General features: G+C 62.2%; 56 protein-coding genes (2 of these 56 running past the window's edge). 31 read left to right on the top strand and 25 right to left on the bottom strand.

Going from position 1 to position 56,525, the window contains the following annotated elements:
- Window positions 1-1,414, top strand: the 3' portion of a protein-coding gene (locus K3177_RS01405) for an alkaline phosphatase (RefSeq protein WP_221596538.1). 17 nt of this gene lie to the left of the window's left edge; 1,414 of the gene's 1,431 nt are visible here — the last part of the coding sequence; the start codon falls outside the window, past its left edge; it ends in the stop codon at window positions 1,412-1,414.
- 237 nt (window positions 1,415-1,651) lie between these two features.
- Here K3177_RS01405 and K3177_RS01400 read toward each other — a convergent pair whose 3' ends face one another.
- The 5 genes from K3177_RS01400 to pabB all read right to left on the bottom strand — a co-directional run bounded on the left by K3177_RS01400 (window position 1,652) and on the right by pabB (window position 5,574).
- The gene (locus K3177_RS01400) at window positions 1,652-2,314 is read right to left on the bottom strand and encodes a LolA family protein (RefSeq protein WP_103023991.1); all 663 of its coding nucleotides are present in this window, start codon (window positions 2,312-2,314) and stop codon (window positions 1,652-1,654) included.
- A gap of 74 nt (window positions 2,315-2,388) precedes the next feature.
- Window positions 2,389-2,556, bottom strand: a complete 168-nt coding sequence (rpmG, locus tag K3177_RS01395; protein ID WP_103023992.1) for a 50S ribosomal protein L33 — start codon at window positions 2,554-2,556, stop codon at window positions 2,389-2,391.
- Window positions 2,557-2,698: 142 nt separating this feature from the next.
- Window positions 2,699-3,103: an alternative ribosome rescue aminoacyl-tRNA hydrolase ArfB gene (arfB, locus tag K3177_RS01390; RefSeq protein WP_103023993.1), complete on the bottom strand. Its 405-nt coding sequence runs from the start codon at window positions 3,101-3,103 to the stop codon at window positions 2,699-2,701.
- Complete coding sequence (locus tag K3177_RS01385; RefSeq protein WP_103023994.1) at window positions 3,104-3,766, bottom strand: RluA family pseudouridine synthase; 663 nt, start codon at window positions 3,764-3,766, stop codon at window positions 3,104-3,106.
- The gene (pabB, locus tag K3177_RS01380; RefSeq protein WP_221596536.1) at window positions 3,763-5,574 is read right to left on the bottom strand and encodes an aminodeoxychorismate synthase component I; all 1,812 of its coding nucleotides are present in this window, start codon (window positions 5,572-5,574) and stop codon (window positions 3,763-3,765) included. The genes K3177_RS01385 and pabB overlap by 4 nt, the downstream gene beginning before the upstream one ends.
- A gap of 109 nt (window positions 5,575-5,683) precedes the next feature.
- Between pabB and K3177_RS01375 the strand changes: the two genes are divergently transcribed.
- Complete coding sequence (locus K3177_RS01375; RefSeq protein WP_221596534.1) at window positions 5,684-7,210, top strand: helicase HerA-like domain-containing protein; 1,527 nt, start codon at window positions 5,684-5,686, stop codon at window positions 7,208-7,210.
- Here K3177_RS01375 and K3177_RS01370 read toward each other — a convergent pair.
- From K3177_RS01370 to K3177_RS01345, 6 genes are all read right to left on the bottom strand, one after another.
- Window positions 7,207-8,634 carry a sensor histidine kinase gene (locus K3177_RS01370; protein ID WP_221596532.1) on the bottom strand — a complete coding sequence of 476 codons (1,428 nt, stop codon included), beginning with the start codon at window positions 8,632-8,634 and terminating at the stop codon, window positions 7,207-7,209. The two genes, K3177_RS01375 and K3177_RS01370, sit on opposite strands and share 4 nt — an antisense overlap.
- Window positions 8,634-9,374, bottom strand: coding sequence for a response regulator (locus K3177_RS01365; RefSeq protein ID WP_196847116.1), 741 nt, complete (start codon window positions 9,372-9,374; stop codon window positions 8,634-8,636). The genes K3177_RS01370 and K3177_RS01365 overlap by 1 nt, the downstream gene beginning before the upstream one ends.
- 51 nt (window positions 9,375-9,425) lie before the next feature.
- Complete coding sequence (locus tag K3177_RS01360; RefSeq protein ID WP_221596530.1) at window positions 9,426-10,097, bottom strand: EF-hand domain-containing protein; 672 nt, start codon at window positions 10,095-10,097, stop codon at window positions 9,426-9,428.
- Between the two features lie 201 nt (window positions 10,098-10,298).
- The gene (locus K3177_RS01355; RefSeq protein ID WP_221596527.1) at window positions 10,299-10,697 is read right to left on the bottom strand and encodes a cupin domain-containing protein; all 399 of its coding nucleotides are present in this window, start codon (window positions 10,695-10,697) and stop codon (window positions 10,299-10,301) included.
- Between the two features lies 1 nt (window position 10,698).
- Window positions 10,699-11,094 carry a VOC family protein gene (locus K3177_RS01350; protein ID WP_221596525.1) on the bottom strand — a complete coding sequence of 132 codons (396 nt, stop codon included), beginning with the start codon at window positions 11,092-11,094 and terminating at the stop codon, window positions 10,699-10,701.
- 59 nt (window positions 11,095-11,153) lie between these two features.
- On the bottom strand, window positions 11,154-12,956 hold the full coding sequence (locus K3177_RS01345; RefSeq protein WP_221596523.1) for an aminopeptidase P family protein: 1,803 nt from the start codon (window positions 12,954-12,956) through the stop codon (window positions 11,154-11,156).
- A gap of 148 nt (window positions 12,957-13,104) precedes the next feature.
- On the opposite strand from K3177_RS01345, the gene K3177_RS01340 reads away from it, so the two are divergent.
- Window positions 13,105-15,279 (top strand): S9 family peptidase, encoded by a 2,175-nt coding sequence (locus K3177_RS01340; RefSeq protein ID WP_221596521.1) that lies wholly within the window; start codon window positions 13,105-13,107, stop codon window positions 15,277-15,279.
- Window positions 15,280-15,284: 5 nt separating this feature from the next.
- Window positions 15,285-15,668 (top strand): acyl-CoA thioesterase, encoded by a 384-nt coding sequence (locus tag K3177_RS01335; RefSeq protein WP_221596519.1) that lies wholly within the window; start codon window positions 15,285-15,287, stop codon window positions 15,666-15,668.
- Here the strand turns inward: K3177_RS01335 and K3177_RS01330 are convergent.
- From K3177_RS01330 to K3177_RS01310, 5 genes are all read right to left on the bottom strand, one after another.
- Window positions 15,665-17,398 (bottom strand): sensor domain-containing diguanylate cyclase, encoded by a 1,734-nt coding sequence (locus tag K3177_RS01330; protein WP_221596518.1) that lies wholly within the window; start codon window positions 17,396-17,398, stop codon window positions 15,665-15,667. The genes K3177_RS01335 and K3177_RS01330 overlap by 4 nt on opposite strands.
- 84 nt (window positions 17,399-17,482) lie before the next feature.
- Entirely contained in the window at window positions 17,483-18,598 is a 1,116-nt protein-coding gene (gene ald / locus K3177_RS01325; RefSeq protein WP_103024006.1) for an alanine dehydrogenase, read from the bottom strand.
- Window positions 18,599-18,669: 71 nt separating this feature from the next.
- On the bottom strand, window positions 18,670-20,247 hold the full coding sequence (locus K3177_RS01320) for a DUF389 domain-containing protein (protein WP_221596516.1): 1,578 nt from the start codon (window positions 20,245-20,247) through the stop codon (window positions 18,670-18,672).
- Between the two features lie 63 nt (window positions 20,248-20,310).
- Window positions 20,311-22,644, bottom strand: coding sequence for an FtsK/SpoIIIE family DNA translocase (locus K3177_RS01315; RefSeq protein ID WP_221596513.1), 2,334 nt, complete (start codon window positions 22,642-22,644; stop codon window positions 20,311-20,313).
- Window positions 22,645-22,700: 56 nt separating this feature from the next.
- Entirely contained in the window at window positions 22,701-23,252 is a 552-nt protein-coding gene (locus K3177_RS01310) for a thiamine phosphate synthase (RefSeq protein WP_221596511.1), read from the bottom strand.
- A 22-nt stretch (window positions 23,253-23,274) separates the two neighbouring features.
- On the opposite strand from K3177_RS01310, the gene K3177_RS01305 reads away from it, so the two are divergent.
- A complete protein-coding gene (locus K3177_RS01305) occupies window positions 23,275-23,946 on the top strand; it encodes a YggS family pyridoxal phosphate-dependent enzyme (RefSeq protein WP_221596509.1) in 672 nt (223 codons plus the stop codon).
- A gap of 19 nt (window positions 23,947-23,965) precedes the next feature.
- On the opposite strand, the gene K3177_RS01300 is transcribed toward K3177_RS01305, so the two are convergent.
- Both K3177_RS01300 and K3177_RS01295 read right to left on the bottom strand, forming a co-directional pair.
- Entirely contained in the window at window positions 23,966-26,725 is a 2,760-nt protein-coding gene (locus K3177_RS01300; protein WP_221596507.1) for a [protein-PII] uridylyltransferase, read from the bottom strand.
- Window positions 26,722-28,416 (bottom strand): class I adenylate-forming enzyme family protein, encoded by a 1,695-nt coding sequence (locus K3177_RS01295; RefSeq protein ID WP_221596505.1) that lies wholly within the window; start codon window positions 28,414-28,416, stop codon window positions 26,722-26,724. Before K3177_RS01295 ends, K3177_RS01300 begins: the two co-directional genes overlap by 4 nt.
- A 163-nt stretch (window positions 28,417-28,579) precedes the next feature.
- Between K3177_RS01295 and lgt the strand changes: the two genes are divergently transcribed.
- Both lgt and K3177_RS01285 read left to right on the top strand, forming a co-directional pair.
- Window positions 28,580-29,446: a prolipoprotein diacylglyceryl transferase gene (gene lgt, locus K3177_RS01290; protein ID WP_221596503.1), complete on the top strand. Its 867-nt coding sequence runs from the start codon at window positions 28,580-28,582 to the stop codon at window positions 29,444-29,446.
- Window positions 29,447-29,451: 5 nt separating this feature from the next.
- Entirely contained in the window at window positions 29,452-30,537 is a 1,086-nt protein-coding gene (locus K3177_RS01285) for a class I SAM-dependent methyltransferase (protein WP_247714184.1), read from the top strand.
- Here the strand turns inward: K3177_RS01285 and K3177_RS01280 are convergent.
- From K3177_RS01280 to K3177_RS01265, 4 genes are all read right to left on the bottom strand, one after another.
- Complete coding sequence (locus tag K3177_RS01280; RefSeq protein ID WP_221596501.1) at window positions 30,534-32,078, bottom strand: ABC transporter permease/substrate-binding protein; 1,545 nt, start codon at window positions 32,076-32,078, stop codon at window positions 30,534-30,536. The two genes, K3177_RS01285 and K3177_RS01280, sit on opposite strands and share 4 nt — an antisense overlap.
- Entirely contained in the window at window positions 32,075-32,842 is a 768-nt protein-coding gene (locus K3177_RS01275; protein WP_221596499.1) for an ATP-binding cassette domain-containing protein, read from the bottom strand. The genes K3177_RS01280 and K3177_RS01275 overlap by 4 nt, the downstream gene beginning before the upstream one ends.
- The gene (locus K3177_RS01270) at window positions 32,839-33,297 is read right to left on the bottom strand and encodes a hypothetical protein (RefSeq protein WP_221596497.1); all 459 of its coding nucleotides are present in this window, start codon (window positions 33,295-33,297) and stop codon (window positions 32,839-32,841) included. Before K3177_RS01270 ends, K3177_RS01275 begins: the two co-directional genes overlap by 4 nt.
- 69 nt (window positions 33,298-33,366) lie before the next feature.
- Complete coding sequence (locus tag K3177_RS01265; protein WP_221596495.1) at window positions 33,367-34,893, bottom strand: sensor histidine kinase; 1,527 nt, start codon at window positions 34,891-34,893, stop codon at window positions 33,367-33,369.
- 165 nt (window positions 34,894-35,058) lie between these two features.
- Between K3177_RS01265 and K3177_RS01260 the strand changes: the two genes are divergently transcribed.
- The 8 genes from K3177_RS01260 (at window position 35,059) to K3177_RS01225 (ending at window position 41,287) form a co-directional block, all read left to right on the top strand.
- Window positions 35,059-36,222, top strand: a complete 1,164-nt coding sequence (locus K3177_RS01260; RefSeq protein ID WP_221596493.1) for an isovaleryl-CoA dehydrogenase — start codon at window positions 35,059-35,061, stop codon at window positions 36,220-36,222.
- A 3-nt stretch (window positions 36,223-36,225) separates the two neighbouring features.
- Window positions 36,226-36,510 carry a hypothetical protein gene (locus tag K3177_RS01255; RefSeq protein ID WP_103024018.1) on the top strand — a complete coding sequence of 95 codons (285 nt, stop codon included), beginning with the start codon at window positions 36,226-36,228 and terminating at the stop codon, window positions 36,508-36,510.
- The gene (locus tag K3177_RS01250; RefSeq protein ID WP_221596491.1) at window positions 36,482-36,754 is read left to right on the top strand and encodes a hypothetical protein; all 273 of its coding nucleotides are present in this window, start codon (window positions 36,482-36,484) and stop codon (window positions 36,752-36,754) included. Before K3177_RS01255 ends, K3177_RS01250 begins: the two co-directional genes overlap by 29 nt.
- Window positions 36,751-38,361: a carboxyl transferase domain-containing protein gene (locus K3177_RS01245; RefSeq protein ID WP_221596489.1), complete on the top strand. Its 1,611-nt coding sequence runs from the start codon at window positions 36,751-36,753 to the stop codon at window positions 38,359-38,361. The genes K3177_RS01250 and K3177_RS01245 overlap by 4 nt, the downstream gene beginning before the upstream one ends.
- Before the next feature lie 79 nt (window positions 38,362-38,440).
- Window positions 38,441-39,079 carry a hypothetical protein gene (locus K3177_RS01240; RefSeq protein WP_221596487.1) on the top strand — a complete coding sequence of 213 codons (639 nt, stop codon included), beginning with the start codon at window positions 38,441-38,443 and terminating at the stop codon, window positions 39,077-39,079.
- A gap of 88 nt (window positions 39,080-39,167) precedes the next feature.
- Window positions 39,168-39,794, top strand: a complete 627-nt coding sequence (locus K3177_RS01235; protein WP_221596485.1) for a 1-acyl-sn-glycerol-3-phosphate acyltransferase — start codon at window positions 39,168-39,170, stop codon at window positions 39,792-39,794.
- Window positions 39,784-40,605, top strand: coding sequence for a DUF1295 domain-containing protein (locus tag K3177_RS01230; RefSeq protein WP_345725333.1), 822 nt, complete (start codon window positions 39,784-39,786; stop codon window positions 40,603-40,605). Before K3177_RS01235 ends, K3177_RS01230 begins: the two co-directional genes overlap by 11 nt.
- Before the next feature lie 55 nt (window positions 40,606-40,660).
- Window positions 40,661-41,287: a hypothetical protein gene (locus tag K3177_RS01225; protein ID WP_234036446.1), complete on the top strand. Its 627-nt coding sequence runs from the start codon at window positions 40,661-40,663 to the stop codon at window positions 41,285-41,287.
- On the opposite strand, the gene K3177_RS01220 is transcribed toward K3177_RS01225, so the two are convergent.
- The 3 genes from K3177_RS01220 to K3177_RS01210 all read right to left on the bottom strand — a co-directional run bounded on the left by K3177_RS01220 (window position 41,266) and on the right by K3177_RS01210 (window position 44,129).
- Window positions 41,266-42,378, bottom strand: a complete 1,113-nt coding sequence (locus tag K3177_RS01220; RefSeq protein ID WP_221596484.1) for an AI-2E family transporter — start codon at window positions 42,376-42,378, stop codon at window positions 41,266-41,268. The two genes, K3177_RS01225 and K3177_RS01220, sit on opposite strands and share 22 nt — an antisense overlap.
- A gap of 175 nt (window positions 42,379-42,553) precedes the next feature.
- Window positions 42,554-43,132 (bottom strand): PilZ domain-containing protein, encoded by a 579-nt coding sequence (locus K3177_RS01215; protein ID WP_221596482.1) that lies wholly within the window; start codon window positions 43,130-43,132, stop codon window positions 42,554-42,556.
- 160 nt (window positions 43,133-43,292) lie between these two features.
- Window positions 43,293-44,129 carry a flagellin N-terminal helical domain-containing protein gene (locus K3177_RS01210; protein ID WP_221596480.1) on the bottom strand — a complete coding sequence of 279 codons (837 nt, stop codon included), beginning with the start codon at window positions 44,127-44,129 and terminating at the stop codon, window positions 43,293-43,295.
- Window positions 44,130-44,364: 235 nt separating this feature from the next.
- Here K3177_RS01210 and K3177_RS01205 point away from each other — a divergent pair, with 235 nt between their 5' ends.
- The 16 genes in view from K3177_RS01205 to K3177_RS01130 are tightly spaced (at most 60 nt apart) and all read left to right on the top strand, a layout consistent with a single transcriptional unit that may run on beyond the window.
- Window positions 44,365-45,618 carry a sigma-54 interaction domain-containing protein gene (locus tag K3177_RS01205; protein ID WP_221596478.1) on the top strand — a complete coding sequence of 418 codons (1,254 nt, stop codon included), beginning with the start codon at window positions 44,365-44,367 and terminating at the stop codon, window positions 45,616-45,618.
- Window positions 45,615-45,977 (top strand): flagellar hook-basal body complex protein FliE, encoded by a 363-nt coding sequence (fliE, locus tag K3177_RS01200; protein WP_103024025.1) that lies wholly within the window; start codon window positions 45,615-45,617, stop codon window positions 45,975-45,977. The genes K3177_RS01205 and fliE overlap by 4 nt, the downstream gene beginning before the upstream one ends.
- A gap of 3 nt (window positions 45,978-45,980) precedes the next feature.
- Entirely contained in the window at window positions 45,981-47,606 is a 1,626-nt protein-coding gene (gene fliF / locus K3177_RS01195) for a flagellar basal-body MS-ring/collar protein FliF (RefSeq protein ID WP_234003181.1), read from the top strand.
- Window positions 47,603-48,622, top strand: coding sequence for a flagellar motor switch protein FliG (gene fliG, locus K3177_RS01190; RefSeq protein WP_221596476.1), 1,020 nt, complete (start codon window positions 47,603-47,605; stop codon window positions 48,620-48,622). Before fliF ends, fliG begins: the two co-directional genes overlap by 4 nt.
- A complete protein-coding gene (locus tag K3177_RS01185; protein ID WP_221596474.1) occupies window positions 48,615-49,190 on the top strand; it encodes a FliH/SctL family protein in 576 nt (191 codons plus the stop codon). The genes fliG and K3177_RS01185 overlap by 8 nt, the downstream gene beginning before the upstream one ends.
- Window positions 49,178-50,509: a FliI/YscN family ATPase gene (locus tag K3177_RS01180; RefSeq protein WP_221596472.1), complete on the top strand. Its 1,332-nt coding sequence runs from the start codon at window positions 49,178-49,180 to the stop codon at window positions 50,507-50,509. The genes K3177_RS01185 and K3177_RS01180 overlap by 13 nt, the downstream gene beginning before the upstream one ends.
- Window positions 50,499-50,885: a hypothetical protein gene (locus tag K3177_RS01175; protein ID WP_103024029.1), complete on the top strand. Its 387-nt coding sequence runs from the start codon at window positions 50,499-50,501 to the stop codon at window positions 50,883-50,885. The genes K3177_RS01180 and K3177_RS01175 overlap by 11 nt, the downstream gene beginning before the upstream one ends.
- A gap of 60 nt (window positions 50,886-50,945) precedes the next feature.
- Window positions 50,946-52,277, top strand: a complete 1,332-nt coding sequence (locus K3177_RS01170) for a hypothetical protein (RefSeq protein ID WP_221596470.1) — start codon at window positions 50,946-50,948, stop codon at window positions 52,275-52,277.
- Between the two features lie 32 nt (window positions 52,278-52,309).
- Complete coding sequence (locus tag K3177_RS01165) at window positions 52,310-52,897, top strand: flagellar basal body-associated FliL family protein (protein ID WP_221596468.1); 588 nt, start codon at window positions 52,310-52,312, stop codon at window positions 52,895-52,897.
- Window positions 52,894-53,790 (top strand): FliM/FliN family flagellar motor C-terminal domain-containing protein, encoded by an 897-nt coding sequence (locus tag K3177_RS01160; protein WP_103024032.1) that lies wholly within the window; start codon window positions 52,894-52,896, stop codon window positions 53,788-53,790. Before K3177_RS01165 ends, K3177_RS01160 begins: the two co-directional genes overlap by 4 nt.
- A 5-nt stretch (window positions 53,791-53,795) precedes the next feature.
- Window positions 53,796-54,119, top strand: a complete 324-nt coding sequence (gene fliN, locus K3177_RS01155; RefSeq protein ID WP_234003182.1) for a flagellar motor switch protein FliN — start codon at window positions 53,796-53,798, stop codon at window positions 54,117-54,119.
- Window positions 54,119-54,400, top strand: coding sequence for a flagellar biosynthetic protein FliO (locus K3177_RS01150; protein ID WP_103024033.1), 282 nt, complete (start codon window positions 54,119-54,121; stop codon window positions 54,398-54,400). Before fliN ends, K3177_RS01150 begins: the two co-directional genes overlap by 1 nt.
- Entirely contained in the window at window positions 54,397-55,164 is a 768-nt protein-coding gene (fliP, locus tag K3177_RS01145) for a flagellar type III secretion system pore protein FliP (protein WP_103024034.1), read from the top strand. Before K3177_RS01150 ends, fliP begins: the two co-directional genes overlap by 4 nt.
- 4 nt (window positions 55,165-55,168) lie before the next feature.
- Window positions 55,169-55,441: a flagellar biosynthetic protein FliQ gene (locus K3177_RS01140; RefSeq protein WP_103024035.1), complete on the top strand. Its 273-nt coding sequence runs from the start codon at window positions 55,169-55,171 to the stop codon at window positions 55,439-55,441.
- A 10-nt stretch (window positions 55,442-55,451) separates the two neighbouring features.
- On the top strand, window positions 55,452-56,237 hold the full coding sequence (gene fliR / locus K3177_RS01135) for a flagellar biosynthetic protein FliR (protein WP_103024036.1): 786 nt from the start codon (window positions 55,452-55,454) through the stop codon (window positions 56,235-56,237).
- On the top strand, window positions 56,234-56,525 hold the 5' end (the start) of the coding sequence (locus tag K3177_RS01130) for an EscU/YscU/HrcU family type III secretion system export apparatus switch protein (RefSeq protein WP_221596466.1). It continues 866 nt past the right edge of the window; the window shows 292 of its 1,158 coding nt (coding positions 1-292); the start codon lies at window positions 56,234-56,236; the stop codon falls past the right edge of the window. Before fliR ends, K3177_RS01130 begins: the two co-directional genes overlap by 4 nt.

Below are 56,525 nucleotides of genomic sequence, written 5' to 3'. Positions count from 1 at the left end.
CTGTCTGGCGACCTGCGCCGCCACGCTGGCCCTGGGTGGCTGTACCGCGACAGTCGCGCGGGATGCGCCGCAGACGGCCGCCGCCCCAGTGGCGTCGAGCGAACAGCGGGCCAGGAACGTCATCCTGTTCATCGGCGACGGCATGGGGATCTCTACGGTTACCGCGGCACGGATCTACGCCGGGCAGAAGCAGGGGCAGACGGGCGAGGAATATGTCCTGCCGTTCGAGAATTTCGATCATCTCGCGCTCGTAAAAACCTATAACAGCAATGCGCAGGTCCCCGACAGCGCCGGGACGGCCAGCGCCATGAACACGGGCGTGAAAACAAATATCGGCATGCTCGGCTATGGCCCCGGGGCAACCCTTGGCGACTGCGCATCCGGCAAGGGGAATGAAGTGCCCCTGGTAAGCGAAGAGGCACACGACAAGGGCAAGGCGCTCGGCATCGTCAGCACGGCCCGCATCACCCACGCCACCCCCGCAGCAGTCTATGCGCGCAGTGTCAGCCGGAACTGGGAAGGCGATTCGGAAATTCCCGCAGACCAGCGCGGCTTCGGCTGCAAGGATATCGCCCGCCAACTCGTCGAGACGCCATTCGACGTCGCGCTCGGAGGCGGGAGCGCGGCTTTCTTCGGTGAGGGCAAGGGGGGCCGCAGGCTCGATGCAGGCGCAGATCTTCCCGGAGAGTGGACGGCGAAGACCGGCGGAACCTTCGTCACGAGCATGGACGAAATGACCGCCGCACCTGCAGGAAAGCCGCTGCTGGGTCTTTTCTCACCCAGCCACATGACGTTCACGGCGGACCGCACGCCCGAAAGCACAGAGCCCACATTGACCGACATGACGGCCGCGGCCGTGGGTCGGCTGCGCGGCGATCCGCAAGGATATTACCTGATGGTCGAAAGCGGGCGGATCGATCACGGTCACCATGCGGGCCAGGCCGGTTACGCGCTGGAAGAGGCCGTGGAATTCGCCCGCGCCATCCAGTGGGCGATCGACAACACCGATCCCGAAGAAACGCTGATCCTGGTGACGGCGGATCACAGCCACGTGTTCACCATGGCGGGCTATCCCCGCCGGGGGAACGACATTCTCGGCCTGGTCGTGCCGCCCGCCGGTGGCGGGGAGGATGGCGATACGGGCGAAGGACCCTCGCTCGCGGCCGATGGGAAGCCCTATACGACGCTGGGCTATGGCAACGGCCCCGGGGCGATAAAGCCCGGTGGTCGCGAAATGCCGGAAACCGGCGTGGCCGCGCATCAGCAGGCAGCCATTCCCACCGGTTCGGAAACCCATGGCGGCGAGGATGTGGCGCTCTATGCTAATGGCCCGGGGGCGCAGAACGTGGGCGGGGTGATGGAGCAGAACCTGATCTACGATGTGATTCGCAAGGCCTTCGGCTGGGCCGACTGATCGGTGGTTCGTTTACGGGGGACGCAAAAAACCCCCGCGCCGGGGGCATTGGCACGGGGGTTTCCTGTGAGCGTTCGTCACGCTTGGAACAAGATGAACTAGATGGAAGGGGTCAACAGGGGGGAAACCCGCTTCGCGTCATCTCGTGATTTGAAATCTAGGCGCGCCCCGCTTGCTGTTCAATGAACGCATAGGGGCGGGATGTCGCATAGATGACACCTTTCGCCGCTGATCCGTTTAACCCGGACGACGGGATGATTGGCGCGGGTCACGGAAGGTGAACGCGCTGTCGGCTACCGACACCCCGTAACGCTGGTTCGACAGTCTGACGGTCGTACGGTGATTCTGCGAATCGAGCGCGACCCAGTGGGTCAGCTTCAGCCCGCCTGGCGCAGACGCATCGCGGGAAAAGATCAGGGTGATCACGCCGTATTCGGGGCGATTGGTATCGCGCACCTCGACACTGACGACGTCGGGATGACTGGTAGGAACCAGCTTGCCGTATTTCTTCACGTCGCGACTCGGGTCGAGCAGCGCACCCAGAGGCGAATTGCTGACCGGCCAGCGCTGGACCTGATTGACCTCGTAATCGACCATGTACATCGACTTGCCGTTCGATACGACGAGCATGGGCACGCCCTTTTCGTATTCGAACCGGATCTTGCCGGGGCGCTTCAGCGTCATGACGCCGCGCACGGATTGGCCCGCACGGTCGGTCTGGACGAAATCGGCCTTCATGGTGGATATGCCGCGCAGGGCAGCGACCGCTTTGTCGAGGTCGCCTGCCGCGGCTTGTGCCGGGGCAGGGGCCAGGATGGCGGACGCGGGAAGCGCCGCAGCCAGCGATAATGCCAGCGCGGCGCCGATCGATTTGTTCTTTTTAGAAGACAAGGTGCTCATGCTCCTGCGTTTAGATTTGGAGCATTGAACCATCACTGAACCCGGCTCGTTCCCGCGGTTCAGCTTGGCGCGCATTACTTGATCTTGGCTTCCTTGAACTCGACGTGCTTGCGCGCGACGGGATCGTACTTGCGGAAGGTGAACTTTTCCGTGTGGTTACGCGGGTTCTTCTTGGTCACGTAATAGAAGCCCGTGCCCTCGGTCGAGACGAGCTTGATCTTGACGGTTGCGGGCTTCGCCATGGCGTGTTCCTAAAGATCTTTCTGATGAGCCTGCCCAAAGCGGGCGAAAGGCCGAAATAATTATGGCGGCGCGTGCAGCACCGCCGTCCGGCGCGCCCATTGGGTGATTCACGGGTAAAAGTCAAGCGTCGTGGCTTGCCGGCTACCAGTCTACCTTGCCCCTGTTCGCCTTCACCGTCCCGCGAACCTTCTTCGCCTTGAGGCGCTTGACCTTGCCGACCCGGTTGACGCGGCTCTTGGCGCGTTTGCGCGGCGGGGTGAGCGCCTCTGACAGCAAACCGAGAAGCCGTTCGCGTGCCGCTTCGCGATTCTGGTCCTGCGTGCGGTATTCGTTGGCGGTCAGGACTATTTCGCCGCCTTTGGTCATTTTGCTGCCCGCAATGTCCTTGAGCCGTTCGAACGCTTCGGGCGGCATGCCCAGCTGGAAAACGTCGACACGCAGCTGGACCGCGGTCGCAACCTTGTTGACGTTCTGTCCGCCCGGACCGGAGGAGGCGATGAACTTCTCCTCCGCGATTTCGATAGCCTTGTCCGCTATGCGTCCCATTCAGTCCTGGCCATCGACGAAGCCGAGCGCGGTAAAGTCGCGCGGCAACGGAGCCGTTGCGGCGATCGGCGGCTTGCCATCGCGCGGCACGCCGATCGCTGCGGCGTGAAGCATGGTGCGCGGTGCGCCCTTGCCATTACCGTATACCGGATCGCCGAGCAGCGACATGCCGAGGCCAGCCTGGCAATGTACGCGAATCTGGTGCGTGCGCCCCGTTTCGGGCCGGAATTCGAGCAGCGCGTGGCCATCGATTTCGGCGAGAACGCGCCAGTGGGTGATCGAGGGTTTGCCCTTCTTCGCCGCGATCATGCGCCAGCCTTTTTCGGCACTGCTGATCTTGGACAGAGACAGTTCGATCGTGCCTTCGCTGGTCGATGGGACACCTGCCAGTACGCCGAGGTAACGCTTTTCGACGAGCCGATCCTCGAAAGCCTTGGCGAATCGTTTCAGCGCCTTGGGATTGCGGGCCAGCAGCAGGCAGCCGCTGGTGTCCGTATCGATCCGGTGAACCGGCATGGGCGGGCGCTGAAAGCCGAGCTTGAGCTGTTCGAAATGGTCTTCAAGACTTGCCCCGCCACGACGCGGACGTTCGATGGGGAGGCCGGCGGGCTTGTCGATTACCAGCGCTTCGCCGTCTTCGAACAGGATCGGAATATTGGTCATGTCTTGAGTTTCGCGTCCATCATCAGGCGCAGCGCATTGCCTAGGAAGAAGCCGTTTTCCAAGTCTTCTATATGTAATTCGGCTTCGCGCGCCTTGCCTTCGTCCAGCAGGGTCTGCCGGAAAACGCCGGGTAACAGGCCGAGATGGGCGGGCGGTGTCAGCAAGACCCCGTCTTCGCCGCGAACGAAAATGCTGGTGACGCAGCCTTCGGTAAGCAGCCCGTCCTCGCGCACGAACAAGGCTTCCTGCACGCCGTGGGCGCGGGCTACGCGCTGCCCTTCCTCGTAAAAACCGCGGTCCGTGGTCTTGTGTCGAAGGCGCCAGTCGCCGGGATCGACCGGGAGGGGAAGGACGATCGCCTGTGCCGGTTCCGGCCAGGCTTCAGGAACGTCGTGCGCTTCCAGCGAAATCGCACCCGATCGCGCCGCCAGCAGGCGGACCCTGCTGGGTTTCTCGAGCACGAAGCAGAGTGCGTGCATCTGGTTGCGGGCTTCGTGACGGTCGAAGGAAAATCCCAGCTCTGCCGCGCTGGCCTTCATCCGCATGAGGTGCGCCTCGAGCAGGGGGATGCCCTTGTCCGGGGTGAACCGCATGGTTTCGACCAGATCGAACTGTGCGGCGCGGTGTTCGGGCGAGGACGTGCGCGCGAAGGCACCCTTGAGCAAGGCCTCGCGCCATTCGGTGCGCGGTTCGCTGTCGGCGACGATCGCACCGCCCACGCCCAGCACGGCCTTGCCCCGGCCATTTTCGATCTCGGTCAGGCGGAGAGTGCGAATGGCCACATTGAACGCCGCATCGCCATCTGCGCCGATACGACCGATCGCGCCGCAATAGGGCCCGCGCGGATCGCGTTCGACCGCGTCGATCAACTCCATGGCGCGGATCTTGGGCGCCCCGGTGATCGAACCGCAGGGGAACAGGGCACGGACCAGATCGACGGCGCTCCGGCCTTCATCCAGGCGTGCCCGAATGACGCTGACCATCTGGTGGACGGTGGGGTAGGTTTCGATTGCGAAGGGTTCGTCCACATGCACGCTGCCCGCTTGGGCAACGCGGGACAGATCGTTGCGCATGAGGTCCACGATCATCAGGTTCTCGGCCCGGTCCTTGACCGACCCGGCCAGCTCGGCCGCCATCGCCGCGTCCGCTGCCGTATCGCCGCCGCGCGGGCGCGTGCCCTTCATCGGCTTGGCCTTCGCTTCGCGTCCCTTGAGCGAAATGAAAAGTTCGGGGCTCAGGCTCAGCAGCCAGTGCGATCCGTCGAAGATCACGCCGCCGTAGCCGGCCTGCGCTGCCGGGCGCAGCGCGGCGTAAAGGCCGACGGGATCGCCCGTGAAATTGCCGGCGAGCGGAAAGGTGAGGTTCGCCTGGTAGATATCGCCCGCCCGGATCGCTTCCTGCAGCGTGGCGAACGCCCTCTCGTAGCCGCCCGGTGAAAGCTGCGGATCGAGCGGCCCCACGCTGCCGGGACCCTGCGCGTGGGCGGCCAGCCAATCGGGCATGTCGGCGGCGGCAATGCGGGTGGGCGCGTCGAACAGGCCAAGCCAGACAAGCGGGCCGACCGCCCCGCTGCGTGCATGGGCCAGCAGACGCAGCCTGTCTTCCAGCGCCAGCCCGGCCTCGTAGGCGATGAAACCGGCCAGCTCGCCGCCGGACCTGCGCGCTTGTTCCGCTGCGGAAAGGACGTCGGCAACCTGGTCGGGCCGATGGGCAACGAAGACCTGGCGCGGGTTTTCGAACAGCAAGGCATCTGCCGCACCGTGTTCGCGCGCATCGTCGAGCAGGACAAAGGGATGCCTCTCCGCCATCGGTGCCAGCCTTTACCCTATGCGCTGCGCCTGTCGAGGGATTGCTTGACCGCGCCCACAAGCCTTTGCCACATCACCCGGGACTAAACAGTGTCGGGAGTACGGGCGGGTGAGCGAGATTTTCATTGGTCTGGGGGCGAATGGGGAACGGCAGGTCCTGCGGCTGGACCAGGCCAATCGCCACGGCCTGATCGCGGGCGCCACCGGTACCGGCAAGACGGTAACCCTGCAGGGGCTCGCCGAAAGCTTCTCTGCCGCGGGCGTTCCGGTATTCGTCGCCGATGTGAAGGGCGATCTTGCAGGCATATCGATGGCCGGATCGCCCCAGTTCAAGAATGCGGACAAGCTGGAAAGCCGGGCCAGGGAACTGGGCATGGACGACTATGCCTATGCCGACAATGCCGCGGTGTTCTGGGATCTGTACGGCGAACAGGGGTTTCCCATCCGCACGACGATTTCGGAAATGGGACCGCTGCTATTGTCCCGCCTGCTCGATCTGAACGATACGCAGGAAGGCGTTCTCAACATCATCTTCCGCTATGCCGACGACAACGGGCTGCTGCTGCTCGATCTGGGCGATCTGCAGGCGATGCTGGCCTATGCTTACGAGAACGCAAGCGAGCTGTCGGGCAGTTATGGCAACGTCACCCGGCCGAGCGTGGGCGCCATCCAGCGCCAGTTGCTGAGCTTCGAAAGCCAGGGCGCCGATCTGTTCTTCGGCGAGCCAGCCCTCGAGATCGACGATTTTTTGAAGGTCGACGATCGGGGCCGCGGCATGATCAACGTGCTGGCCGCGGACAAGCTGATGCGCGGGCCAAAGCTATATGCGACCTTCCTGCTCTGGCTGCTGGCCGAACTGTTCGAAAGCCTGCCCGAAGTGGGCGATCCGGAAAAGCCCAGGCTGGTCTTCTTCTTCGACGAGGCCCATCTGCTGTTCGACGAGGCGCCCGAAGCGCTGGAAGACAAGGTCGAACAGGTCGTGCGCCTTATCCGGTCGAAAGGCGTGGGGGTCTATTTCGTCACCCAGAACCCGATCGACATTCCCGAAAAGATCGCCGGGCAATTGGGCAACCGGGTTCAGCATGCCCTGCGCGCTTTCACTCCGCGCGACAAACGCGCGATAAGGGCGGCGGCAGAAACCTTCCGCATCAATCCCGACCTCGATGTGGAACAGGCGATAACGGAACTGAAAGTGGGCGAGGCGCTGGTGTCCACGCTGGATGAAGACGGTGCGCCCGGCGTGGTGCAGCGGACCCTGGTCAAGCCGCCCTATTCGCGGCTCGGTCCCGTGACGGAAAAAGAACGCAAGATCGTCAATTCGGTCAGCGATCTCGATGGGAAATATGACGACGCTGTCGATCGCGAAAGCGCGGAGGAAGTGCTCGCTGCGAAAGCTGCGGATGCGGCTGCCACGGCTGCGGAGGTGGAAGAGGCCGGCCGCAAGGAGGTGGGCAAGCGGAGCCGCAAATCGACCTCGCTCTGGGGCCGTGCGGGCAAGGCCGCTGCAACCGCTGCCGCCGGTTCTCTCAGCTCGATTGCCGTGGCGACGGTCCTTGGCAAGAAATCCAGCGCCGACCCGCTGCGCACTGGGGCCACCGCCTTCGTGCGCAACATCATCGGCGGATTGATGCGCTAGACCGGAATTCGAAACTCTGCGCGCAGGCCGCCTTCCGGCCGGTTCGCCAGCACCAGCGCGCCGCCGTGCTGTTCGGCCACGGCCCGCGCCAGCGTAAGACCCAGCCCCGCCCCGCCGGTCTCGCGATTGCGACTGGCTTCGCCGCGGGTGAACGGTTCGAGCATGTCCTGAATGCGGTCGGCAGGAATACCCGGCCCGTCGTCGTCGACGCGCAGGACGGCGTGGCCGTCTTCGCGCAGAATGGTGACGCGCGCCGTTCCTGCATAACGCAGCGCATTGGTGATCAGATTGCGCAGCCCGCGCTTCAGCCAGGTCAGGTGCACCGGGGCGACCACGCGGCCTTCCGTATCCAGCGTCACCGGACGCCCCATGTCCTCGAATTCCTCGACCACCGATTCGGCCAGTGCGCCCAGTTCGGTTCTTTCCGGCTCCGCGCTGGTGCGTCCGATCCGGGCGAGCGAAAGGATCTCGTCGAGCGTGTTGGTGATATCCTCGATGCTGTCCGCCATCTTCGCGCGAGCGGCTTCGTCCTCGACGCTTTCGATACGGACTCGCAATGCCGCCAGCGGAGTCTTGAGATCGTGGCCGATGGCGCCGAGCATGACGTCCTTCTCGTCGAGCATCGAGCCGATCCGCGCCTGCATCGCATTATGCGCTTCGATCAGGCGGCGGATATCCTGCGGGCCCGATACGGCCAGCGGCTCCTCCGCCATACCGGCGCCGCCGAACCGCCGCGTGCGCTCGGCCAGCGTGTCGAGCGGGCGGGTGATCCGCCGCAGGACGAAATAGAGCAGCCCCACAAGTACCAGAAACAGTATCACCGTCTGCATGGCGAGGGTGCGGACGATGGCGCGGTCGCGCTGGGGCAGCGGCAGGCGGGCCACCTGCCACGTGTCGCTCCCTGCCTGCCTCAGCCCCACGACGAGAAGGTCATGCGGTGTCGCCTCGGCTCTGGCCTTCAGCCGTGGGCGGCGTTCTGCGGCAGCGCCCACCAGTTCGTCATCCAGCAAAGGGCGCTCGAAGACGACGAGTTCTTCGACATCGACCCCTTGCGCGGCCAGAATATCCGCCAGTTCGGCTTCGCGCTCGGCTTGGCGCGCCTGACCGGGGACCAGCGGCGATTGGCCGGCCTCGCGGTACCGGATATTGCGCGGAAGCCGGATGCGGCGCTCTCCTTCGCTGGCCGGTGAAAGCGGGCGAGCCAGGCGCCGCGGTCCCCGCCTCTCGCCGCGTTCGGACGGCGCGCGCTCGGCCCGGCGGGCTCCGGCGAGCAACTGGAAGGCCGCTGCGTTCATGATGGCGAGCTCGCGCCGTTCCGACGCGGCGCGATAGAGCATCACCGCCGAAATGCCCTGCGCGATCAGCAGCGCGGCCGCCATCGACAGCATCACCTGGCCAAGCAGGCTCTGCGTAAACCGGCGCATCAGCCCTCGTCCGCGCGGCGCAGGCGCGCGACATCGGTGGCGAACCGGTATCCGCCGCCCCGGACCGTCTGGATAAAACGCGGGTCGCGGCTGTCGGCTTCGATTTTTCGCCTGAGCCGGCTGATCTGATTGTCGACCGCACGGTCGAACAGATGCGCCTCGCGGCCCTGCACCATGTCGAGCAGCCGGTCGCGGTCGAGCACCTGCCGCGGATGGTCGCAAAAGGCGCGCAGCATGCGGAATTCGGCTGTGGAGAGCGGCACCAGCGCGCCGTCCGGATCGGTCAGCCGATGCTTGAGCGGATCGAGCTGCCAGCCTTCGAATTCATACAGGAGTTCGTCATCGGTCGCAGGCGCTGCGGGCCGCTCGGCACGGCGCAGTACGGAACGGATCCGGGCGACAAGTTCGCGCGGCTCGAACGGCTTGGTCACATAATCGTCGGCGCCGATTTCCAGGCCGATGATCCGGTCCATCGCTTCGCCTTTGGCGGTAAGCAGAATGGTCGGCAGGCGCCGGCTTTCGACCAGATGGCGGCACAGCGACAGCCCGTCCTCGCCCGGCATCATGATATCGAGCAGAACCAGATCGGGCGTCGCCTGCGCCAGCTTCGTGCGGGCCGCGGCGGCGCTTTCGGCCTCCTGCACCACGAACCCCTGGCGAGTGAGATACTCGGCCAGGGGCTCGCGCAGGGTCGGCTCGTCGTCGACCAGCAGAAGGGTGGTAGGCGCGGGTTCGGTCATGATCGGTCCTCGCCCGCGATTACCTGTGGTTTGGGCCTGCTAGCAAGCGGCTTACTGGTTCTGCCGTGCTTCGCGCTTTGCTTTCCATTCGGCGCGCATGGCATCCCGGGCGGCCTTTCGTTCGTCCTGCGTGACCACACCGTCGCCATTGGCGTCCATCTTGGCAAAGCGTGCTTCGATCGCTGCATCGAACTCGGCGCGTGTGATCGAACCGTCGCCATTGGTGTCGGCCATACGCATCATCATGCCGCCGCCGCGCATGCCGTGGCCACCGCGCATTCCGCGCTTGCCCTTGCCTGCACGGTCGCCGCGCGCTTCGCGCTTGGCGGCCATTTCCTCAGCGGAGACGCCGCCCGAACCATCGGTATCCAGCTTGGCGAAGCGCTCCGCCATGCGGTCGCCGCGGCGTTCGCTGCGGGCTTCACGTCGCTGTTCGCGGCGCTGCTGGCGGGCTTCCTGTGCGGCCTGCATTTCGGCCTGCGAGATTTCGCCATCGCCATTGGTGTCCATCTTGGCGAACATCTGCTGACGGCGCACTTCGCGGTCTTCGGCGTTGATGACGCCATCGCTATTGGCATCCATCCGGGCGAACATCTTGTCGCTGCGGGCCTTCATGTCGGCAAGGGTGAGATCGCCGCCGCGATCCTGCTGCTGGGCAATGGCGGCGGTGCCGGTCAGCGCCAGCGTGGCGGCCGAAAAGGCGAGAAAGGTCTTGCTGTTCATTTCATATCTCCAAAACTCTGGAGAGCTGCGGCGGACCTGGGACCGGAGGGGAGGGGGAATGTCTGAAGCCCGCCGCAGCTCGTGTGCCCTGTCTAGGCCTGCAATGTCGCAGGATTATGCCGGATCGGGGCCGAATTGTATCGGTTTGTCGCACGCGGACCGTGCCGTTCACCGCAGGGAAAGTCGGCGGGGGCGGAAAAGTCAGCGGGGGCGGTGCTGGGTGCCTTCGCCTGCCGTGATGAAGATGGCTGTCGCTTCCTGAACGATATCGGCGATGTGCCACACGCCGGGCGGGTTGATGACATATTCGCCGGGGCGCAGCGTCACGCTCTCGCGCCGGCCGTCGGGAAATTCCTGCGTCAGTTCCATTTCCCCGGCAGTGCAGATCACCACTTCTTCGCCTGCCGGGTGCATTTCCCAGCCCGGCCAGTCTTCGGTGAAGGTATACTGGCTGACCAGCCGCCCTTCGCGCCCGTCCGCCCCGTGCCGTTCGCCATAGGCGCCGTACCATTCCATCCCGTCGAACGGCGGCTGGGGCACGGCGGTTGCGCCGAGCCCCAGATGGATGAAACGCTCGTCGAGACGGGGCAGCTGGGTCATGTCAGCTCATCTTGTCCATCAGGAAGGCATTCAGCTTGTTGCCGTCCGGATCGCGAAAATAGGCGGCGTAGAACACCATCCCGTTTTCATCGGGTTCGCCGCGCGGGCCGGGTTCGCCCTCGCTGCTGCCGCCATTGGCCAGCGCGATGTCGTACAGCCGCTTTACCTGATCGCGATCCTTGGCCTCGATTGCCACCATCGTCCCGTTGCCGACCGTCGCTTCCTTGCCGTCGAACGGCTTGGTCGCGGCGATACCGGGCGCCCCTTCGGGTTTGCCCCAGGCGATGAAGGTCCCGAAATCCATCATCCGCCCCACCCCCATTTCGGCGGCGAGGGGATCGTAGAACCGGGCTGCGCGCTCGAGGTCGTTGGTCCCGAGAGTGACGTATCCGATCATGGCAATGCTCCTTGAAAACGACTCGCGACCAAGAGAACATTATGTGAACATTTCCTACATCACAAGGGGGCGCATTCCGCTTCCAACCATTCGAGATCCGCGCCATCCAGTTGCGGCGCCACGATGTCGCGAACCTTGGCGTGGTAGTCGTTCCACCAGCCGATTTCGGCGGGCGAGAGCAGGTCCTTGTCCACCAGCCTGCGGTCGAGCGGAACGAAGGTCAGCGTCTCGAAACCGAGATAGTCGCCTTCGCTCTCGATGCCGGCTGGCACGACGAGAACCAGGTTCTCGATCCGGATGCCGTAGGCCCCGGCCTTGTAATAGCCGGGCTCGTTCGACAGGATCATGCCTTCGCGCAGTTCGGTTTCCGTGCCGGGGAATGCGCCGCCGGGCTTGGAGATACGCTGCGGGCCTTCATGGACCGACAGGTAACTGCCCACGCCGTGGCCGGTGCCGTGGCCGTAATCGACCCCGCCGTTCCACAGATGCATCCGCGCCAGCGCGTCGAGCGCGCCGCCGCTCGTACGGTCGGGGAATTTCTGCATGTCGAGCTGGATGTGGCCCTTCAGCACGCGAGTGTTGCGCTCGACCATTTCGGCACTCGGCTCGCCCGGTCCGACCCAAACCGTACGGGTGATGTCGGTGGTTCCGTCCAGATACTGGCCGCCCGAATCGACCAGATAGATCGAAGATGGCGGGATCGGGATATTGCTGTCTTCGTCGACCTTGTAGTGCGGCAGGGCAGCATGCGGCCCCGCAGCGCTGATGGTGTCGAAGCTGGCGTCTTTCAGCACGCCGCCGGCCTCGCGGAATTCGCGCAGCTTGGCGGCGGCGGTCAGTTCGTCCACCCCGCCTTTGGGTGCCTCGATCGAAATCCAGCGCAGGAACCGCGAAACGGCCGCGCCGTCGCGCGCCTGGGCATCGCGGTGGCCCTGCTGTTCGGCAGGGTTCTTGATCGCCTTGGGCAGAACGGTCGGATCGGCATCGCGCACGACCTTCGCGCCGCCTGCCGCCAGGGCGTGGAAGATGCCCGCCACCGCATGGTTGGGGTCGACCGCGACGGTCTTGCCCTTGAGCGCTTCGAGAGCGGGCTGGAATTCGTCGCGATTGCGCACGGTCACGGCGTTGCCCAGATGCTTGGTCAGTTCGGGCGTGACCTTGTCGGGCGCGATGAACAGTTCCGCCGTGCCGTCTGCATGGGCCAGCACATAGGACAGCGAAACCGGCGTGTTGTCGACGTCGGTGCCGCGCATGTTGAGCAGCCAGGCCACCGAATCCAGCGCACTGATGACGGTCGCATCATAGCCTTCGTTCTTCAGCCAGTCGGCGATCTCGGCGCGCTTGTCGGCGCTCGACCGGCCGGCATGCTCGTCGGCATGCGGCACGGCTGCCGCAAGCGAAGCTTCGGGACGGTCGTCCCAGATCGCATCGATCGGATTACCGTCGACCGGCACCAGTTCGATGCCCTTCTTGGCAAACAGCTTTTCCGCTTCTTCTGCCCAGCCGATGCCGTGCAGCCAGGCATCGTAACCGATCTTCGCGCCTTGCGGTGCATGGGCGGCAATCCATTTGGCGGGCGATGTGGCGGGCACATCCTCGTAATCGTACAGCTTGCCGTCCACCTGCTCGCGCACCTGCACGGTGTATCGGCCATCGGTGAACATGGCCGCCGCGTCTTTCAGCACCGCCGCGCTGCCCGCGCTGCCGCCGAAGCCGGTCAGCCATTTCAGGCGCTGCGCGTAAGAGCCGACATATTCGCTCATATGTTCATCGGAAATCGGGATCACGAAACCATCCAGGCCGCGGCGGCCCAGTTCCTTGCGTAATCCATCGAGGCGAGCTTCGTATGTCTGCATCAGCATGAGGCGAAAAATATCCTTTCATCGGGGCCGGTGGCGCGCTGGCCGACTCGGCGCTTGCGGCCAGACGGGCAGCCGCATAATCACCCTGCCATCATAGTCATCCGCGGCGCGCCTTTCCACCTTTGCGCCGCGCAAGGGGGGACAGGTCATGGCTTTCAAGCGATACACCGCATGCCTATCTGCCGCGACGCTGGCACTCGCCGCGCCGCTTTATGCGCAAAACACCGAAGGAACACATGTGACACAGCCGACTTCCCCGCCCACAGCCGAGAAGCGCGATCACAGCTATTCGCATCACGGGATCACCATCGCCGATCCCTATTACTGGCTCAAGGACCAGTCCTATCCGACCGTGGACGACACGGACATTCTCGATCACCTCAAGGCGGAAAACGCCTGGTTCGAAGCGCGGATGAAACCGCAGCAGGCGCTGGTCGACGAATTGTTCGAAGAAATGAAGGGCCGGATCAAGGAAGACGATTCCACCGTGCCGCAGAAGGATGGCGACTGGCTCTACTGGTCCGAATTCGAAGAAGGCGCGGAATACCGCAAATATTATCGCAAACCTGTCGCGGGCGGCGATGCTCAGCTGATTCTCGATGAAAACGCGCTGGCCGATGGTCATGAATATTTCCGGCTGGGTGCCTTCTCCGTGTCCAAGAACGGGCGCTATCTCGCCTATTCGGCCGATACCAATGGCTCGGAACGCTTCACCGCGCGGATCAAGGATCTCCAGACCGGCGAATTGCTGCCCGACGAAATTCCCGGCACGCTCTCGGGCCTCGTCTGGGTGAAGGGCGATACCGCCCTCGTCTACGGCCTCGCCGACGACAACTGGCGGGTTCACGATGCCACATTGCACGTACTCGGCACACCGGTGAGCGACGATGTGGAACTCTACCGCGAAACCGCGGACGAAGGGTTCCGGGTCGGCACCGGTCTCTCCGCTCAGGAAGACTGGCTGGTCATCGCCACCGGCGACAACGAGACGAGCGAAGTGCGCCTCGTGCCTGCCGACGATCCCACGGCCGAACCGATCCTCATCAAGGCACGGCAGAAGGGCGTCGAATATGATGTCGACGTGCGTGACGGGACACTGTGGGTCCACACGAATGACGATCACGTCAATTTCAGGCTGGCTACCGCAACGCTGGATGCGCCGGGCGAATGGACCACGCTGATCCCCGGATCGGATGAATTCTACCTCACCGATTTCGATCTGTTCAAGAATTTCTACGTCACTGAAGGGCGGTTGCGCGGGCTCGATCAGATCCAGCTGCGCGATTATGCCGATCCGAATCTGGTCAAGCCGATCGCCTTCACCGAAGCGAGCTTCAATGCGGGCCTCAGCAATAATCCCGAATACGATCAGAACACGCTGCGCCTTGCCTATGAAAGCATGGTCACGCCCGATTCCGTGTTCGATTACCACGTCGACAGCGGCGAACTGGAACTGCTCAAGCAGCAGGAAATCCCCAGCGGATACGATGTCGATCTCTACACGACAGAGCGCGTGGAAATCCCCGCGCGTGACGGCACGATGGTCCCGGTCAGCATCGTGATGCGCAAGGACCGCCCGAAGACCGGCCCGCTGCATCTCTATGCTTATGGCGCCTACGGCTATGCCGTGCCGCCCGGCTTTTCGACCACGCGCCTCAGCCTGATCGATCGCGGCTATGCCTATGCCATCGCGCATATCCGCGGGGGCGACGATCTCGGCCGCAAATGGTATCTGCAGGGCAAGCTCAACGAACGGACCAATACCTTCAACGACTTCGTCGATGTGGCGAAGGGGCTGGTGGACAAGGGCTATACCGAAAAGGGCAAGATCAGCATTTCGGGCGGTTCGGCCGGCGGCGAACTGATGGGCGCGGTGGTCAATACCGATCCCGATCTGTGGGGCGCCGTGGTGGCGCATGTTCCCTTTGTCGATGTGCTCAACACCATGCTGGACAAGGATCTGCCGCTGACGCCAGGTGAATGGCCCGAATGGGGCAATCCGATCCTGTCCAAGCAGGCCTTCGCCTATATCCTCAGCTACTCGCCTTACGATCAGGTCGTGGCGCAGGACTATCCGCCCATGCTGGTGACCGCCGGTCTCAACGACCCGCGCGTGACCTATTGGGAACCTGCGAAATGGGTGGCCAAGCTGCGCGAGGTCAAGACCGACGATAACGAACTGCTGCTCAAGACCAATATGGGCGCGGGCCATGGTGGCAAGTCGGGCCGGTTCGAATCCATTCGCGAGGCGGCCGAAGAGGTGGCCTTCATACTGTGGCAGCAGGGCAGCGCGGACCGTTCGGCTGCCGAACAGGCCAAATAATACGTATGATCCGCACCTTTTTGGCCGCACCGGAGCACATCGACGAACTCGGTCACGTCAATAATGCCGTCTGGGTGCAGTGGATCCAGGACATCGCCACCGCCCATTGGGATGCGGCTGCACGCCCGGAAGATCGCGCCGCGTTCTTTTGGGTCGTGACCCGCCATGAAATCGATTACCGTGGAAATATCGATGCGGGTCAAAGCGTTACGGGTGAAACCTGGATCGAAGGCCCCGCCCGCGGCGCCACGTCGCTGCGCCGCGTCGATTTCCGCAATGCCGCTGGAAAGGTCATCGTCAGCGCGGCCACCACCTGGGCCATGCTCGACCGCAAGACCAATCGCCTGGTCCGGGTCCGGCCCGAAGTGCTCGCCCCCTTCACGGCCTAAGCCACGGCGCTCGCCCCCCCGTCCGCCTGCGGCACGAACCATTCCAGCGCATCGCGCCCCGTGCGGTTGCGGCCTGCACATTTGGCGTCGTACAGAAGCTGGTCGGCTCTGGTGTAAAGGCTCCAGAAGTCGAGATCCGGGTCGTCGGCCACGGCCGTGAAATCGAGCAGACCCATGCTTGCCGTGATCGGCCGGTCCAGCCCGTCCATAGTCGCCAGCGTACGCGCCGTGATGGCCCGCCTGCGTGCCTCGGCCCGCTCTGCCGCGTCCTTGCCCCGCAGCATCAGGAGGAATTCCTCACCGCCGATGCGGAAGGCGATCAGATCCTTGTCGTCGCTCGCCCGCAGCGCCGCAGCCACGCACACCAGCACGCTATCCCCATACGGATGCCCGAATATGTCGTTAATGGGCTTGAAGTGGTCGATGTCGATGACGGCAATCGTGTGAAAGCCCGCCGCAACGAGCGATTCAAAGCGCGTGTCGAGCGAACGCCGGTTTCGCAGCCCGGTCAGCTCATCCCGTTCACTCAGCTTCTCGAGCGAGCGCGCCTCGTCTCGCGCCTGGTCACGCTCATGCTTGATCGAAATGAAGCGGTCGGCCACGCCAAGCGCAGTGGCGACGACTTCGAACAACAGGGCGAAATTCTGCGGCCAGGTTTCGTCGAATGTCCCGATCTGCGGCAGCAGCGTGACCGAGGCGAACTGGATGACGACTATCGCACTGAACGGCGCAAAACCGAGAATGAGATAGGACGCCATACGGCTTCCGCTTTGCCTGGCGCGCCATAGGACGGCAAAATACGTCGCCAGTATCGCGAGATAGGCGCCAAAATAGAAATGATCGATCCACGCGCCGAACCACTCGGGATAAAATGTAGTCGTCAGCCCGCTTGCAAGCGCCAGGGATGCGAGGGAGAGCAGAATCGCACGGGCCCGCTGGGAAACGAAGTCGGTCTCGATAAAATTGCTCGCAAAGAGCAAGGTAGCAGCGACCATTACGTCGAGACTGAGATAGGTGATGTCGAGTTCGCTGGCGAAGTTGATTGCAGTCACCAGGGGAATGAGGCCCGAAACCGCGGCCGTCTGCACAGCGGCCATGGCACAGAAGAGTGCATGCCACAGCGGAAACGGTTCGCGCAGCGCCCGGAAGTAGCCGAAGTCGAATACGATCGGGGCCAATAGCAAACCGCAGATCAGGGCGGCCAGCAAATGTGCGAGGCCGGCGACCGGCGGGACCGATGGTTCGGCAAGCAAAGCCGCTTCGGCCAGTGCTTCCGGCCACTGGCTGCCGTCCAAGGTGAATATCACCGCGATGGGCTGACCGTCGAATTCAGGCAGATCGATCATCGAGCGCAGGCTGGAAGCCCCAAGCCAGGTATCGCCGAAGCCGTAAGTGCGACTGCGGCTTTCGCCATTCTCGTCGATCAGCGTAGCGGTAAGCTTCTCAAATTCGTGTCGATCGAATTCGGCATGGCGTATCGTCGCAGGATCGGCGGCACGGCCGCGTAGATCGATACGGATGAGTTGCCGCGCAGCGTCCCAATCGCTGATCGACCCATCGCAGGTCCACGCATCTGCGCGCTGCGCCACATCGTTCAGCCGAAGAGTGTCGTCACCGGAAATCCAACAGACGGATTGTTGTTCGAAACCCGGGGCCGCAACGGCGGAAGCGGGCACAGCGAACTGGCCCGCAAAGATTGCGAGCAGAACCAGCCGCACGAAAAGCAGCACATCAAATGATGAAGCCCGTCCCACGCGCCCGCGGTAGGGCGAAGGGTTTAAAGGACGATTAAGGAATTAGCCGCGAAGCGCGTTTTAACGAAGCAGGTCCGCCACCGGTCGATAATCATACCCGAGTTCGCTTGCGACGGCCTCGTACGTGACTTCGCCCTTGTGGACGTTGAGACCTTCGGCAAGATGCGGGTCGGCGGCGAGCGCGTCTTTCCATCCCATCCGGGCGATGCGTAGCGCATGCGGCAGGGTGACATTGTTCAGCGCATAGGTGCTGGTGCGGGCAACGGCCCCGGGCATATTCGCGACGCAGTAATGAACCACGTCGTCCACGACATATGTCGGATCGGCATGAGTGGTTGCACGGCTGGTTTCGAAACAGCCCCCTTGGTCGATCGCGACATCGACCAGCACGGCGCCCTTCTGCATGTCTTTCAGCGTTTCGCGCGTAACCAGCTTGGGCGCTGCCGCACCGGGGATGAGAACTGCCCCGATCACGAGATCGGCAGTGGTGACCGCGTCATAGAGGTTGGCGGCGTTGGAAAAACGCGTGCTGGCGCGCGCTTCGAAATGGGTGCCCACCTTTTCCAGAACTTCGGGATCGCGGTCGAGAATGGTGACATCAGCACCGAGGCCCACTGCCATTTGCGCTGCATTGAAGCCGACCACGCCGCCACCGATGACCACGACCTTGCCAGGCATGACGCCAGGTACGCCGCCGAGCAGAACACCGCGACCGCCATGAGCCTTTTCCAGTGCAGTTGCACCGGCCTGCACGCTCATGCGGCCTGCCACCTGGCTCATGGGCTTGAGGAGAGGCAACTGGCCGCGCGGGCCGGTGACCGTTTCATAGGCAATGGCAGTGACGCCGCTGTCCAGCAGATCCTTCGTCTGATCCGGGTCGGGTGCCAGATGGAGGTAGGTATAGAGGATCTGTCCTTCGCGCAGCTTCTTGCGCTCGACCGCCTGCGGTTCCTTGACCTTCACCACCATTTCGCACTCAGCGAAAATAGGATCGGGGCCGTCGACGATCTTCGCGCCCGCCGCCACATATTGCTCGTCGGTTGCGTCTATGCCGCAGCCGGCCTCGGTTTCGATCCACACCTCGTGACCCTGCATGACGAGCTCTTTCACGCTCTCCGGCGTCAGGCCGACGCGATATTCGTGGTTCTTGATTTCCTTGGGGCTGCCGATGAGCATTGGGGGGAACTCCTTATCTGCGGCAGCCCGTTACAACTGCAACCATGTGGGGGCAAGCCCGAGAGCCGATCTCAGGATGCGGGCGCCGTGGACCAAACAGCGGTCACCGAGTTTCCTTCTCCCGAAACCTGCGTGTCGAAATAACGCGCGGAATCGCCAAGTGCCTGGGTGACAGCCGTCAGAGCGTTTTGGCTGCCGGTCAGGGCTATGCGAACGCCCGTGCGCCGGGCCGCCCATCCGAGCAACGCCACGCGTCCGGCATTGTTCGTGTCGAGTCCGTCTTCGCCAATATTAACGGTGGGTAGCGGCACCAGTGGGGGACGAAGTTCGACCGTCCAGCCCGGCGTAGTCTGTTCGAGCCGTCGTTCAAGTTCGCGATATCCCGACAGGTCGAGCCCTTCGAGCGGCTGAGCAATTGCCTGTGCGCGTTGGTTCTCGCGGTCCAGCAATACGTCCTTGCGCTCGACCCCGGCAATCAGGGCGAGGCTTTGGGCCAGTACGGCAATCTGTCTTTCGCTCGCTTCGGCAGCCTCGCGCGCTCTTGCCTGGGCAAGGGCTGCCTGTTCGGCAGCGCCCGGGTCGGTGCCGACCTGAAACTGATCGATATTCACCACGACGGAACGGCCAAGACGTTCTTCCAGTCGCTTGGCCACTTCCGTATCTGCGTTGGAATTGAAGTCCGGGGTAAAGACGCTGGCCGACACGGTCAAAGGTTCGGAATCCCAGTTCACGATCGGCTGTTCGACCCTTGCCCTGTCGGTAAAGGCAGATGCGACCTCCTGATTGACAATGCGCTGGCCGTTGGCCTCCCAAGCGATGGTCCGTAGAGAGAAAGCGAGAGGGATCGCCAGCACTACGAAGACCATGGCGATCCCGAGCGACTGGAGACGGGACTGGCGATGGCTGAGGTCGGACTGGAAGCCGTAGAGCCGAGCCATGACGGCGGCGGTCAGTCCGATGGTCACGAGGTTGGTTACGAACAGACCCAGCGCGCCTGCAAATACAGGCCAGTTGAAGGTTGCCAGACCGAAGCCCACCACTGCGATCGGTGGCATCAGGGCCGTAGCAATGGCGACCCCGACGATCGTGCCTTCGCGCCCGCGGATCACCGCATAGGAACCTGCGAGGGCGGAAAATAGCGCAACCAGCAGGTCGAACAGGTTTGGCCTGGTGCGGGCCGCGATTTCTTCCGTCACCGTTTGCAGCGGCGAAAGAAACACAATCACCGCGCAAAACAGTATGGCAAACAGGGATCCTGCAATCAGGGCCTTACCGCAGCGGCGCAACCAGTCCGCATCGCCGGTTGCAAGAGAAAACCCCGTTCCGATAATCGGGCTCATCAAAGGCGACAGCAGCATGGCCCCGATGACGACGGCCGGCGAAGAAAGCAGGAGGCCGAGGATCGCGATCCCCGCGCTCATCGCGATCATGAAGATATAGCGGCTGGTCAGGAGCGATTCGCCCCGCACCCTCTCGATCGTCGCGACATGATCCAGGTCGGCGATAACCCCTTCATTCCACCACAGGCGCATTTCCGCGATGGCGCGCAGAATGGTGAGACGACTGATCGGCCGTCGCTTGGCATAGTCTGGACCCGGCTTTTCGTCGTCGGACCAGTCGTCGGCGGAGTTTTCTTTCGTAGGTGCCATTGGATCGGGACTTAGCGAGCCATCCAGCGCAAGTCCCGCCCAAATTTCGAAACTTTTCAGCTTCTAAAGCGGATTTCCGTCCTGGTCGCGGAAGATCTCGCGCCGCCCCACATGGTTGGCCGGCCCTACCAGCCCTTCGCCTTCCATACGCTCGATCCATTTGGCAGCGGTGTTGTAACCGACCCCCATCTGGCGCTGAAGCCAGCTGCCAGACGCTTTCTGGTTCTCGATAACAATCTGACAGGCCTGGCGATATTTCCGTTCTTCCGGATTATCCGAGGCGGTGAATTCGTCTTCGAAATTGAAGCCGCCATCTTCCGGCTCTTCGGTAACCGCGTCGACATAGTCGGGCTTGCCCTGTCCACGCCAGTGATCGGCCACACGTTCAACTTCCTCGTCGGACACGAAGGGGCCATGCACGCGGATCATCGCGCCGGTATTGGGTTTATACAGCATGTCGCCCTTGCCGAGCAGCTGTTCGGCCCCCTGTTCCCCAAGGATGGTGCGGCTGTCGATACGGCTCGTCACCTTGAAGCTGATGCGGGTCGGGAGGTTGGCCTTGATGACGCCGGTGATGACATCGACCGAAGGGCGCTGTGTCGCCATGATCAGATGGATGCCGGCGGCACGCGATTTCTGGCTCAGGCGCTGGATCAGGACTTCGATTTCCTTGCCAACAGTGACCATGAGGTCGGCCAGTTCGTCGACAATGAGTACGATTAGGGGCAGGGGCTCGTAATTGAGCTGCTCTTCCTCGTACAATTCTTCACCCGTTTCGGGATCGAAGCCCGTCTGCACGCGGCGACCCAGTGGCGAACCTTTCTCGATCGCCTTCTTCACCTTTTCATTGAAGCCCGCGATGTTGCGTGAATTCACGCTGCTCATCATGCGGTAGCGCTTCTCCATTTCCTCGACCGCCCATTTCAGCGCCCGGACCGATTTGTGGGGCTCGGTAACCACAGGGCTCAGGAGATGCGGAATGTCGTCGTAAGTCTTGAGCTCCAGCACCTTGGGATCGATGAGGATCAGTCGGCACTCGTCAGGCGTGAAGCGATAGAGCAGTGAAAGCAGGATCGCGTTGAGGCCGACCGACTTACCCGAACCGGTGGTACCGGCCACCAACAGGTGAGGCATGGCAGCAAGGTCTACGACGATCGGTTCGCCTGCAATGTCCTTGCCCAGAATCATGGGCAGGCTGCCGTGATGGTCGATGAAGGCGGCCGAATTGGCGAGCTGCTTGTAACTGACCATCTGCCGGTCCGCGTTGGGCAGTTCGATCCCGATCACCGTCTTGCCCGGAATGGGAGAGACGCGCGCGGAAATTGCCGACATGTTGCGGGCGATGTCTTCTGCAAGGCCGACCACGCGGCTGGCCTTGATACCCGGTGCCGGCTCCAGTTCGTACATGGTGACCACGGGTCCGGCGCGCACTGCGGTGATCTCACCCTTGACGTTGAAATCGTCGAGCACGTTTTCCAGCAGGCGCGCATTGCGTTCCAGCGCCATCTTGTCGAGCTTCGGCGCAGCATTTTCGGGCGCATCATCGAGCAGATCGTGGCTCGGCAATTCGTAATTGGCGAACATGTCGCGCTGCTTGGGTTTGGCGGCAACAGGCTGAGCAGGCATCGGCGCGGGATCGGCGATTTCGGGCGCGCGGCGCGGTTCGCGCAATGGCAGATCCTCGTCATCCTCAAGGCTTTCCATCGGCTTGGCACGGGGCTGCTTCTTGGGTGTCAACGGCAGGTCGAATTCAGGCAAGTGTGCCTTGCGTTTGACGAAATCAGGCAAGGTCAGGAATTGCGCCCAGTCGATCGCGAAGACCCGGGTGACGAGCGCCACCCCGCCGCCGAGCGTGACAAGAGCGAGCAGCAGCACGATCCAGCCTGAAAAGTCGCCTCCGAAGCGATCTGCGACAGCTTCGATCCCCAGGCCACCCAACTGACCGAACAAACCCCCAAGCCCGGCCGGCAGGCTGCCGGTCGCCGGCTCGAACGCCAGCGCCAGCACCGTGCCAAGCAAGGCGATGGCGGCAAGCAGCATGGCGAAGGGACCCCACCAGCGACCGGGGGTGCTATCTTCGTCGTCCCGTTCCACCCCGGTCCACAGCCGGCGGGCTGAAATATAGAGCAGCGGCAAAAGCAGCGCCGCCGGAAGCCCCAGGTAGTTAAGCGCGCGTTCGCTGGCCCAGGCGCCGGTTGCCCCCATCCAGTTGCGGATGTCGTCGCCGCCCGCTGCAGTGGAGGGACTCGGATCGGTCTGCGTATAGCTAGCGAGCGCCAAGGTCAGGAAAACAAGGATCGCGAACAGCAAGCCCGCGCCTGCCATATGTGTAGCGCGGCGAAAGGAGCGGCGGAAGGCCGCGCGCCAATCGGGTGCTGCGCCTGCGCGCGTAGCCATTTCGTATCCCCTGATCCGTCGAGAGAGTGCAGTATGAGTCCTCCCGGACAGGGAGGTCAAGCGACGTTCGTCGAACCGAGTCCGTCGATGGCGCCCCAGCGGGACCACCCCAACTCGCGGGCGCGCTCATGGGTCATTCCGCCAAGAGCGATCACCGGCACGGGCGATTGCCGGGCCAGCGCGTGAAACGCATCGATACCGAGTGTCTTGGCACCTGGATGCGAAGCTGTGGCAAACACCGGCGAGAGGAAGATGCCTTCCGCTCCCGCTGCGACCGCCGCCGCCAGTTCGTCCGCGTTATGAGCAGTGGCAAGGAAGAGGCCATCTCTTGTCCTGGTTGCAGACCCGTAGTGGCCGTCCGCGCCCCAATTCTCATCACCGGACAGGATAACCGTGTGTCCACATTGATGAGCGATCGCTGCAAGCTCGTCGAACCGCGCACGCCGCGTGTCGGGATCGAGGTGATAGTGGCGAAAGACGAAGCCCGAACCAGTTGGCAGGCTTCGAAGCGCCGTCTCAATTCCAGTGTCGTTTCGCCGATCGCTCAGCAACCACAACAACGGGAGGATGGGCCGATCGGCTCCGGGATGATGCTGGCGTCGTGTCACACACACGCTATAGCGCGACGCGATGGAAAAGGCAGACACCCCGCTACGGCAAGTACAGGCGAATATTGCCAAGGCTTGCACAATCGCCCGCCGCGAACCCGGCGATGTTACGCTTGTTGCGGTCAGCAAGACCCATCCGGCCGAGGCGATCGAACCATTGCTTGTGCAAGGGCAGCGCCATTTCGGAGAGAACCGCGTTCAGGAAGCGCAGGACAAGTGGCCCGCACTGCGCGAAGTCTACCCTGCAGCCCAGTTGCACCTCATCGGCCAGCTTCAGTCGAACAAGGCCGATGACGCGGTGGCTTTGTTCGATGTCATCCACTCGCTCGATCGGCCAAGCCTGGTAAAGGCGCTTGCGAAGGCCATGGATAAGCTGGATCGGCGCATTCCGTGCTTCGTGCAGGTCGATGTGGGCGTTGAGGAACAGAAGGGCGGGTGCCCGGTGGCCGATGTGCCCGGACTGATAGAGCAGGCTCGCGCGGCCGATATTCCGGTGGCGGGGCTCATGTGCATTCCGCCTTTCGAGATCGAGCCTGCGCCATTCTTCGCATTCCTTGATCGGCTAGCCAGCGATCACGGTCTCGACGGTCGTAGCATGGGCATGAGCGGGGATTACGAAACGGCAGTAAAGCTCGGCGCTACGCATGTGCGCGTGGGTACTGCGCTATTTGGCGAACGCGCGTCGCCCCTGTAGTGATCTGCTGCCCGCACGCTCAGGCGTTCTCCAGCCGATCTTGCGTGGCGTCACTTGCGGCCTCCATGAGCCGCGCCTCGATACGGTTCATGCGGTCGCCGCGCTCCAGCTTTCCGCCGGTAAGGTCGGTGACGTAAAACGTATCGGCAGCCCGCTCCCCGTAATTGGTAATATGGGCGGAATGGACCACCAGTCGGCTTTCGAACAGCGCACGGGCCAAACGGTTGAGCAATGCTGGCCGATCGCGGGCGTTGACCTCGACCACGGTGAACTTGTTCGATGCCTTGTTGTCGAACAGGACCCGCGGCGCGACATCGAAAGCACGCGCACGGCTGTGCGCCAACGGACGCTGTGCCAGTCGTGGCGCCAGATCGACCTTGTTCGCCAGCGCATCGGCGATGCTGCTTTTCAGCCGTTCCAGCTGGCCTTCTTCGGCAAAGGGTTCACCGTGGGGATCCTGCACGAGGAAATTGTCGAGCGCCCAGCCCATCCGCGTGGTGTGGATGCGGGCATCGATGATGTTTCCGCCTGCGAGATGGATGCCGCCGGCAATTCTATAGAACATGCCCGGATGGTCGGCCGCGATCACCGTGACCAGCGTCGCCCCGCGCGCTTCGTAATATTCGCAGTGAATGGAAAGCTGATGCTCCCGTTCGCGCGCGGCAGCGTAGTGCACCAGGTTCAGCGCGATGATATCGATCGGTTCGGCGATCCAGTATGCGTCGCCCATGGTCTGGGCCAGATCTGCGACGAGATGGCCCTTTTCCCCGAGAACGTCTGCCACCTCCGCCTGCTTGTGCGCGATTGTCTGTTCGCGACCATGCCGCATGTGCCCCAGCCGCAAGCGCTCGCTCGATATGTCGTAGAGTTCGCCCAGCAACTGGCCCTTCCAACTGTTCCAAGTCCCTGGGCCGACCGCGCGTATATCGACCGCGGTGAGTATTGCGAGATGGCGTAGCCTTTCCTGGCTTTGCACCTGGCCGACGAAATCTTCTATCGTTTTGGGGTCGGTAAGATCGCGCTTCTGCGCCGTGTGGCTCATCAGCAGGTGATTGAGAACCAGCCAGGCCACCATCTCTGTTTCGCTCTCGCTCAGGCCGAAACGCGGGCACAGATCTCGCGCAACTTCCGCCCCGAGCACGGAATGGTCGCCCCCGCGGCCCTTGGCGATATCGTGTAGCAACGCGGCGACATAGGCGACGCGGCGCGAATTCACCTTGTGGATCAGACGTGCGGCGCGTGGATGATCATCCGTTAGTTCGCCCTTTTCGATACGGTTCAACAGTCCGATCGCACGGATCGTATGTTCGTCCACCGTATAGTGGTGGTACATATCGAACTGCATCTGCGCGTTGACCTTGCCGAAATCCGGCACGAATTTCCCGAAAACGCCAGCTTCGTTCATCCAGCGAAGCACCATTTCGGGATCGTTGCGCCCGCACAATAGGTCGAGAAACAGCGCGTTGGACCGTTCGTCGTTGCGGATCGCATGGTCGATGAGGCCCGTTTCACGGTTTGCCTGGCGCATGGTGTCGGGGTGGATTTCCAGTTCTTCGGATTCGGCCAGCTGGAATATCTCGATCAGTCGTACGGGGTCCTTGCGAAACCAGTCCTCCGACGGTGCGGCGATCTTGCCCCCGTAAACGCGGTAACCCTTCAGTTGCCGTGCCTTCTGTTTCCACCCAGCGAAGAAGCCGCGGCGCGCCGTTCTGGCCTCGAACTGCTCGTCGATATGGGCCAGGAAGATTCCGGTCAGCGAGCCGACCCGTTTGGCCTGCAGGAAGTAGAGTTGCATGAACCGCTCTACCGCGCTCTTGCCCGGGCGTTCGGCGAATTTCATCCTTTCCGCGATACGCCGCTGCAGGTCGAAGGTCAGGCGGTCTTCTGCACGGCCCGTCAGCACATGCATGTGGCTGCGTACGGCGAGGAGGAAGTTCTCCGCGCGCCGGAAACTGCGATATTCGGCCGGGGTGAACAGGCCGATCTCGACCAGTTCCGACGCCGTGCGCACGCGATGGATGAACTTGCCGATCCAGTACAGCGCATGCAGATCGCGCAGCCCGCCTTTGCCATCCTTCACATTGGGTTCGACGACGTATCTGCTGTCACCCATGCGTTTGTGACGCGCGTTGCGTTCGGCCAGCTTCTCGGTTACGAAGGTGCGTTCATTGCCCCGCACCACCTCGGCTGTATAGCGGCGCGAACCCTCGTCGTAGAGCTCCTGATCGCCCCAGACATACCGCCCTTCGAGGAGGGCTGTGCGAATGGTGAGGTCGCTCTTCGACAGCCGGATCGCTTCGTCCAGCGTGCGGGTCGAATGGCCTACTTTGAGACCCAGATCCCACAGCATATAGAGCATCGCTTCGACGACCTGCTCGCACCATGCCGTTTTCTTGCCGCCAACGAGGAACGCGATGTCGACGTCGGAATGCGGCGACATTTCCGACCGACCGTATCCGCCAACAGCCATGATCGCCAACCGCTCCGCCTTGGAACGATTGGCGCTGGGATAGAGATGGGCGGTCGCGTGATCGTGGATCACGCGGATCAGTTGATCGATCATGAATGCGAAACCGCCCGCATTCTCATGCCCGGCGGACGGTTTCTCTTCCAGGCGGCGCTCGAGCTCGGCCCGGCCTTTGTCGAGCGCAGCCTTGAGCAGTTTCACGACATGCGGACGGGCTTTGTTGCCGTGCTCCCCCACCAGCGCGTCGATTTCGGAAGCAAGGGCGCGCCGGTCGATTATCGCACGCTGTCGGGGGACACGCAGGGCATTCAAGCGGCGAGGTGCTCCTTTGCAAAATTCGCCTTCACGGTACGCTTGTCGACCTTCTGGGTGCCGAGGCGAGGCAATTGCTCATCGCTCTTCCAGATGACCGAAGGCACCTTGAACGCAGCAATATGCTCGCGCAGGAATTCCTGCAGATCTTCGACCGAGAGATCCTTGCCGTCGTGGGTGTAGTAGACGGCAGCGGGAATCTCGCCGAAGCGTTCGTCGGGAAGGCCAAAGACCGAACATTCGGCGACTGCCGGATGCGCATAGATCGCTTCTTCCACTTCAATGCAGCTGATATTTTCGCCGCCACGAATGATGATGTCTTTCTTGCGGTCGACGATGAACAGGTAATCGTCCTCGTCGAGATAGCCAAGGTCGCCCGTGCGGAAATACCCGTCTGCGGAAAAAGCCGCCTTGGTCGCTTCCTCGTTCTTCCAGTAGCCGAGGAAGTTGCACACCGAGCGGATCGAAACCTCGCCAACCTTTCCGCGCTCCATGGGTTTGCCGTCGTCGTCGAGAATGGCCATGTCGACCAATGGCCGCGAAGGCATGCCGGTGCTGTTGGGTTTGGCGAGATAATTTTCGTTCAGATTACCTGCGCCCACGCCATTGGTTTCGGTCAGGCCGTAACCCAGCGCGGGAAAGCCGTCTTTGAACGCGTCCTTGATCTTCTTCACATGTTCGATCGGGCGCGCTGCGCCGCCGCCAGCGAAGGTCTTGCATTGCGACAGATCGTATTTTTCACGATCCGGATGCACGGCGATCTCGTAACTCATCAGGGGAACGCCAACGAAATAGGTGATCTGTTCGTCTGCCAGCAGGCGCAGGGCCTCGGTTGCATCCCATTTTGGCATCAGCACCAGCTTGCGCCCCATCGCGAAGCTCTGGAGGAACAGCGGCACTTCGCCAGTGACGTGGAACAGCGGCACGGCGACCAGTGCGGAAGGCTGGACGGTTGGGGCATCACCCTTTTCCGTGAGAAGCTGCAGGATCATCGCGGTCTGGCAGACATAGTTCATGGTGCCGGAAACGACGCCGAGATGATCCGAATACGCCCCCTTCGGGCGCCCGGTCGAACCGGATGTATAGAGGATGGTGGCAAGGTCATCCGGGCCGATCTGGCCGAGCATGGCCATGGCCGTGCTGCCTGCCGCCCATACCGGGGCCAGACCTTCAGAAGGCTTGCCGTGATCGAAGACCACGAGCTTCGAGGCATGCTTGACGCCATCGAGCCGGGCCGCACGCGGGGGATCGGCGAGGACCAGCTTGCATTCGCAAAGGTCGATTCCGTAAGCGAGTTCTTCCCCGGTCCACCAGCCATTGAGCAGTGTCGCGCAGCCACCTGCCATGAGAATGCCCATGTAGGCGATGATCCAGTTCGTCGAATTGCGGGCCGCAAGACCAACGCGGTCACCCTTTTCAATTCCATGCAGCGTGGCAAGACCGTGGGCGACATGGCTGGCAGCGTGCCATATCTCGCCGAAGGTCATACGGATGTCGCCATCGACGATGAACGTATCGTCTTTCTTTTCGTTACAGAAATGGGCGAAGTAATGGACGACGCTGGGAGGTGCGTTCTTGAACGCGGGCATCTGCACGCCGCGGCGTGTCACTTCTGTCAGTTCGAACATCTGGCCGGGCGCGGTGACGGCATCGGTGATGCGATGGATGTCCTTGTCGAGTTCTGTCGGCATCGGTCGTAAAATATCCTCTCCAAACGGCGCAGAACCTCCGGTTCGAGGCACGCGCAATAACTGCGGCTCGACGCAGGCTTCCCCCCAAACCCCTGCTATGCCAAAAGCCGCCCCGATGGGTCGCCGGTCGCGGCCTTGGATTCACCTCTAAGGGGATAAGCACTTGCTGTCACTACTGGCTGCATCGGGCGCGGCAGAACCGATCTACTGGGAAAATCTGGGCTTGCGGCCCTATCTTTTCGAGATCGGCGGTTTCCAATTGCGATTCTACTCGCTCGCCTACCTCTTCGGCATATTGCTGGCCTACTGGCACCTGTCGAAAATGATCAAGGCACCGGGATCGCCCATGGCCCAACGCCACGCGGACGACCTCTTTTTCTATTGTACACTTGGGGTCATCCTCGGCGGCCGGCTCGGTTATGCCGCATTCTACAAGCCGGAACTGTTCGGCGGTGTGGAACTGTTCAAGCTGTGGGAAGGGGGAATGAGCTTCCATGGTGGGGTTATCGGGGTGCTCATTGCAATCAGCTGGGTCGCATGGCGCAACGGACTGAACTGGCTGCGCATCTGCGATTACATCTCGGTGAATGTGCCCTTCGCCTACATGCTTGGCCGGCTGGCGAACTTCATCAACGGCGAATTGTATGGCCGCCCGGTAGAGAGCGATTTTCCTTTCGCCATGGTTTTCCCAACCGATCCGGATCAGCTCGCCCGCCATCCAAGCCAGCTATATCAGGCCGGATTCGAAGGGCTATTGCTCGGTGTGTTGCTTTTCGCGTTGTTCTGGAAAACGCGTGCCCGTTATCGGGCCGGACTGCTGGTTGGCGTGTTCACCATCGGCATGGGTCTCGGCCGGTTCCTCATGGAATTTTTCCGCGAGCCGGACGCCTACCTCGCTTATGTCGTCGTGGAAACGGGCCTCTCCCGCGGGCAGTGGCTCAGTCTTCCGATGATCGCGGTAGGTATCGTCGTTGTGATCTATGCGATGATGAAGCCGCCCGTTGGCGGCCCGGCCAGGGCTAAACCGTAGTCCACATGAGGGACCGAGCAGAAACGGATCTGGCGCGCACCTTTCGCCGCCTGATCGACCAGCACGGGCCGATGCCCGTGCTGCGCTATATGGGTGAAAGCAACGCGCGTTATTATACGACGCGCGATCCGTTGGGCGCTGCTGGCGATTTCACCACTGCGCCGGAAATCAGCCAGATGTTCGGCGAAATGGCTGGGCTGTGGCTCGCGGACATTTGGGTGCGGGCGGGGCGACCGGCAAATCCGATCTATGTCGAACTTGGCCCAGGCCGTGGGACGTTAGCCAAGGATGCGCTGCGTGCCATGGCCAGTCAGGGGCTGCGCCCGGACGTGCATCTGGTCGAGGGTTCCGAGGCCTTGCGCAAAGTGCAGGGCGGTGTGCTGGCGGGAGCCCAATTTCACGATACGATCGATAGCGTCCCGGATGGTCGCCCCCTTCTTTTGCTGGCGAACGAATTCCTGGACGCCTTGCCCATCCGGCAACTGGTAATGACCGAAAAGGGCTGGCGCGAACGTATGGTCGGCATCGAAGGGGGAGAGTTCGCCTTCGTGTCTGGACCCAATTCGATGGACGACGCTGTCCCGGAAGCCCAACGCGCAGCACCCGCGGGGACTGTGATCGAAACCTGCCCCGGAGCAGCAGCCCTGGTCGAGGCCGTCGCTCGCCGGATAGACGTGCAGAGCGGCGCCGCGCTGTTCATCGATTACGGGCACGTCGATGCCCGCAGCGGATCCACCTTGCAGGCGGTAAAATCGCATGAAAAGCTCGACGTGTTCGACGCGCCGGGAGAAATGGATCTCACGGCGCATGTCGATTTCGCCACACTAGATACTATTGCTCGCCGCGAGGGGCTGGCCAGTTCGCTGACGACCCAGGGTGCTTGGCTCGGCGCGATGGGCATCGCATTGCGAGCAAAGGCACTTGCAAAGGCATCCCCCTCTCGCGCCGATGAAATTGAAGTTGCGGTCGAACGGCTGGTGCAGCCGGGCGCGATGGGCGAACTGTTCAAATGTCTCGCGATTACGGCGCGCGACTGGCCGCGCGGTGCGGCTTTCCCCGAAGGCGAGCGGCGCAAGCCCGAAGCGACTTAGGAGCCGCCGAGTCCCACACGCCGGGCCAGCCTCATTGCTGCTTCGCCGAACGACAGTTTGTCATCGTCGCGATCGACAGACAAGTTCGCTGCCCGCATTGCCTCCACATCTATCGCCCCGACCAAGGGCCTGAGCACCTCCAGCAGGCGGGCGTCCCGGCTTGCCTGAGGCGAGACGAGGAGGATGGCGTCGTAGTTCGGCAGTGCGCCTTCGGGATCATCCAGAATGACCAGATCGTCGGCAGCGATGCGTCCGTCCGAGGTGTAAGCACCAATCACGTCGGCCTCCCCTGATCGCAGCGCGTTGTACATGAACGTGGGTGAGAAGGTGCGCTGGTCTGCGAAACGCAGGCCATACGCATTGCGCACTGAGACCCATTCGGGCCGCTCGAAAAACTCAGGGTCACCGCCAATCGTCAGGCTTTGCGCGCGGACCGCGAGATCGCCGATGGATCGAACTCCGCCTTGTGCAGCCTTTGCGCGTGGCATTGCGAGGCCATAAGCGTTTTCGAAACCAAGCCTTCCTACTACATTCGTACCGCTGGTGCGCTGTTCCCAATCCACGATTTCGGCGAGCATCGCGTCGCGGTCGGGATTGTCGCTGCGTTGCATCTCGTTGGCCCAGATCGTTCCTGTGTAATCGACCATGATGTCGATGGCGCCGGTCGAAACGGCGCGATGCGCGACCGCCGAACCCAGGCCATCCCTATAAGCGACCGTATATCCGTTCGCTTCCAGCCGCTGACCGATAAGACGAGCAAGAACATATTGTTCTGAGAAGCTCTTTGCCCCGATCACGATACGATCGTCGTCGCCGTTGCCGAAGAAAACGGACAGCGCTGCCAGAATGCCCAGAAGGACCGCTGCCAGTCCTCCCAGGCTTAGGACCCGGCGCCTTGTGCGAAGCCCCTTCTCAATGGTCCCGAGAAGCGCATCGGCGACCATCGCCAAGCCGGCGCTAGCGATACAGCCTGCGAGCACCAGCACCCAATTCTGTGTCTGCAATCCGGCAAATATAAGATCGCCGAGGCTCGGTTGGCCGATCGTGGTGGACAGTGTCGCAGCGCCAATGGTCCAGACGGCCGCGGTACGGATGCCCGCCATGATGTAAGGGGACGACAGTGGCGCTTCGACCAGTCGCAAGCGCTGCCAGAAGGTCATTCCTACACCGTCAGCAGCTTCGATTACCCCTGGGTCGAGATTGGTCTGAGCTGTCACAGCGTTGCGAAGGATTGGCAGGAGAGCGTAGAGCGAAAGGGCAAGAAATGCGGGCAGGAAGCCGAGCGTTGGCAAGCCTTCGCCGAATATCGCGCGAAGGTTCAGCAGGATCGGGAAAAACAGGGCGAGCAGGGCAAGCGCGGGAATGGTCTGAACCAAGCTGGCGAAACTAAGCGTGATCCGCGCGATCGGTGGCGAGCGGCTTGCCCAGATCGCCATCGGCAGTGCGACCGCGATACCCAACACGATCGCCGCGGCCGAAAGCAGGACATGAGCCGCAAGCTTGTCGCCCAGGCCGAGAAGGGCCGTCCAGATATCGCTCATCGGGTGAGCTCAGCCAGCCGGTCCGCTTGCGTGCGCGGCACGGCGACGAGACTTTGTGCGATCTCGCCGCCTCCCCCGTGGAGCAGGGACTGCGGGGTTTCATCGGCAACGATGGCTCCTGCTTCCATCACAAGAACCCGATCGGCCAGTAGCAGTGCTTCGGCCATGTCGTGGGTGACCATCACCGTGGTCAAATTCAACTCGCGATGCAAGCTTCGCACACGCTCACCCAAGGCATCGCGGGTGACCGGGTCGAGCGCACCGAACGGCTCGTCCATCAGCAGGAGCTGCGGCTCGTTCGCCAGCGCGCGGGCCACACCGACCCGTTGGCGCTGCCCGCCGGACAGTTCGTTCGGCATGCGCGTGGCCATGGAGCGTTCGAGATCCACCAGGTCGAGCAGTTCCGCGATCCGTTCGCGCGTCAACTTCTGACCGCTGATGCGCGGGCCGATCGCGATATTCTCGCCCACGCTCATGTGGGGAAACAGCCCGACCGACTGGAAAACATAGCCGATCCGCCGTCGCAGTGCGGCAAGCGGCAGGCTTTCTACCGGATCGCCATCAATCAATACCGTGCCGGAGCTCGGATCGACCAATCGGTTGACCGTCTTGAGCAAGGTGGACTTGCCCGATCCGGATGCCCCGACAAGCGCAACGAATTCGCGCCGGGCGACGGCGGCCGAGATGCCCGCTACCGCCTGGGTACGTTCATAGCTTTTACAGACGTCGCGAAATTCGAGCAGCGGTTGCGTCTGCTGGTTCACTCCGCCTGTTCCGATCCTTCGCCGGGCGGGGCGTATTCGACGCGCGTAAGTTCGATCTCGGTGTCGCCGCTTCTTGCGCGCATGGTATCCCCGTTCATTCGCTCAGGCCTCCAGCAGCGCTCCGCTCCGTTCTCGCTGTCGGGTGTGAAGCAAAGGAGCTTGTCTCCCTCGTCCTTCGAATACGTCCAACTGCCGGTCTGCCACGGATCGCCATTGCGCAGATCGCGATAAGTGCCGTCGGGATCGATCTCGGTAACATAGCGTGCCCCGTCTTCCGCGATCGCCCGCCAGGCAGTGGAACTGAATGCTTCGGGGACAGTCCGGGAGGAAGATGGTTCGGCCGTTGCGACAGTTTCGAGCCCGTCCGCCCCGATAGTTCCGCCCGCCGTGTTCCCGGTCGGAGAACAGGCGGCCAGCGCTAGCGCAGCAAGCCCCGACGCAAATAGAAATCGCATATGTTCCGCTCCCCTTTGTATCCGCGTGTGGGAAAGCACAGCAATTGGGCTGGTGCAAGGCAGCTGGGATCAGTTCCCTATCGACTGCCGCGGGAATGCGATACGCACGCGTAGTCCGCCGTCGGCAAATTCGCGCTCGAACGACCCCTTGAGCTGCCCTTCAACCGCCATCCTCAACAGGCGCGAACCGAACCCTTCGCGTTCCTGCTCGTCCGGAACCTGATAGCTCGGGGCGCTCTCTTCCCAGATCACGCAAATGTCGTCGCTATCGTCGTTATCGCCTTCGACGGTGACAGTCACCTTTCCTTCCTCGCTGGAAAGGGCGCCATATTTTGCAGAGTTCGTAGCGAGCTCGTGGAAAATCAGGGCGAGTGGCGTGGCGGCGCGTTCGCCGACGGCAACGCCGGGGCCGACGATGCTGAAACGTGCGTTTCCAGCGGTATCGTAAGGTGCCAGCAAATCGGACAGAAGCCCGGACAGCGTGCCGCCCTTGTGCCCATGGCCCGGGCGGACATAATCGTGGGCTGCCCCCAGGGCGCGAATGGTTTCACTCAATTCAGATGCGAACTCCGTAACCTCCGGCTTGCCGCGCGAACGGATTGCCACGAGGCCCGAAATGACGGCGAAGATGTTCTTGATACGATGCGAAAGTTCATTCGCCAGCAAGTCGCGGGCTTCGGCCATACGGCGCTGGCGGTCGACGTCGATGACTGTTCCGAACCAACGCGGTTTTCCCGTTCCCGCAGACGTTCGAACGGCTCTCGAGAGCATCCAGCGATAATCGCCATCTGCAAGTTTCAGGCGCCATTCGTATTCAAAGGGTTCCCCGCTCTTCAGCGATGTCCGAAAGGCGTCGATCGCAGTTTCCCAGTCTTCAGGGTGAATGGCAGTCTGCCAGTCATCCAAACTTTGCGGCTGGGAAAGACCAGTCAGTTCATCCCACTGCACATTGACGTAATCGAAATTACCCGATGCATCAGCCGACCAAGCAATCCCGGGAACGCTGTCGATCATCCGCTTGAGATCGCTTTCCCGCTCGTTGACAGCTTCCTTTGCCGCATCGCCCAGGCGCTGCTGGGATATGCGCCGCATGGTAGCCTTCGCCAGAACCGACAGCGTGTTTTGCTGAAGCTGGGACAGCCCGTCTTCGTGAGGCTCGCTATCGATGAGGCAAAGAGCGCCCAGGGCCGCGCCTTCGGCAGAGATCAGCGGCTGGCCGGCGTAAAAGCGGATATGCGGCTCACCCGTGACGAGCGGATTGTCCGCAAAGCGAGTGTCTTCCTTCGCGTCGCGAATGACCATAGGTTCCGTGCCCAGCATGGCATGCGCGCAGAAACTGGTCGAGCGCGGCGTTTCGCGCGCGTCTATTCCCGTTCGAGCGAGGAACATCTGACGGCCCTCTTCGACCATGGTGACCATAACCATGGGTACATCGCAAACCTTCGCTGCAAGATCGACGATCTCCTGCAGTTCGGGATCGTCGATCATCGCGTCCGTACCGTGCGCAGCAAGGATCGCGAGGCGCCGTTCCTCGTCGCAATAGGCTTCCGAAGGGGGTTTGCCTTCGGGCCAAAGGATGTTTTCCTTACGGTACATGCTCTCGTCCAGAGGCGCTTTAGACTCAAATTTAAACGAATACCTAACGCAAAAAGCAAGTTCGCAGCTTCAGTCTGCCGTGCAGTCCAATCGGTTTGCTCCGCAGCCTTGGCTCGGCTATCGGCCCTGACGACAGTTACTTTCGCGAGCCCTTGAGGAGAGACGATGCGCGCGACCCCCCAGTTCGATTTCCAGCTCGGCGAAAGTGTCGAGATGATCCGCGAGGCTACGGCCCGCTTCGCAGACGAGCAGATTGCCCCGCTCGCCGAAAAAATCGATCGCGAGGACTGGTTTCCGCGCGACGAGCTCTGGAAACAGATGGGCGAACTCGGTTTGCATGGCATTACCGTATCTCAGGAGGACGGCGGCCTAGGGCTCGGCTATCTGGAACATGTCGTCGCCGTGGAAGAAGTGAGCCGCGCCAGTGCCTCGCTCGGCCTTTCCTACGGCGCCCATTCCAATCTGTGCGTCAACCAGATCCGGCGGTGGGGTAACGAAGAGCAGAAGGCCAAATATCTCCCGGGCCTGATCAGCGGCGAACATGTCGGCTCGCTCGCCATGTCCGAAGCCAGCGCCGGGTCCGACGTCGTTTCGATGAAACTGAAAGCGGAGGCGGTCGATGGCGGCTACGTGCTCAACGGCACCAAGTTCTGGATTACCAACGCGCCTTTCGCCGATACTCTGGTAGTCTATGCCAAGACAGATGGCAGCGCGGGCAGCCGCGGTATCACCGCCTTCCTGATAGAAAAGGACGACCCAGGCTTTTCGATCGGGCAGAAGATCGAAAAGGTCGGCATGCGTGGCTCCCCCACCTCGGAATTGGTTTTCGACAACTGCCGCATTTCCGAAGATCGGGTGATGGGGCCGGTTAACGGCGGTGTCGGGGTTCTGATGAGTGGGCTCGATTATGAACGCGTGGTGCTTGCCGGATTGCAGCTCGGTATCATGCAGGCATGCCTCGATACGGTCATTCCCTATCTGCGTGAAAGAACGCAATTCGGCAAACCCATCGGCAGCTTCCAGCTTATGCAGGCCAAGGTGGCCGACATGTATGTCGCACTGCAATCGGCTCGAGCCTACACCTATGCGGTGGCCAAGGCCTGCGACAGTGAACAGACGACCCGTTTTGATGCGGCAGGGGCCATCCTTCTCGCGTCGGAGAACGCGTTCCGCGTCGCGGCAGAATCTGTTCAGGCGCTGGGCGGGGCTGGTTATACGCTCGATTGGCCGGTGGAACGGTATATGCGGGATGCGAAACTGCTCGATATCGGCGCTGGAACGAATGAAATCCGTCGGATGTTGATCGGCCGTGAACTGATCGGGGCATGACTTATGAGCGACACCGTCCTTACGGCTCTACAATATTACGGTGCGGGGGCGGCGCTGGTGGCGGCTTTCGTCGTGTCTTTGAACATCAGTACACGCGTGACTGGCTGGGCGTTCGTTTTATTCGTCACCAGTTCGATCGCCTTGGTTGCGTGGGGATTCCTGAAACAGGATGCAGAAGGAATCGGCTGGCAGAATATCGGTCTGCTCATCATCAACATCGTCGGCGTCTATCGCTATCTGATTGCAGCGGGCGGTAACGATGATGGATCCCAAGCAAGCCGCGGTTGATGTGCCGGACCTGCTGGGCGAATGCCCGTGCGGCAATTCAGCCTGCGCATTCTGCGGGCGTTGCCGATCACCCGCGTATTCTCGCGGTAACAGCGTCCCGGGAAAATTGCCGCCGCGCACCGGCGGACTGATCCTCGATTTCCAGCAACCCGAAGAACTGACTCGGCAACATGGCGAATTTGCCCTGCCGTGGATCGGCCCGCTCGCCCGCATGGCCGAAGCGCCCCAGAAGGAAACCGCATGACCGCCCCCGTTCTTATGTCCACTCTCGATCGCGAAGCTCCCGAGGCCAAGGCGCGTTTTACACACAATGCGTCGCTCGCAGCAGACTTGCGGGCCAGCGTTGCCGCCGCTGCGCTGGGCGGTTCGGAAGGTAGCCGGGAACGGCATGTCGGGCGGGGCAAACTTCTCCCGCGCGAGCGCGTGGAGCGCCTGCTCGATCCCGGCAGTTCCTTCCTCGAAATCGGCCAGCTTGCCGCCAATGGCATGTATGGCAAGGACGAGATCAATGGCGCGGGCCTCATTGCCGGGATCGGGCGTGTCTCCGGCCGTCAGGTGATGATCGTGAGCAACGATGCCACCGTTAAGGGCGGTACCTATTACCCGATGACGGTGAAGAAGCACTTGCGTGCGCAGGAGATCGCGCAGGAAAACCGCCTGCCCTGTATCTATCTGGTCGACAGCGGCGGGGCGAACCTTCCCCACCAGGCCGAGGTCTTTCCCGACCGCGACCATTTCGGTCGCATCTTCTTCAATCAGGCGAACATGTCGGCGCTCGGCATTCCGCAGATTGCCTGCGTGATGGGATCGTGCACTGCCGGTGGAGCCTATGTGCCCGCCATGTCCGACGAGACGGTAATCGTGCGCAATCAGGGCACGATCTTTCTCGCCGGGCCACCGCTGGTGAAGGCGGCCACGGGCGAGGAAATCAGCGCCGAGGATCTCGGCGGCGGCGACCTGCATGCGAAGAAATCCGGCGTGGTCGATCATCTGGCGGAAAATGACGAACACGCGCTCACGATCGTGCGCGATATCGTGAGCCACCTCGGCGACAACTACGCTCATGCAAAGGATGTCGAGCTGAAAGAGCCCCGCGCACCGAAATTCGACGCCGAGGATCTTTATGCGCTGGTCCCGGAAGATGTGCGCGCGCCTTACGACGTTCACGAAGTTATCGCGCGGCTTGTCGACGGCAGCGAATTCCACGAATTCAAGGCGCACTACGGCAGCACACTGGTCTGCGGCTTCGCCCACATCTGGGGCATGCCGGTAGCCATTTTGGCGAACAATGGCGTGCTATTCTCCGAAAGCGCGCAGAAGGGCGCGCACTTCATCGAACTTGCCTGCCAGCGGCGCATTCCGCTCCTGTTTCTGCAGAACATCTCCGGCTTCATGGTTGGCGGCAAATACGAGGCCGAAGGCATCGCCAAACATGGCGCGAAGCTGGTGACGGCTGTCGCGACCGCCAGTGTGCCCAAAGTGACTGTGGTCATCGGCGGCAGCTTCGGCGCCGGCAACTATGGCATGTGCGGGCGCGCCTACTCCCCCCGGTTCCTCTTTACCTGGCCCAACGCGCGGATCAGCGTGATGGGGGGCGAACAGGCGGCATCGGTTCTGGCCACGGTGCACCGCGATGCCGACAGCTGGACGGCGGAACAGGCGGAAGAATTCAAGGCCCCGATCCGGCAAAAGTACGAAGACGAGGGGAACCCCTACTATGCCACTGCGCGGCTTTGGGACGACGGGGTCATCGATCCGGTGCAGACGCGCGACGTGCTTGGCCTCGCTTTTGCTGCAGCACTCGAAGCGCCGATCCCCGAACGCACGCAATTCGGGGTCTTCAGGATGTAGCGCCGCGGAACCGCATGGCTCTCACGCGCATTGCGGTTAGTAATTATGGGGATTGGGCGGGTATCTAGGAGAGATATCCATGTCGGGCCAGGAAATTACCCTTGCCGTCGTTATTGCTGCAGCAGTTGTCATCCTGTTGCTCGTCTGGCTCTTCATGCGTCAGCGTCGCACGCAGGCGCTGCGCGATGCCTTCGGCGAGGAATATGATCGCACGGTAGAGGCGCGAGGAAAGCGGAGCGCTGCCGAAGACGATCTGATCGAACGCAGGGAACGGGTAGCGAAACTCCAGATACGCCCGCTCACTGCTTCCGAGCGTGACAGCTATGCTAACGACTGGAATGAAACCAAGGCGTTGTTCGTCGATAGCCCGGTAGAGGCGGTGAGCCGAGCCGATCGCCTTCTGACCGATGTTATGAACACCCGCGGTTACCCGATGGGCGATTTCGAAAACCGCCACGCCGATCTGACCGTCGATCATGGTGAGGTCGCCAAACACTACTTCGCCGGCCACGAAATCGCTGCCCGTTCGAGCGACGCAACGACCGAAGAACTCCGCAGGGCTATCAACCACTACGAAGCGCTATTCGCGGATATGACCAGCGAAATCGCCGACGAGACCGGCGCTTCTGGCAAAAGAGAAATCGATGGGGCCGACCGCCGGGAGGCTCCCACGAAGCCGGCGGCTTTCAGCACCACGACGCGCCGCCCCGGCGACTGAACTCCCGTTTCGACCCGCTCTGGATTCCTGACAGCTCGGCACTCGCTTTCGCCGCGTCTTGGTCTATGGGCGGGTTCAGGGAGAGACCATGCCTACTGATCCAAACCGTCGGCCAGCGCTGTCGAGCCGAATGGTACAGCGCATCCTGCTGGGCCTTTACCGCTGGAAGGGATGGAAAATCGAAGGCCGCAGGCCCGATTGCGAAAAGTTCATAATTCTAGGCGCGCCCCATACTTCGAATTGGGACTTCGTTTTCTTTCTTGGCGCGGCAAACCAACTCGGCATCAAGCCAAGCTTCATGGGCAAGACCAGTCTGTTCAAATGGCCGATGACCAACTTCATGCTCGACATGGGCGGTGTGCCGGTCGACCGGACGAAGCGCGGAAAATATGTCGACCAGGTTGCGGCCGCCTTCGCGTCTGCCAATGAACTGGCGCTTGTGATCGCGCCGGAAGGCTCCCGCACCTTCAAGGGTGGCTGGCGAACGGGCTTCTACCATATCGCCATGGCGGCGGATGTACCCATCGTTCCTGCATGGGTTAACAATAAGACGATGCGCGGAGGTATGGGAGAGGCGATGATGCCAACCGGCGACTATCGGGCCGATCTTGCGCATCTTGCTGCATTCTACCGCGAGAAACGTCCTGATTGTGACCGCTTCGTCGCTCTTGAAAAGAGCGCGCAGACGCTGGGGGAGATGAAGGGTGATAGCTGAAGCGCTGCTGGCCAATGCGGCCATATTGCTCGGACTGGCCATGATCCTATGGGTGGTCGCGGTACAGATCGACGATGTCAGCTTCGTCGATGCTTATTGGGGTGGGGGGATGGCTGTGATGGCTGCGGTCAGCTGGTTACGGCTGTTCGACCCGGGCCCTCTCGCCAGCTTGCTGATGGCGATGACGGTAATCTGGGGAATGCGGCTATGCATCCATCTGCTTATCCGCTGGCGGCGTGAAGGCGAGGATAAACGCTATGCGCGCATACTCAGGAAAGATCGGGAGAAGGGCCGCTTCGCCTCAGCCGCGCTGACAAAGATATTCCTGAGCCAGTCGGTCCTGCTGTTTCTTGTTTCGAGCCCCGCGCAATATGGGATCCTGGAAGCCAGCAGCTTGACGCCGATCAGTGGCCTCGCGCTTTTCGGACTTGGCCTGTGGGCGATCGGCATAGCGTTCGAATGGCTTGGCGATTGGCAACTCGCGCGCTTCAAGGCTGACCCCGAGAACAAGGGCAAGGTCATGGATCGCGGGCTTTGGCGATACACCCGCCATCCCAATTATTTTGGTGATGCCTGTGTCTGGTGGGGCATCTGGATTGCAGCTGCCAGTGCAGGGTGGTGGGTGGCCGCTGTCACCGTGGTCGGCCCCCTGTTCCTTACATTCACGCTGACGAAATGGTCCGGCGCTCCACTCCTCGAACGCGGCATGAAAGCCTCGCGCCCGGGTTATGACGAATACAAGGCCCGTACGTCGGCGTTTTTCCCGCTCCCTCCGAGAAAAAGATCGTCGCGTTCGCGGGAAGGGGTTTAACCGCCGCGCCACCCGTCCTAATTGAACTGGCAGGACGAGACGGGAGCGCCTTGCCGTGAGTGACGACGACATCCAAGAGCTGCGGAGCCGCTTTGCGCGCGAGGCGATGCGTCTGATGGAGCGCCGCGGCGAGGAAGTAACCCGTACCAAGCTGGCCGCCGAACTGGGTGTCGCACGCGCCAGGCTCGATGCCGTATTTCCCGAAGAAGGCGATCTGCTGGAAGCGGTGACCGGCGAATGGTTCGCCCCCAAACTGGCCGTCATGGACGAAGTCATGGCTTCGGGTCTGCCGCCGCGGCGCAAGATGTATGAATTTATCGCGCGCCGATTCCTGCTGCTGCGACAGAATTATCGCGACGATCCGGCGACCTTCAATCTCTATGTCGAAATGGGTGAACGATATTTCGAATATGCGCGCAGCTATATCGATCTCGCCGATCACTATCTGTGCGAGCTGATTGCGGAGGCACAGGCGGAAGGGTATTTGCAGGGTCTCGAGGTCGATACCGCCTTGTCGCTCATCAACCAGATGGTGAACTGCTATCTTCAGCCCTACATGATCGCGATGATCGACGAACGGCTGAGCGAGGAAAAGCTGGCGCTGATCGTCGGTGCGATCTTCGATGGATTAAACGCGAAGGATGGCGGCGCTGGCGGTACTCAGGATATCCGCGCGGCCTGATCCGGCTGGTTCGTGGCCGCGGGCGAATTACCGCCTTCACGCTGCTCTGCGAAAATGCCCCAAGCGGCGAGGAACAATCCGCACACCAGCGGGCCGACGACGATGCCCGACAGACCCATCGATGCGATCCCGCCAAGTGTAGTCACCAGCACCAGCCAGTCGGGGATACCCGTGTCGCGGCCCACCAGGATCGGACGCAATACGTTGTCGGCCATGCCGATGATCGCCACGCCTGAGATGATAACTACCACGCCCTGCCATACTGCTCCCGTCGCCAGCAGATAGATCGCTGCCGGAGCCCAGACGATGGCCGGTCCGACGGCCGGCAGCAGCGAAGCGATCGCCATGATCACGCCCAGCAGCAGGACCGATGGAATGCCCACTATCCAGAAGGTAATGGCCCCAAGCGCCCCCTGCACCAGTCCGACGACTACCGACCCCTTGATGGTGGCGCGAACGATCGTCAGGAAACGCAGCGCCAATCTGTCGGCAATGATCCTGTCCATCGGCATCGAAGCAAGGATTGCCTCCCCGATCGTGCGCCCGTCGCGTAACAGGAAGAAACCGACGTAAAGGGCAATTCCGAAGCTCAACACAAAGCCGACGACACTACCGCCTATCGCCAACGCCTGTGCGGCGATAATACCCAGAGAGGCCTGGATGAAGGTCTGCGCGCGTTCCTGTATATCGCCCAGATCGCCGAACCCTGCGCTATCGAGCGAAGATTGAATGTTGGCAGGCAAGGCTCCAAACACGCGCTCGAAATACATCGCTACATCGATCTGGCCATCCTGGAAGGCGAGGAACAGCCCCGCTGCCTCGTCGATCACCGCGCTGCCGATCCACAGTGCCGGCAACACCACTGCAAACAGAATGACGAGCATGCTGGCGAGCGCCGCCTGCGTCGTTTTCAGCGGGCGCTTTGCCAGAAACCAGCGGTAAAGCGGCTGGAACAGGATCGCGGCAAGCGCGGCCCACAACATCGGTTGGAGAAAGGGCAGTACGATCGCCAGCAATGCCAGCGATACGAGCGCGAGGAACAGCAGGAATCCGCCCTGTTCGACCTGCCTTGTTTTCGGATGATCGTGCAAGGTGTTCAGCGCCCTGCCATTGGGGCGGTCGCAAACGGCGACAAAGCCGCTGCAGAAAGGTTGGGGCTGGTCCTGAACATGTCGTGTGGTCCGGCTTCGCCGAACTCGATCCTCCCGGTAGTTGCGCTTTAGATAAGCGCGGCGAAGGATCGGCGCAAATGTGAAATTCGCTATATTAGCTCGCAGCTGACCGCTCAAGCATGGCTGCCAGTTTCCGCAGCGTCTGGACCGAAATATCGAACGCCTGAAGCTTCGCCATGTAACCTGCCACTACCGCCGGGTCGTCGGCCAGTTCATCGCCCAGTATTTCGAGGGTGTCCGCGACCTTTGCAACATTGGCCGCGGTCAGCGCGGTCGAGATGAGGGGCGTGGCAGATCTTGCAATCGGCGCGTGGGTCAGTTCGGCTTTGGTCTGCGCCACGGCGCGGTCTACGTCGGTCTGGGTGTTCTGGCCGGAGGGCAGCCAATCGGCGACTTTTGCCCGGCCGTGGAACTGCAGTCCGACCCTGCTGGCCTGCAGCCAGACGATCTGCGCTTCGAGCGAGATATCTCCGCGGATGAGCCGGCATGGCGTTCCTGGGGGGGGCAGGGCCGCGCCTTCCACCAGGGCGCCGCCGGATGAGATGTTGCGAACCTTCACCGTGCATACGCTGCCGCCCGCCGCCAACTTGGCCATGACGAACAGATTGGTCCGCGCTTCGGCACGCATGCAGTTCATATGCGGCGAAAGCGTTTCGTATGCTGCCGAGATCATAGTTAACTCCCTCGCTCCCTATTGACTTGGCGGAGCGAATTTTCGCTTTCCGGCGGGATCAGCGTTAACGCTTAGTCATGCTTTGCCCCGGCGGGAAAGCGTAAGGCCCGCCGCTCTTGCGAGCGACGGGCCTTGCTTCTCGTTACCTGGGTTCAGGAGGTTAGCGGAGCAACGAGAGGACGTTCTGCTGGCTCTGATTGGCCTGTGCGAGCATGGCGCTCGAGGCCTGGCTCAGGATCTGCGACTTGGCGAGCGCGGTCGTTTCAGCCGAATAATCGGTGTCTTCGATGCGCGAACGAGCGTCGGAGAGGTTGGTCACGTTGCTGGACAAATTGTTCACCGCTGATTCCAGCTGATTTTGCGAAGCGCCGAGGCTGGCGCGTGTGGTGGCCACAAGATCAATTGCATCGTCGAACTTTGTCAAGTAGTCATCGGTACCTGCAGTTCCCGCATCGGCGGTGGCGATATCCACTGCCAATGCTGTTGCGATGTCATCTCCCGTCGCATTCAATTCGGTGAAACTCAGAGTTACGGTGTCAACTGCGTTTGCTCCTGCTTGGATGTTCACATCGCCAGCTCCGCTACCAAAAAGTGTCTTTCCGTTGAACTCGGTGTTTGCGAGAACGCTGGTGATCTGTTCGTTGAGAGCAGTCATCTCGCTTTTCATGTTTGTGATATCGTCGGTGTCATAGGTACCGTTCTTCGACTGAACTGTAAGTTCACGCATCCGCTGCAACATATTGGTAACTTCAGTCAGCGCGCCTTCCGCGGTCTGCGCCATTGAAATCCCATCGTTCGCGTTGCGGATGCCTTGGTTCATGCCGCGGATCTGCGAGGTCATCGACGTTGAGATAGCGAGGCCAGCAGCGTCGTCCTTTGCGCTGTTAATGCGCTTGCCAGTCGAGAGGCGTTCCATTGCGGTGCCAAGTGCTTTGCCAGCCTGGGTCGCGGAGTTTGCGGCTTTCATCGCGCCGATATTGGTGTTGATCACGTTCATGGCTAAATTCCCTTTGGTCTACGATCTCTTGTCTACGATCACTGCCCCCCATCAGGATGCGGCAGCCGAGAACCAGACCGGCAGGAATTCAACCGGCTTAAGGGTCAAATTTTTCAAGGTCTTAACGAACGTTAACCATAATACGTGTTTTCACTAGGCCTAAAATTATCCAAAAGTTGGACGTCCAGGCCGCAAATCCCCCTTCGTCGCTAAGACTTGCCAAGTGGGGGCACTGATGGACGGGATTACGAAAACCCAAAATTTTTCGAAAATACATGGGACGATCGATGCACGGATGGCGGGAATTGCCTCGTCCTTGTTCATGGATCGACCTGTGACGTTGGCCGATCAGGGCGATCGTTCGTCGGACTGCGGTGGACGGACCATCCGTTTGGCGCGTGGGGACGCATCGGGGTTCGAACTGTCGGGCGCCGGTGGTACGATCACCTACAGCGATCCCATCGCCGAAAGTAGCATCGCCGCTCTGGTGGCAATGACATATGCCGGTGAAGGTCCTGTTGCTGCGGATCCCGCATCGCTTTCCATCATCGCACTGGCGGATCGTCTCGCACGCACGAACATCCCGGTGCTGATCAACGGGCCCACGGGTACGGGCAAGGAAGTGCTGTCGAATTTCATCCATCGCCGTAGCCCGCGCGCCGCCAAGCCCTTCATCGCTGTCAACTGCGCCGCCATTCCCGAAACCATGTTGGAAGCGATGCTGTTCGGCCATGAAAAGGGCTCGTTCACAGGCGCCAATGCCGCGGGCGAAGGCTTTTTCCGCGCTGCCGACGGCGGCACCCTGCTGCTCGACGAAATCGCCGAAATGCCGTTGTCGCTTCAGGCGAAGCTGCTGCGTGCCCTTCAGGAAGGCGAAGTCGTCCCGATCGGTGCGACCCGGCCGATCAAGGTTGATGTGCGCATCATTGCCTGCGCCAACCGCGACCTCCCGCATGAAGTTCAGGAAGGCCGTTTTCGTGCCGACCTTTATTATCGCCTCAACGTGTTTCCCATCGAAATGCTGGCGCTTCGCGAACGTCGTGCTGATATCGCTCCGCTGGCATTCGCCATGCTGCTGCGCCATGTCGGCAAGGGCGAACGCATGCCCTGGATCAGCAATGCAGCGCTTGCCGCGCTGGCCAATTATCCATGGCCAGGCAATGTCCGCGAACTCGAAAACGTCATGCGCCGGGCACTCTTGCTGTCGCAGGGCCATGCGGAAATCGGTATCGAGCATATCGTCTTCGACATGACTGCGCGCGCCGTCGAAAAGCCGGTCGAAGCACCGGTTGCCGCTGAACCTGAAGCATCGGCAAAACTGTCGAAAATTGTCCAGATCTCCGAAGCGCGCGCCATCATGGAAGCGCTGGAATCGGTCGGCGGTCACCGCGCCAATGCCGCCCGCGCTCTGGGCATAAGCGAACGCACGCTGCGCTATCGCCTCGCGTCCTTCCGTGATGCCGGTATTGCCGTGGGAGCAGGTCGATGAACCCCGTAGGAGGCATTGGCGGTGGCGGATCGCTGGAGCAGATTATTGCGCTGCGTCAGCAGATCATCGATCGCTCCAAAGTCCTGCAGGACGTTCATCAGCCCAAGTCTGCCGGACCGGCCGAAGCGACGGGCGGGGCGCCCAGTTTTGGCGATTCACTCCGCACAGCGCTGGATAACGTCAATTCGGTCCAGGCAGAATCCGGCCGCATGACCGCCGCATATGAACGCGGCGAGGAAACCGATATCGCCAAGGTGATGCTGGCCCGGCAGGAAGCCGGGGTCGCCTTCGAAGCAACTCTCCAGGTCCGCAACAAGCTGCTTGCCGCGTACCAGGAAACCATGCGGATGGGAATCTAATCCATGAACGGTCTGGTACCTGCCGAGAGCCAAGGCTCCGGCATGCTGACTCCGCTCACAGCCGGGGGTGGCTCGTTTGGCGACCGCCTTCGCGCCTTCACCGCGCAGCCTGCCGTCAAGCGGGCGCTGCCCTGGTTCGGCGGAATGGCCGGTCTGGGTCTGCTGGCACTGACGTGGGCGACGTTGTCGCCCGCGCCGCAGCGTGTCTTGTATTCCTCCCTTGCCGATTCCGAACGCGCGAGCGTCGTAGAGACGCTCGACAAGGCCGGGATCGATTATACGATCGATAATGGCACCGGTGCGCTGACGGTCGGCGAAGACGACGTCTATCGCGCGCGGATGCTGGTGGCGTCCGATGGATCGCTCGCATCTCCACAAAGCGGTACCGACCTTATCGAAAGCCTCCCGATGGGGGCCAGTCGTACGCTGGAAGGTGATCGTCTGCGCGCGGCGCAGGAACGCGAACTGACCATGACCATCGCGGAAATCGACGGCGTCGAAGCGGTCCGCGTCCATATCGCCAAGGCCGAACGTTCGGTGTTCGTGCGCGAAGATGTCGCACCTTCCGCATCGGTGATGGTCCGTCTGGCGCGCGGTCGCCAGCTTACCGACGGACAGGTCACGGCTATCACCAATCTCGTGGCTGCATCCGTACCCGGCCTTGGGATCGATGCGGTCAAGGTCGTGGACCAGCACGGCAAATTGCTGACTCAGGCTCGCGATCCGAACAGCGGCCGGCTCGATCTGCAGGCGCAGATGGAAGCAAAGCTTAATGCGCAGGTGGATCACCTGCTTGCACCGATGTTCGGCAGCGATGCCTTTACCTCCCAGGTTCAGGTTGAGCTGGACATGAACGAGGTCACCTCCGCGCGCGAAAGCTACGACAAGGATGGCACCGTACGTCGCGAAACCACGCAGCAGTCGCAGAGCGGCAACGCACCTGCCGGCGGAATTCCCGGTGTGCTGGCGAATACGCCTCCTGCTGAAGGGGAAGCACGGCAAGGTGCGCCACAAGATACACAGGGCGCCCAGACTGCTGGCGGCGTGGGCGAAAGCAGCGCGACCCGGGTCTATGAAATGGGCCGCGAGGTTTCGGTCTCCAATCTCTCGCCTGGTTCGATCAAATATCTCTCGGTCGCCGTCGCAATCGATCAGGCCGCCTTGGCCAAGGCAAGCGCCGCGGACATCAATAAGGTCAAGGAACTCGTGACGGCAGCCGTCGGCGCGCGTCAGGATCGCGGCGATCAGGTTACCGTGGTGATGCGTCCCTTCGAAAAGGTCGAAGGGGATGAACTGCCCTTCTACGAAACGAGCTGGTTCGGCATGGCCGTGCGCAACGGCGTCGCCATTCTCGCCGTGCTGCTCGTCCTGCTTTTGGCCGTGCGGCCTGCGATCAATGCGCTGCGCAGCAATGCCAAGGATGGCGGCACGCTCGACCCGCAGGGCGCCGGTGGCGAGGTTGCCGCTCTGGGCGGCCCCGGCATGGGCGTCGTTACGCCCTATGACCGGGAAGCTCTCGACGGGCAGATCGAACTCGCCCAGCGCATCGCGCGCGAGAATCCCGATGATGCCGTTCTGGCATTACGTCGCCTGCTCGCCGAAGATATGCGCCAGGGAGCATCGGCATGACGGCGCCTGCACAGCATCTGCTCGGCGGCACGGACAAAGCGGCGATCATGGTGATGCTGCTGGCCGAAGAAGACGCGTCGCGAATTCTTAGCCAGCTGACCCCTGACGAACTGCGCCAGCTTGCGGGCACGATGTGCGGCATAGGCGAAGTCGAGCCGCAGGCGATCTCCGACGCCATCGCCGGCTTTTCGCGCTCGACCGAGCATAGCGGCATTTCCGGACATGGCCGGGTCGACAATGTCCGCCGGTTGCTGAACGGCGCCGTCGGCGAAGTGAAGACCGATAATCTCATGCGTCAGGTGGCACCGGAAGCGGAAGAGGAAGGCTTGCCTGCCCTTGGCCTCCTGCGGTGGCTCGATCCAAAGATCATCGGTGAAATCCTCGCCGACGAACACCCGCAGGCGATTGCCGTTTTGCTGCTGCAGCTCGATACCGATGTGGCCGCTGCCGCTCTGGCCGCGCTGCCCGAAGATCTACATACGCCGGTGCTGCACCGCGTCGCGCGTCTCGGCCCGGTGTCGCGCCAGGCGATCGAAATTCTCGAACACACGCTCAATGCCAAGATCGAGAAGCTGCATGGCACGATCCCGCTCACCATGGGCGGTATTCGTCACGCGGCGGACATCATCAACCGTTCGCATCGCAGCATCGAGAAGAACGTCATGCCGAAGATCGGCAAGATCGACAAACAGCTCGCCAAGGAACTCGAGAACGAAATGTTCAAGTTCGAGCACCTATTCGTGCTCGATATGAAGATGACCGGCGTGCTGCTGCGCGAAATCGAAAGCGATACGCTTATTCTCGCACTCAAGGGCCTGGAAGAGGAACAGCGCGAACAGTTCTTCGGCGCCATGTCCTCGCGTGCGGCAGACGGTTTGCGCGATGAAATCGAAGCGCGTGGCCGGGTCAAGAAAACCGAGGTCGAAGCCGCGCAGAAGGACATCGTCACCATCGCCAAGCGCCTGATCGCCGACGGCGAACTCATCATGGGCGAAGGCGACGAAGACTATGTCTAGGATCGCCTACGCCGCCCTCGGCCGGCCGGGCAGTTTCGCCCGCGACGGACGCTATGCGAAGCCGCAGGTTCCCGAAGAACCGGTCGAGACCGAAGACGTGGCCGAAAAGGCCTATCGCGCTGGCTATGAAGATGGCCAGCTGTCCGCCCGTGCCGATTTCGATGCCCAGCTGACTGCCGAACGGGCGGCGCGATCGGCCATCGAACTCGCCTTCGCCCGCTTCGATGCGGAAAGCGAGCGTCAGCTGCGCGACCGTTTGCTCGTGACCGTCCACGCGCTGTGCGAGGAAGCGGTACTGCCCCTCGCCCTCGACAGCGAAGGCCTGGCCCGGCGGGTCGAAGCGGCGGCCGCCATGCTTCAGCGCAAGCACGACCAGCGGATCGTCCATCTCCATCCCGAAGATCTCGAACTCGTCAAAGCCAGTGTCCCGGCGAGCCTGGAACTGGTTGCCGACGGCAGCGTCGAGCGGGGCGGATTGCGCGTCGAGACCGACGATGGCGGGGTCGAGGACGGACCGCAGCAATGGCGCCGCGCGCTCGCCGAAATCTTCGATTCATGCACGCGCTGATCGATCGCACATTCTCGGCCGTCGCCTCGGCCTCGCTCGATCTGGCCCCGCGCCGGTTCGGGCGGGTGGTCGCCTGCGATGGCGGTCTGATCGAGGTCTCCGGCCTTGGCGTACCCATCGGCACGATCTGCGCGATCGCGCAGGGGGAATCGTCCGAACATCGCGCCGAAACCATCGGCTTTCGCAACGGGCACACCATGATGATGATGCTCGGCGATACGGTTCTGCTGCGTCCCGGTGCGATCGTTCGTCCCGAAGGGCGACCGGGCATGCTCAGCGTCGGGCAGGAATTTCTCGGCCGTGCGGTCGATGGATCGGGCGAACCGATCGATGGCGGCGGCCCGGTCATGGCCACCACCAGCTGGCCGGCGGGCGGTTACCGCGTCGGCGCGCTCGACCGGTCGCGGGTGACCCAGGTGTTCGACAGCGGCATCCGCTCACTGAACGCGCTGACCACCTTCGGCGTGGGCCAGCGCATCGGTATCATGGCCGGATCCGGCGTCGGCAAATCGGTGCTGATGGACATGATCGTCGACAATGCGCAGGCCGACGCCGTCGTCGTGGGGCTGATCGGCGAACGGGCGCGCGAAGTCTCCGATTTCGTGACCCGGCACATGGCGGGCGAACGCGCGGCGAAGACTGCCATCGTCGCGGTTCCGGCGGATCACGCGGCCAATTTGCGACTGCGCGGCGCCATGCTCGCGACATCCATCGCCGAACATCTTCGCTCGCAAGGCAAACGCGTTCTCCTGATCCTCGACAGTCTGACCCGCGTTGCTCATGCGGCGCGCGAGATCGGTATCCTGCTGGGCGAACCCGGCGCAGCGCGCGGGTATCCGCCCTCGGCCCTGTCCGCCATTACCAAACTCATCGAACGCGCCGGCAATTCGGAAGAATCCGGCGGGGCCATCACCGGCATTTACACCGTGCTCGCCGATGGCGACGACCAGAACGATCCGGTCGTCGATACCGCCCGGGCGATCCTCGATGGTCACATCGTGCTTTCGCGGGAAATCGCCCAGCGCGGCCAGTATCCGGCAGTCGACGTCGGCGCCTCGCTCAGCCGCGTGATGAACGATATCGTTCCGCCCGAACATGCCGTGAATGCGCGGCGCTTCCGCGCGCTGAGTGCGACGTATGAGGCCAATCGCGATCTCGTGATGATGGGGGCATATCGGCAAGGGTCCGATCCACTGCTCGACGAAGCCATCGCCCTTCATCCGCACATGAGCCGGTTCCTGTCTCAGGGCCATGGCGAATGCGTGGATATCGCCGCCGCATCCGAACAATTGACGCAGCTCGTCAGCCGTGACGCCTGAACGCCGCAAGCTGAGGCGCGCCGAGCTCATCCAGCGTATCCGGTCGGTGGAGCGCATGCAGTCTGTCGCGGCCGCCAGCGAAGCGGAGGCCACCCGCGCGCGCCTGTTCGGCGTGGCAGAACGCACCCGCAGTCTCGCCGCGCACTATGCCCAGCGCGAAGGTGACATCGTCGGCGCCGATCTGCGCAGCGGCAAGGCCATGGGCGACCAGTTGCAGCGCCTTACCGAACTGAGCGAAAAACAGGCGGAAGAAGCTGAACTTCAGTCGCAGGCCAAGCGCGAAGTGCTCGCCCAGTCCGACATGCGTCTGCGCAAGGCTAAGGAAAGCAGGCGGGATCTGGTGCGCCAGATCGTTGCCAGCCTGGAAAAGGGGTAGCAGAGCGAGAGTTTGGCACGCTTCTTGATAGACTGTCCGTGAACCTAACACGGACTTGCCATGAACATCTCGTTTGCCCATTCGAAAACGCCCGACACCCAATCCGTCGCCGCCGGTCTGGATGGCGAAAGTGGGCGTAAAAACGGTGCTTCGCAGGGCGTAGACGGCTTCGCCGACCTGCTGAACCAGCTCGCATCGGTCTTGCCGGTCCTGCCGGCCGGACTCGGTACGGCAGAGAGCGGCACCGAAGAGCGGCAGGACGGTGAATTGCCGACCGGCAATATCTTGCCGCTTTTGCCGGTCGATCCGGTTGCCGATGCCGATGTCGAACTTGCCCTGGTGGCTTCGCCCCTCATGTCTCTTGTGCCTCCGGCAGCCCAGGCGCCGGTTGTCGCAGGCTCGTCCGACGCGTCGCTCGCGGCAGGCAAACCGATCAATAACGCTTCGGGCATTGCCCCTCTGGCCATCGCTGCCGAACTCGTCGCTACCGGTGCCGAGGCATCGCCTTCCGAAAGTTCCGAGCCAACATCCTTCGTCGTGCGTATCGCTGCGGCCGACAAGCCTGTAGATGCCAAGGCGGCCGATCTGTTCGTCACCGCGCCCGAGGGCAAGGCGCAGTCCGCTTCGCCTGTTCCTGCCACGAACGACCGCCTTTCCCAGGCAGTCGCGGCTGGCACGGCACAGGCCACTCCAGTCGATGCGAAAGCCGCAACGGCTTCTGCCACGACCAGCCAGCCAGCCGTCCAGCCTGCCCTCGATCCCGCCAGCGGCGACAGCAAGCAGGATGGTGACCGTCCCGCCAGCGACAGGCAGGCTCCCGCCAGCCAGACCAGCACGGCCGATCTCGCCAAGGTATCGCCGCAGCTCGTCTCGGCCCGTTTCGAAGATACGATGGTTGCCGCCCGGGCCGGCACTGTCACGCCGCGTACGGTGACCACCGATCAGTTCGCTCAGGTCGAACGCGTCGTCGAACATCTCACCGCAGCCCGCCAGATGGATCTGTCCAAACCGGCAGCCATCGCCGTGGCCCACAAGGAATTCGGCGCTCTGACCGTGACCTTCGATCAGTCCGGCGGCAAGATGAACGTCGAGATCGCAGCCGAAAATCAGGAAAGCCAGCGCGCGCTGGCGGCGGCGATGGCCAGCGATCGCGGAATGCCCCGCCAGCAGGATATGGGCGGTCATTCCCAATCCGCGCAGAACCAGAACAATCACGCCGCTGCGGACCGTCATGGCGGCAACGGCAATTCCAGCGCGGCATCCGGTCAGGGCAATGCGGGGGACAATGGCCGTTCGCAGCAATTCGACCAGCGTGGCCGCCACGATGAACGTGCCCGGCCGGGCACCCAGACGCCTGCCAGAAACTCCGGCGACGACGCTCTCTACGCCTGATCTGTCAGCATTCCATTCAACAGGATTACCCCATGTCGAACGATAAAACTTCTGAAGAAACCGTGAAAAAGAAAAAGGGCGGTAAGCTCAAGCTGGTGCTTTTCTCGCTCGTTCTGCTGGGTGCAGGCGGCGGCGGCACTTATGCCGCATTCGCCAGCGGCATGCTCGGTGCGCACGGGGCGAAGGAAGAAGATCGCAATCCCAAGCTGGTGCTCAAGGGAGAAGAAGATCCCTATCCCTTCGTCGCAGAAGGCGGCGAGAAGGAAGCGGCGCCCGCCATTCACGGCGGCGGCGGGGGTAAATACCGCACGGCCTATTACAATTTTTCCGACGAGTTCACGTCCAACCTGGCGAACGGAACTGCGCTGATCCAGGTCAGCCTCGCTGCATCGACCCATTACGATGGGCGCGTGATGATGTGGCTGAACGAGCATGAAACCGCTCTGCGGTCGCGCATTCTGGCCGAGCTTGCAGCAACCAGCGAAGAAGATCTCGCCAGCATCCGCGGCAAGGAAGAACTGCAGAAGCGTCTGACCAAGGCGATCAACGAAACGCTTGAAGAACGCGAAGGCTTCGGCGGCGTCGACAGCGTCTATTTCCGATCCTTCATCGTCCAATGATCACGACCGGTATCCCCGAGGCTGTGGCCCGAGCAGCATGTCACTGCGACGAGCTGCTCAGCCGCGCGGCAACTCCGCCCGAACTCGATATCGAGTTCGCCCGGTTTGCGCGCGGCATCGCTCAGCAGTCGCAGCATCAGCTGTCCCAACTGTGCGATGATCGCGGGCTTGCCGTGGACATTGCGGACGCCGAACTGCTGCCTGTTGGCGAATGGTTTGCAAAGGTCGGGGCGGCTCATCGCCACAGCTTCTATTCGATCGGGCAGGAAAGCCGCGGAATCCTGATTTCGGTCCGGATCGGCGAACTGGTTGGCCAGTTCGAACGGATCCTCGGCGGCACGGGCGAAGTGGACGAAAAATGCACCGTCCTGCCCGCCTCTGCCAACCGTTTCGCACAGCAGTTCGAAGACCGCATGGCCGAAGTCATTCAGGCAGCCAGCGATCGGCGCGGCATCGCGGCAAGCGCGAATGGCGAAGAAGTCGAACAGGTTGCACCTTATGCATCGGGTGATCGCGTCTGGACGGTAACGCTCACCATCACGTCTGCCAAAAGCGCGCGACCGTGGAAGGTCCGGCTTGCGGCGTGCAACTCGACGATCGCCGAAATCGTCGGCACGCGCGCCGTCTCGCCGGCTACCGGCCGGACGATCGGTGCACGCGGTCTCAACGGGTCGGCCATTGCCGAAGTCGATCTTCCGCTGCGCGCCGTACTGGTCGACGTTCCGATGTCGATCGCGCGGCTCGCCAGCCTTGAACCCGGCTCGGTCATCCCGGTCGCGGTCAACCGCAACGTCCCGCTGATGACCGGAAATCTCACCATCGCGCATGGCTGTGTCGGCGAACTCGACGACCGTGTCGCCCTCGAACTTACCCAAACATTCCTCTCGGAGTAGAACCCATGGTTTCGCACGCAGACGGCTTCGGCCTCATTCAGGACATCGACGTCCGCCTCACCGTTGAACTCGGCCGCAAATCCATGCGCCTGCGCGACGTGCTGGCTCTGGGCGAATCCAGCGTCATCGAACTCGACCGCCTGACCGACGAACCGCTCGACATGTTCGTCAATGGCAAGCTGATTGCGCGCGGCGAAGTCGTCGCGCAGGGCAGTCGCTTCGCCATCCGCGTTCTCGAAATCGTCGGCGCCAGCTCCAGCGAACCCGCGATCGACCGCCGCACTCCGCCGCTGACGGTCACGCCGACCGGTGCAGGCGAGCACGCCTGATGTTCTGGTACGTCCTCAAGCTCCTGATCCTGCTGCCGCTGATTGGCGCAATGATCTGGGGCAGCCTCAAGCTCGCCAAGAAGATGCAGGGCCAGTTCGGTGCCCCCGCTGGCGGCAGCAAGGCGGTTCGCATCGTGGAAACCACCATGCTTTCGCCCACCCTGCGTCTGGCCGTGATCGAATTTCATGGTCGCGAGATCCTCGTGTCAACGTCGCGCAACGGCCTCACCCGCCTGGCCGAAGCGCCGGCGCGTCCGCAGGCAGAGGAAACCGTTCAGTGATCGCCCGTTTCGCCAGGCTGACAGCCTTTCTGACTGCTCTCGCCTATCCGGCGTTGGTGCATGCGCAGGCCTCGGACACCGCGGTTTCGGGCGCACTCGACCGCGCCTTCGGCCAGATGGCAGGTGCTGGCGGCGAACCGCTGAGCCTGTCGCTCCAGCTGCTGCTGGTGATGGGCCTGTTGACGATCCTGCCAGCGCTTCTTCTGATGATGACGAGTTTCACGCGCATCATCGTGGTGCTGGCGATCCTGCGTCAGGCACTCGGTCTGCAGCAGTCGCCGCCCAACCAGGTGCTGATCGGTATCAGCCTGTTCCTGTCCATGTTCATCATGGCGCCGACTCTGGAAAACGTGAACCAGAACGCCATCGCCCCCTATTCGGCGGGTGAAATCGGCGCAGAGGTCGCGATCGAGCGGGCAGGCGACCAGTTTCACGCCTTCATGATCCGCCAGACGCGCGAATACGATCTTCAGATGTTTGCCGATATCGCCGATGCCGGTCAGTTCGCCAGCCCGCAGGACGTACCCTTCTCGATCCTGCTGCCCGCCTTCGTGACCAGCGAACTCAAGACCGCATTCCAGATCGGGTTCATGCTGTTCCTGCCGTTTCTCGTCATCGACCTCGTCGTCTCAAGCGTGCTGATGAGCCTCGGTATGATGATGATGAGCCCGATGATCGTTTCGCTACCCTTCAAGCTGCTGCTGTTCGTCCTCGTCGACGGGTGGGCACTGCTGATGGGTTCGCTCGCCTCAAGTTTCGGATAATATCATGGACGAAAGCGCCATCCTTCTTTCCATGGCCGACCGGATGCTGTGGATCGCCGCCCTCGTTGCGGCGCCGATCCTGATCGCCAGTCTCGCCATCGGTCTCGTCATCGGCCTCGTGCAGGCCGCGACCTCGGTCAACGAACAGACGCTGACCTTCGTGCCGAAACTCGGCGCGGTGGCCTTCGTGCTCGTTATTCTGGGGGCGTCGATGATGTCGGTCGTGGCCGATTTCACGCAGGACATCTTCACCGAAATCGCGCGGATCGGCGACTGAGACTGACGCGGTGAACGGGCTCGATCTCGGCATTGGTGCGCTGGAGCAGGACATGTGGCGGGTCGTCTTTCTGATGACCCGGCTCGGTGCGGCCCTGCTTGCAGCCCCGTTCTTCGGGGCGACATCGGTACCCATGGCGGTGCGCATATCGATCACCGGCGCGCTTGCCATATTCGTGTCGATATGGATGCCCGCCATCGCCACGCCGCCGGCACTGCTCTCGCTCGACGGCGTTCTCACCATCGCCGGCGAGGTCATCGTCGGCCTGGCTCTGGGCTTCGTGTTGCAGCTCGCCTTCGCCGCGCCGACCGTTGCCGCCGAACTGATCGGTGGCGGAATGGGGATGAGCATGGCGGTGTCACAGGATGCGATGGGTGGGGGGACGACCACGTCCTTCGGTCAGTATTTCATGATCGTCCTGACGCTGATCTTCCTCGCGACCGGCGCGCATCTTCACTGGATCGCGCTGGTGACGGAAAGCTACAATGCGTTCCCACCCGGACAGACCTGGCTCGGCGCCGAACGGTTCGGCGCCATCGCCGGTTTCGCCAGTTTCATGTTCGAAACCGCCTTGCGGATTGCGCTGCCGGTAACGCTCATCCTGCTGCTGGTGCAGGTGCTCACCGGTATCCTCAGCCGTTCGGCCCCCTCGCTCAACCTCTTCGCGTTGGGATTGCCCGCAGGTGTCCTTGCCGGAATGGCCGCTCTGATCATTTCCGCCCCGCTCATCTACGACCAGTTCACCGGCCTTGTCGGCGACGCGCTGGACCAGACCGAAAGCGTGATTGCGCGATGAGCGAGGAGACCGCCGGCGAAAAAACTTACGCGCCTACTGAAAAGCGGCTCGTCGACGCCGCCAAGAAGGGGGACGTGCTCCGTTCCAAGGACGCCGGCACCGCCGCCGTCATGCTGCTCGGCGGCGCCTGGCTGGCCATCGCTGGCCCATGGCTACTGGAAGGCCTCTCACAGCTCGCCCGCGAAGCCTTCATGTTCGATATGCGCGATGTTAATTATTTCAGCGTCGACGCGCTCCTGCGCCAGAGCCTGCTCCTTGCTCTCCCCGCTATTCTCACACTAGCCGTGC

Origin of the sequence: Qipengyuania pacifica, assembly GCF_019711555.1 — a bacterium.
GTDB classification, from domain to species: Bacteria; Pseudomonadota; Alphaproteobacteria; order Sphingomonadales; family Sphingomonadaceae; genus Qipengyuania; species Qipengyuania pacifica.
Note: the sequence above shows the minus strand (reverse complement) of the source record. Positions and strands in the feature narration are given on the sequence as shown.

Excerpts from the sequence above, each read along its gene's own strand:
- K3177_RS01350 (WP_221596525.1), bottom strand. The coding sequence starts at position 11,094 with ATGATCGGATACGTCACTCTCGGGACCAACGACCTCGAGCGCGCAGCC.
- arfB (WP_103023993.1), bottom strand. The coding sequence starts at position 3,103 with ATGGGACGCATAGCGGACAAGGCTATCGAAATCGCGGAGGAGAAGTTC.
- K3177_RS01295 (WP_221596505.1), bottom strand. The coding sequence starts at position 28,416 with ATGCCGACAGAACTCGACAAGGACATCCATCGCATCACCGATGCCGTC.
- K3177_RS01345 (WP_221596523.1), bottom strand. The coding sequence starts at position 12,956 with ATGCTGATGCAGACATACGAAGCTCGCCTCGATGGATTACGCAAGGAA.
- fliE (WP_103024025.1), top strand. The coding sequence starts at position 45,615 with ATGAACCCCGTAGGAGGCATTGGCGGTGGCGGATCGCTGGAGCAGATT.
- K3177_RS01250 (WP_221596491.1), top strand. The coding sequence starts at position 36,482 with ATGATGGATCCCAAGCAAGCCGCGGTTGATGTGCCGGACCTGCTGGGC.
- K3177_RS01315 (WP_221596513.1), bottom strand. The coding sequence starts at position 22,644 with ATGGCTACGCGCGCAGGCGCAGCACCCGATTGGCGCGCGGCCTTCCGC.
- K3177_RS01255 (WP_103024018.1), top strand. The coding sequence starts at position 36,226 with ATGAGCGACACCGTCCTTACGGCTCTACAATATTACGGTGCGGGGGCG.
- fliF (WP_234003181.1), top strand. The coding sequence starts at position 45,981 with ATGAACGGTCTGGTACCTGCCGAGAGCCAAGGCTCCGGCATGCTGACT.
- K3177_RS01210 (WP_221596480.1), bottom strand. The coding sequence starts at position 44,129 with ATGAACGTGATCAACACCAATATCGGCGCGATGAAAGCCGCAAACTCC.
- K3177_RS01205 (WP_221596478.1), top strand. The coding sequence starts at position 44,365 with ATGGACGGGATTACGAAAACCCAAAATTTTTCGAAAATACATGGGACG.
- K3177_RS01150 (WP_103024033.1), top strand. The coding sequence starts at position 54,119 with ATGTTCTGGTACGTCCTCAAGCTCCTGATCCTGCTGCCGCTGATTGGC.
- ald (WP_103024006.1), bottom strand. The coding sequence starts at position 18,598 with ATGCTCATCGGCAGCCCCAAGGAAATCAAGAACCACGAATATCGCGTC.
- K3177_RS01385 (WP_103023994.1), bottom strand. The coding sequence starts at position 3,766 with ATGACCAATATTCCGATCCTGTTCGAAGACGGCGAAGCGCTGGTAATC.
- K3177_RS01320 (WP_221596516.1), bottom strand. The coding sequence starts at position 20,247 with ATGGCACCTACGAAAGAAAACTCCGCCGACGACTGGTCCGACGACGAA.
- K3177_RS01280 (WP_221596501.1), bottom strand. The coding sequence starts at position 32,078 with ATGAGCGATATCTGGACGGCCCTTCTCGGCCTGGGCGACAAGCTTGCG.
- K3177_RS01270 (WP_221596497.1), bottom strand. The coding sequence starts at position 33,297 with ATGCGATTTCTATTTGCGTCGGGGCTTGCTGCGCTAGCGCTGGCCGCC.
- K3177_RS01400 (WP_103023991.1), bottom strand. The coding sequence starts at position 2,314 with ATGAGCACCTTGTCTTCTAAAAAGAACAAATCGATCGGCGCCGCGCTG.
- K3177_RS01170 (WP_221596470.1), top strand. The coding sequence starts at position 50,946 with ATGAACATCTCGTTTGCCCATTCGAAAACGCCCGACACCCAATCCGTC.
- K3177_RS01335 (WP_221596519.1), top strand. The coding sequence starts at position 15,285 with ATGATCCGCACCTTTTTGGCCGCACCGGAGCACATCGACGAACTCGGT.
- K3177_RS01245 (WP_221596489.1), top strand. The coding sequence starts at position 36,751 with ATGACCGCCCCCGTTCTTATGTCCACTCTCGATCGCGAAGCTCCCGAG.
- K3177_RS01235 (WP_221596485.1), top strand. The coding sequence starts at position 39,168 with ATGCCTACTGATCCAAACCGTCGGCCAGCGCTGTCGAGCCGAATGGTA.
- K3177_RS01185 (WP_221596474.1), top strand. The coding sequence starts at position 48,615 with ATGTCTAGGATCGCCTACGCCGCCCTCGGCCGGCCGGGCAGTTTCGCC.
- fliG (WP_221596476.1), top strand. The coding sequence starts at position 47,603 with ATGACGGCGCCTGCACAGCATCTGCTCGGCGGCACGGACAAAGCGGCG.
- K3177_RS01360 (WP_221596530.1), bottom strand. The coding sequence starts at position 10,097 with ATGAACAGCAAGACCTTTCTCGCCTTTTCGGCCGCCACGCTGGCGCTG.
- K3177_RS01305 (WP_221596509.1), top strand. The coding sequence starts at position 23,275 with ATGGAAAAGGCAGACACCCCGCTACGGCAAGTACAGGCGAATATTGCC.
- K3177_RS01340 (WP_221596521.1), top strand. The coding sequence starts at position 13,105 with ATGGCTTTCAAGCGATACACCGCATGCCTATCTGCCGCGACGCTGGCA.
- K3177_RS01365 (WP_196847116.1), bottom strand. The coding sequence starts at position 9,374 with ATGACCGAACCCGCGCCTACCACCCTTCTGCTGGTCGACGACGAGCCG.
- K3177_RS01370 (WP_221596532.1), bottom strand. The coding sequence starts at position 8,634 with ATGCGCCGGTTTACGCAGAGCCTGCTTGGCCAGGTGATGCTGTCGATG.
- rpmG (WP_103023992.1), bottom strand. The coding sequence starts at position 2,556 with ATGGCGAAGCCCGCAACCGTCAAGATCAAGCTCGTCTCGACCGAGGGC.
- K3177_RS01260 (WP_221596493.1), top strand. The coding sequence starts at position 35,059 with ATGCGCGCGACCCCCCAGTTCGATTTCCAGCTCGGCGAAAGTGTCGAG.
- fliN (WP_234003182.1), top strand. The coding sequence starts at position 53,796 with ATGGTTTCGCACGCAGACGGCTTCGGCCTCATTCAGGACATCGACGTC.
- K3177_RS01355 (WP_221596527.1), bottom strand. The coding sequence starts at position 10,697 with ATGACCCAGCTGCCCCGTCTCGACGAGCGTTTCATCCATCTGGGGCTC.
- K3177_RS01240 (WP_221596487.1), top strand. The coding sequence starts at position 38,441 with ATGTCGGGCCAGGAAATTACCCTTGCCGTCGTTATTGCTGCAGCAGTT.
- pabB (WP_221596536.1), bottom strand. The coding sequence starts at position 5,574 with ATGGCGGAGAGGCATCCCTTTGTCCTGCTCGACGATGCGCGCGAACAC.
- K3177_RS01160 (WP_103024032.1), top strand. The coding sequence starts at position 52,894 with ATGATCACGACCGGTATCCCCGAGGCTGTGGCCCGAGCAGCATGTCAC.
- K3177_RS01215 (WP_221596482.1), bottom strand. The coding sequence starts at position 43,132 with ATGATCTCGGCAGCATACGAAACGCTTTCGCCGCATATGAACTGCATG.
- K3177_RS01265 (WP_221596495.1), bottom strand. The coding sequence starts at position 34,893 with ATGTACCGTAAGGAAAACATCCTTTGGCCCGAAGGCAAACCCCCTTCG.
- K3177_RS01285 (WP_247714184.1), top strand. The coding sequence starts at position 29,452 with ATGAGGGACCGAGCAGAAACGGATCTGGCGCGCACCTTTCGCCGCCTG.
- K3177_RS01165 (WP_221596468.1), top strand. The coding sequence starts at position 52,310 with ATGTCGAACGATAAAACTTCTGAAGAAACCGTGAAAAAGAAAAAGGGC.
- K3177_RS01180 (WP_221596472.1), top strand. The coding sequence starts at position 49,178 with ATGCACGCGCTGATCGATCGCACATTCTCGGCCGTCGCCTCGGCCTCG.
- K3177_RS01140 (WP_103024035.1), top strand. The coding sequence starts at position 55,169 with ATGGACGAAAGCGCCATCCTTCTTTCCATGGCCGACCGGATGCTGTGG.